We start from the raw sequence: 47,604 nt of genomic DNA, 5'->3' as shown, positions 1-47,604 counted from the left end.
AAAAAAAACTTTTAAATTTTTATAGAATAAAAGTTGTGGGAGTTAAAATAATCAGTATCTTTGCAGTCCCTAATAAGGGAGCGCAGAAGTTGATGGATTGGAGGTTTAGAGGAGTTAAGGTTACTGAAAAAAAACTTTAAAATTTTCTTCAAAAACATTTGGTCAATTAGAAAAAAGTTATTACTTTTGCACTCGCAAATACGAAGTGAAAACGACAGAAAATTAGCTGCGTATTAAAGCGGAAGAAGTGAAGTTCATTGAAATACAATATAACAACCAAGTAAGGAAAAACTAAAGCGTTAAAAAACTTTGAGTGAGTCAGACAAACATACAATGGAGAGTTTGATCCTGGCTCAGGATGAACGCTAGCGGGAGGCCTAACACATGCAAGCCGAGCGGTAGATTGCTTTCGGGCAATTGAGAGCGGCGCACGGGTGCGGAACACGTGTGCAACCTGCCTTTATCTGGGGGATAGCCTTTCGAAAGGAAGATTAATACCCCATAATATTTAGAATGGCATCATTTTAAATTGAAAACTCCGGTGGATAGAGATGGGCACGCGCAAGATTAGATAGTTGGTGAGGTAACGGCTCACCAAGTCAATGATCTTTAGGGGGCCTGAGAGGGTGATCCCCCACACTGGTACTGAGACACGGACCAGACTCCTACGGGAGGCAGCAGTGAGGAATATTGGACAATGGGTGAGAGCCTGATCCAGCCATCCCGCGTGAAGGACGACGGCCCTATGGGTTGTAAACTTCTTTTGTATAGGGATAAACCTTTCCACGTGTGGAAAGCTGAAGGTACTATACGAATAAGCACCGGCTAACTCCGTGCCAGCAGCCGCGGTAATACGGAGGGTGCAAGCGTTATCCGGATTTATTGGGTTTAAAGGGTCCGTAGGCGGACTTGTAAGTCAGTGGTGAAATCTCATAGCTTAACTATGAAACTGCCATTGATACTGCAGGTCTTGAGTAAGGTAGAAGTAGCTGGAATAAGTAGTGTAGCGGTGAAATGCATAGATATTACTTAGAACACCAATTGCGAAGGCAGGTTACTATGTCTTAACTGACGCTGATGGACGAAAGCGTGGGGAGCGAACAGGATTAGATACCCTGGTAGTCCACGCCGTAAACGATGCTAACTCGTTTTTGGGTTTTCGGATTCAGAGACTAAGCGAAAGTGATAAGTTAGCCACCTGGGGAGTACGTTCGCAAGAATGAAACTCAAAGGAATTGACGGGGGCCCGCACAAGCGGTGGATTATGTGGTTTAATTCGATGATACGCGAGGAACCTTACCAAGGCTTAAATGGGAATTGACAGGCGCAGAAATGTGCTTTTCTTCGGACAATTTTCAAGGTGCTGCATGGTTGTCGTCAGCTCGTGCCGTGAGGTGTTAGGTTAAGTCCTGCAACGAGCGCAACCCCTGTCACTAGTTGCCATCATTGAGTTGGGGACTCTAGTGAGACTGCCTACGCAAGTAGAGAGGAAGGTGGGGATGACGTCAAATCATCACGGCCCTTACGCCTTGGGCCACACACGTAATACAATGGCCGGTACAGAGGGCAGCTACACAGCGATGTGATGCAAATCTCGAAAGCCGGTCTCAGTTCGGATTGGAGTCTGCAACTCGACTCTATGAAGCTGGAATCGCTAGTAATCGCGCATCAGCCATGGCGCGGTGAATACGTTCCCGGGCCTTGTACACACCGCCCGTCAAGCCATGGAAGTTTGGGGTACCTGAAGTCGGTGACCGTAAAAGGAGCTGCCTAGGGTAAAACAAGTAACTAGGGCTAAGTCGTAACAAGGTAGCCGTACCGGAAGGTGCGGCTGGAACATCTCATTTTAGAGCGTCTTTAAGACGATAAAAAAATTAAGGACACTATGTGTCCAAAGTACTTACTTCAAAGTAAAGCTTTAGTTTTTTGTTTGGTTGATATATAAAAAATACAAACCCACTAGAAATTAGTATAAGGGATAAGAGATAATTAACAATTATTAATTAATAATTATTAATTAGAGAGAGTCTCGTAGCTCAGCTGGTTAGAGCGCTACACTGATAATGTAGAGGTCGGCAGTTCGAGCCTGCCCGAGACTACTAATTGAATAGAGGTTAGAATCTAGAAATCAGAAGTTAGTATGTTACTAATCTCTAACTTCTAACTACTAACATCTAAACTAGCGGGGAATTAGCTCAGCTGGCTAGAGCGCCTGCCTTGCACGCAGGAGGTCAAGGGTTCGACTCCCTTATTCTCCACCATTATAGATGGTTTAATTTTAAATAAGCAAATAGAGCCAAAAACAATATTTGCGAATTAAATCAGAAATAGAAATAAGATCATTGACATTAACGATAAAGACATCACAAAGAGAAAACCGAGCACTTATAAGTGCTTGAGTAACCTAAAAATAGGAAAGAAATCGTTAAGGGCGTATGGCGGATGCCTAGGCTTTCAGAGGCGACGAAGGACGTGGTAAGCTGCGAAAAGCTGCGGGGATTGGCACACACGAATTGATCCGCAGATATCCGAATGGGGCAACCCGGCAGGTTGAAGACCTGTCACACCGTAAGGTGAGCAAACCCGGAGAACTGAAACATCTAAGTACCCGGAGGAAAAGAAATCGAAGAGATTCCGTAAGTAGTGGCGAGCGAAAGCGGATTAGCCCAAAAGTCTTTATATATTTAGAAGAATGTTCTGGAAAGAACAGCCGTAGACGGTGATAGCCCGGTATTCGAAAGGTATATAAGGATGATAAATGAGTAGGGCGGGACACGTGAAATCCTGTCTGAATATGGGGGGACCATCCTCCAAGGCTAAATACTCCTGAAAGACCGATAGTGAACAAGTACTGTGAAGGAAAGGTGAAAAGCACTTCGAATAGAAGGGTGAAATAGAACCTGAAACCGTACGCCTACAAGCGGTCGGAGCCCACAAGTTGGGTGACGGCGTGCCTTTTGCATAATGAGCCTACGAGTTAATTTTACTAGCGAGGTTAAGTAATTAAGTTACGGAGCCGGAGCGAAAGCGAGTCTGAATAGGGCGCATAGTTAGTAGGATTAGACGCGAAACCTTGTGATCTACCCATGGGCAGGTTGAAGCTCTGGTAACACAGAGTGGAGGACCGAACCGGTTGACGTTGAAAAGTCTTCGGATGACCTGTGGGTAGGGGTGAAAGGCCAATCAAACTGGGAGATAGCTCGTACTCTCCGAAATGCATTTAGGTGCAGCGTCGCAACAAAGTTTATTAGAGGTAGAGCTACTGATTGGATGCGGGGGTTTCACCGCCTACCAATTCCTGACAAACTCCGAATGCTAATAAATGTTCTGCGGCAGTGAGGGCATGGGTGCTAAGGTCCATGTCCGAGAGGGAAAGAACCCAGACCAACAGCTAAGGTCCCCAAATATATGCTAAGTTGAAGCAACGCGGTTGAACTGCATTGACAGCTAGGATGTTGGCTTGGAAGCAGCCATTCATTTAAAGAGTGCGTAACAGCTCACTAGTCGAGCGGTTCGGCATGGATAATAATCGGGCATAAGCATATTACCGAAGCTATGGATTTATAATTTAATTATATCTGGTAGGAGAGCATTCTGTTTGCGCCGAAGCAGTATCGTGAGGTATTGTGGAGCGGACAGAAAAGAAAATGTAGGCATAAGTAACGATAAAGGGGGCGAGAAACCCCCTCACCGAAAGACTAAGGTTTCCTCAGCCATGCTAATCAGCTGAGGGTTAGTCGGGACCTAACGCGAACCCGAAAGGGGTAGTGGATGGACAATGGGTTAATATTCCCATACTTGCTCACACTAAAAAGGGGACGGTTCGACGTAGCTATTGAAGACGGACGGAAGTGTCAAGGCCTAGCCTTCGGGCGAAGCTGTTATAGTGAAATCGGATCCAAGAAAAGCCGAAGTGAAGCAACCCGTACCAAAACCGACACAGGTGGTCGAGGAGAGAATCCTAAGGTGCTCGAGTGAGTCGTGGCTAAGGAACTAGGCAAAATAGTCTCGTAACTTCGGAAGAAGAGACGCCAACAGCAATGTTGGCCGCAGTGAAGAGGCCCAGGCGACTGTTTATCAAAAACACAGGACTCTGCTAAATCGAAAGATGCTGTATAGGGTCTGACACCTGCCCGGTGCTGGAAGGTTAAGGAAGGGCGTTAGCGTAAGCGAAGCGTTTGACTGAAGCCCCAGTAAACGGCGGCCGTAACTATAACGGTCCTAAGGTAGCGAAATTCCTTGTCGGGTAAGTTCCGACCTGCACGAATGGTGTAACGATCTGGGCACTGTCTCAGCCACGAGCTCGGTGAAATTGTAGTATCGGTGAAGATGCCGATTACCCGCAATGGGACGAAAAGACCCTGTGAACCTTTACTATAACTTCGTATTGACTTTGAGTAAGTAATGTGTAGGATAGGTGGGAGACTTTGAAGCTGGCACGCTAGTGTTGGTGGAGTCGACGTTGAAATACCACCCTTTACTTACTTGGAGCCTAACTTCTTTCAGAAGGACATTGCGTGGTGGGTAGTTTGACTGGGGTGGTCGCCTCCAAAAGAGTAACGGAGGCTTTCAAAGGTACCCTCAGCACGCTTGGTAACCGTGCGTAGAGTGTAATGGCATAAGGGTGCTTGACTGTGAGACCAACAAGTCGATCAGGTGCGAAAGCAGGACATAGTGATCCGGTGGTTCCGTATGGAAGGGCCATCGCTCATAGGATAAAAGGTACTCCGGGGATAACAGGCTAGTCTCCCCCAAGAGCTCACATCGACGGGGAGGTTCGGCACCTCGATGTCGGCTCGTCACATCCTGGGGCTGGAGAAGGTCCCAAGGGTTGGGCTGTTCGCCCATTAAAGTGGCACGCGAGCTGGGTTCAGAACGTCGTGAGACAGTTCGGTCTCTATCTATTGCGGGCGTTAGATGTTTGAGAGGACTTGATTCTAGTACGAGAGGACCGAATTGAACAAACCTCTGGTGTATCAGTTGTACCGCCAGGTGCACCGCTGAGTAGCTATGTTTGGAAGAGATAAGCACTGAAAGCATATAAGTGCGAAACTCGCCTCAAGATGAGACATCTTTTAAGGGTCGTTGGAGATGACAACGTTGATAGGCTATAGGTGTAAAGGCAGTAATGTCATAGCCGAGTAGTACTAATTACCCGTAGATTTATAGCCTATAAGGTGCTAATAAAACAAGTTCTTATAAGTGCAGTAAAGGTTTTGCCTTTGTGATGATATTTATCGATAAAATCAGAAGTTAGAATTTAGCAATTAGAAGTTAGATTTATACTAACCTCTAACTTCTAATCTCTAACCTCTTATATACCTTTTTTAGGGTGGTTTTAGCGGTGGGGCTCACCTGTTCCCATTCCGAACACAGAAGTTAAGCCCACCAGCGCCGATGGTACTGCTAACGCGGGAGAGTAGGTCGCCGCCAGTTTTTATTTAAAAGTCTCATACAGTATTGTATGAGACTTTTTTGTTTTTGTACCTTACTTTACTTTAGATAGAGGTTAATAGTTACTAGCTCCAATGAGGATCGGAGACGGTGGGTTTTCCAGATTCTATTCTCCCTGAAAAATGCCAAATAGAGTTCTCTAAGCTTAGTTTTAAATCATACCAACCTTTCATATTGTCCAGATTTAGGCTAATCTTTTCTTCTGATTTATGTATATTAATTTTCTTTTGAGTCTTATTGTAAAAATCCTTAATAGTGACTGAAAGATTATTACTATTTTTTTTCTTAAATATTAATTCTATTTCATTTTTTAAGTGATGATTTTTTAATAGTACCTCAATTTGTGGATTTACTTTTCCTCTGAAATTTCTATAAAAACCATTAGGTCCGAAAACTTCGTAATTGTATTCTTCCGAATTATTTTGATGGCTTAGCTTCTGTTTAGAATATAGAGCATAAGAAAAATAAAAATTGCTATTATCAAACTGAGTTCTATCATAAATTAACAATGGAACTCCTGATTCGGCAAGATTTGTCATTTTTATCTTGTTCTCTTCAAAATTCACTTCAAAATTATAAGGAAGTGAATTAGAAGGCTTTAAACCTCTTTCCTGAACTTCCAATAAATTTTCGTTTAGCTCATTTTCAGAATACCATTTCAAATTTGGGACAGGTTTATGTTTAGCAGAATTTATTGTTTTAGCATAGTCTTTTTGATTCAAATAATCCATCTTTGGAATTTTAAGATTAGATGAATTGAACGCTGAAGTTAAATCCCCACAAATAGCCCTTCTCCAATCACTAATATTATCAACTGTAACGTCTTTATCAAATTTTTTCTTTATAAACTTTTCTAGAAATTGAAGCACAGAAGTATGGTCGGAGACTTCGGAATTTACAAACCCTCCTTTTGTCCAAGGTGAAGCTATAATCATAGGTACCCGATAACCTAAACCGACCGTACCCTCAATTCTTTCGTAGTCTTTCAGTATTTGAGTAGACATATACTCCTGACCTTTGTTGACGTATTCAGCACCTTCTTTTCCATTCATATCAACAGGTTGACTAGGGTTTATTGGTGGACTGAAGGGAAGAACATGGTCAAAATAGCCGTCATTTTCATCATAGTTGATTATGAAAATTGTCTTTTTCCAGGTTTCTGGGTCTTTAGTGAGAATATTTAAAACCTCTGAAATATACCAAGCTCCATACCAAGGTGAACCAGGATGATCCGAAAAATGTTCAGGAGCAACCAGCCAGGAAACCAAAGGCAATTTTTTATTTTCAACATCTTTTCTGAATTGATGCAAAACATCTCCTTTGGGTACAACTAATCTTTCACCGTTTTCATCTTGTCCTACCTCAATATTCCAATAATCAGGGTCATTACTATTAGTGGTAAATGCCTTTTCATGAATACTTTTTTCGGTTTGAGTTAATTTTTCAAAATTATCCGGATGATATTCTATTAAATCGTTTTGAAGTTCTTTAATTTTAGCTTCAAAAATCTCTTTTTTACTAGGGTTTTTCTCAATTTCCTTTGTTAAATGAGAAATAATATTAGAAATATTTTTGTGATAACCCTTTGAAAATTTTACATTGAATTTAGAAAACCATTCGATTGGATTATCTGTAAAATTGCTCAACCAAGCTTCTTGTTCTCCAGACATTCCTTTTGGAAGGCTGATTTCATTTTGATAAATTTTCCATGAAATATTATTTTCCTCTAAAATTTCTGGAAATGTTTTCCATTTTGCCTGTTTGTTTTTATCGTAATCTATATTTTCATTATAAACATTGGCTTTTACTTTTCCGTTTTTTTGTTCACGAAGAGTTCCTGACCATAAAAAAAGTCTGTTGGGAGTAGTTCCCGTTAATGAAGAGCAAAAATATTGATCGAAAATAGTAAATGCGTCTGCCAATTGATAATAAAATGGCAAATCTTCACGATTGTAGTATCCCAAAGTAAGAGGTATGTCTTTGTAATCTTTATTTCCGGATGCTTTTGCCTGAAGCCATTTGTCAAATTTCCCATTGTTTAAAGCTTTTTGTTGGTCACTCCATGAATGTGGAAGTGAACTCATCCAAGTAGACTTTGTATTTCTTAAATTCAGACGAGCCGGAGCTGCATATTTTCCGGAATCACTTTTTTGAAAGAAAACTGAATGTCCGTCTTGTTTTATAAATGCTCTTTTGTCCAAAAAGCCTCTTACCCCTTTCAAAGTTCCAAAAGCGTGGTCAAATGAACGGTTTTCCTGCATTAAAATTACTACATGTTCAGCATCATAAAAGGTAGATTTGTCGGCAGGGTCTATGGTTAATGCCTTTAGGATTGACGGATGTAACATGGTGGATGTGCCTAATCCTCCTAAAAGTAAACTCGATTTTTCTAAAAATTCTCTTCTGTTCATATTCAATCGAAATAATAATGAAGAAATCGCAATAAATAAAAATCAACTACGATTTCTTTCTAAGTATTAAAATTAAAAAGTATTTTATTGTAACCACCAAGGTTTGGAGTGTATATTATCATTTCCTTCGTATTGTGAAGCTAAAGCTGCCTGAAGATTTGTACTATTATAATTGTACTCCGTTTGTGGATATCTAAATCTTAAAGGAGCAGAAACTCCGGTTTGTAATGGTAAATTAGGGTATCCTGTTCTTAAATAATCATAATAAGAAGTCCATTGAGACTGATGAAACATAGTCATGTATTTCTGTGTAATGATTTTTTCTAATTGGTTTGATAATGAATCCGATGTATTGTAAGCAACTAAAGGTTTTGCTAAATATTGATTAACATCAAATCCTGAAAAATATTGGTTTGGATTTTTTACATGAGTCTGATAAAAATTAAAACTTGCTTTAATGGCATTTTCATAATGTGTTTTAGGAGAACTTGATATCCATCCTCTTGCAGCGGCTTCAGCAAGAATAAACTCTAATTCCGAATAACTCAAAATGTTTGAAGGTTCGTTAGTGGCATCTTTGTAGAAACGGTCGTTTACTTTTGAAATGTTTTTTGCCGTAATCAAAGCTGCATTTTCAGAATAAGGGGAAGTAGGATTTCCTCCGTTGTAACCCGTAAAATCCGTAATTGGTTTTCCAGCTTCTTTAGCACCTGTTGTTTGTGCTGCAAATGTAAATAAACGTGGGTCTTGTCTTTCTTTAAACAAATTGATAAAATAATCTGCCATATATAGGCTAGAACCGTATCCACTGTTATTGAACATTGAATATCTGCTGTCCGCTGCGTCTGCAAATTTCAGTTCACCATTATCTGTGATAGAGGTCATTAATGGTTGGTTTCCTGCTATAGAGGCAAATTCTGTAGCTATATTATAGCTTCCGACAGTATTTTTCTTAGAAAGGGTAATTAAAATTTTTAATCTGAAAGAATTGATTAATTTTTTCCATTTTGAAGCATCACCGTTGAATATAATATCACCCTCAATTTTATCTTGGGTATTGATAAGGTCGTTCGCTTCCTTCAATTCTGTTAAAATCCCTGCCATTACGGTTTCCTGACTGTCGTATTTGGGTTGGGTAATTGCAGATTCTCCTTTCACTGCTTCTGAATAAGGAATACTTCCGAATTTTAAACTTAAATTAAAGAAATAATAAGCTCTGTAAAATTTCCCGATTGCCTGATAGTTTTTATTGTTGATTTTTTCGGCCTCCTGCATCATTTTTACGGTGTTGAGAAGTCCTTTTGTATATACTTCAAAAGATGCATCATTCCATTTCATGTACTGATAAACATTTTCACCGTCTGTTCCTATCATCATTCTGGAAGCATACATATTATCACCATTTACCTGAAAAACATTTTGTGAAACGTATGTCAAAAGAAATTTTGGGTCTATACTTGCTTGGTCGTTTGGGTTTTCATTAATAGTATCAAGGCTTGATTCACATGAAGTTAATGTCAATAATCCTATAATAAATAATGACTTTATAATATTTTTCATTTTGATTGAATGCTTTTAATTAAAATTTAAGATTAAATCCGATTCCGAACCATCTGCTTGACGGATCCTGAATGTCATTTCCTGCCTGAATTTTAAAATCAGGGTCTGAATAAAGATTTTTAGATTTTTTCCACATCGCTAAATTGTATCCTGAAATATTTGCGGTAAAACCTTTCAAAATTCCGTTAGGATTTAGTAATGATGAGAAATCATATTCTAGAACTATTGAGCGTAATTTTATAAAAGTTCTGTCAAAAACATTGGCGAACATTTCGTTTTCATCTTCAGTAACTCTCGCTCGATAAGGATAATTTTGTGCCCAATCCTGAAAGCTAATAGGTTTAGCATGTGGAGTATAAGTTCCTGTTGAGGGATTATAATTTACACCATCTGGAACAAAATAATAACTTCCGGGATTAGCATATTCTAAGTCTCTGTAAGCCGTAGAATTTGGGTGTTTTCCTCCCCACCACATTTTTTCTACTACTTGCGACCTCATTACACCTCCGATACTTCCATCAATACCTATATTTAATGATAATTTTTTGTACTTAAAAGTATTGTTGAAACCAAATGTCCAATCTGGGTTGAAATGTCCTAAATTGGTTGGAGCATTGGCTTTTGTCGGCATTCCTGTATTGGCATCAAGAATAATTTTTCCGTCAGGAGATTTTTGCCAAGTGTAATCATAATAGCTATCCATTCTTTCGCCTAATTTGATGTTATTATAATTGGGCATATTTCCGTAGATGGAACTTAGTTTTTGTTCGTAAGTACTCCAATTGATTAAAGATTTCCAGGTAAAATTGTTGGTTTTAACAGGTACTAAACCTAATGAAACCTCAAATCCTTTTGTTGTGTATTCGTTTCCGTTTACATATTGAGAGGTGAATCCTGAAGATTCAGAACTTGGGAATTGAAGGATATTGTTGTAATCTAATGTTTTGAAATAAGTTGCATCTAAAGTAATTCTATTATTCAAAAAACCTGCACTTAGTCCCAATTCATAAGATTTTGTTTGTTCAGGTTTCAATGAATTTTCATAATTGAGTGTTGTAGGATAGTAAAAAGTAGGATTTCCGTTGAATGAAATTCCGTTATTGTTCAGATAATAATTTCTGATAGAATAAGGTTGGAAGTCGTATGCAACTTTTGCCCAAGAGGCAGATAATTTTAACAAATTGATTGATTCGGGCAATTTAACCAAATTTGAAATCACTGCACTTAATGAAGCAGAAGGATAAAAGTATGACCTGTTAGCTTTTGGTAAGGTTGAAGACCAGTCGTTTCGCCCTGAAATATTGATGAAAAAAGCATTGTACAAATCAATATCAATTGTAGAATAGGCACTGTAAATTAATTTTTCATTTAAATAAGTATAATTTTTAATAGCTCCAATTGAGTTTTCAAAACTATATATTTCAGGAATCTTTAGACCATCTGTAGAAGAATTGTCTTTATTGTTTTTATAGTAAAAAGTAGACCCTCCGGCGTTGATTGTGAACCCAAAATTATCAGAAATTTTCTTTCTATAGGTTGCTAAAATATCATAGTTAAGATTCCATGTTTTTTCATCGTTCAAAATATATCCTCCACTTCTTGGTGCGCTATAATTGAAGTAAGAGTACGGACTTTGAATTTCTTGTTTGTTATGATTTTCAACAATCGAAATTTTCCCTTTTACCGAAAAATCTTTTGTTGCTTTATATTCCAAACCAGTCTGGGCATTGATAATATTGGTTCTGTTTTTATTTTTATAATATTCAGCTCCAAACCAAGGATTGTTGTACCAAGCGTAATTCCAGTTGGCTTGGGTTCTTCCTTCCTGCCCTGGAACCCATAGGTGGTTTTTTAAATCTTTTCCGTTTACGTCTCCTCCCATCCAGATCAAAATAGTGTACATATGGCCGCTCGGATTGTAATCGTAATTCGGAATATTTGGCGTGAAAGTTTGATTAAAATTAAACTTAGTATCAAATATTAATTTATCGCTGATGTGATTTTCTGTTGAAAAATTAACGCCATAACGCTGAAGATATGCTCCGGGAATACTGTCATCATAATTCATGAAATTTCCAGAAAGTCTGTAGATATCTTTATTGTTTTTATAGCTTATTGAGAAGTTGTTATTATTGATTATAGCAGGTTTCAGGAATGTTTTCAGGTTGTCATGATATTCCCAATCAATAGGAACTCTTTCATATCTTGATTTATCGTTATATTGGCTTCCTGCAACAGTTCCGTACCAAGGAATGACTTCTCCTGTTTGTTTATCTCTGATTGGGCTATTCCATTGTGCTATCTTTGTTCCAGGAACAAATTTCGGTCCCCAAATCATGTCTCCATCATTTACACCGCCGTCTGCACCATCCCAAAATTCATATTTTCCGTGTGAACCGTTTCCGTATTCAGTCTGCGTTTTTGGTAAATTTGTAAATCCGCCCGAAATCATTGTATTTTGAGAAAACTCAACTGTAAATCCTTTCTTTTTAGCGCTTTTTGTAGTAATTAAAACAGCTCCATATCTACCTCTTGAGCCATAAAGCGCAGAAGCGGTAGCTCCTTTTAGAACATTGATATTATCAATATTATTGGGGTCTAAATTTTGAAAAACATTTTTATCAACGATAACTCCATCAATCACAAAAACTAGATTTGAATTTCCCCTCAAGCTAAATTCCGGTGCCTGTTGCATTCCTGTCGGATTTGATACATTCAACCCTGAAACCTGCCCTGAGAATAAGTTTCCAATACTTGGAGTGGTTACTGTTTCAAATTGTTTTGTACCAACTTCCTGTGTGGAATAACCTATTTTTTCTTTCTTTTTTGCAATACCCAAAGCTGTAATTACAACACCTTCAATTTGTTTTTCAGTTACTTTTTTTAAAATAACCGAATAGTTTTTCTTGTTTGATACTTCAATAGTATAGAGTGAAAATTCCGGAGAATAAAACTCAAGAATATCTTTCGGATTTGCTGAAATGGTAAAATTTCCATTAGTATCGGTGATTACTGTTTTTCCTGTGTTTTTGTCGATAATGCTTACACCAGAGATACTACTTCCGTTTTCTGATTTCACATTTCCGGAAATATTAATTTCTTGAGCAGTAAGATAGAGGGGGAGTAAAAAAACTGCAAAAGTAGCTAAAGTCTTCTTCATTTTTTTTGAAGGCAAATTTAGCGGGGTTGTGTTACTTAAGTTTTAAGAATATGTTAAAAGAAAAATACGATTTTAGAGGTTTGTATAGGGAGAATTTAATAAAATAATAAAGTAAGAAAGGCTTTGTATTTTATAATTTTATATTATTTTAAAATCTACTTAAAATTCCCCAATGGATTTTTATATCATTAAACTTAAAAGGATTACCAAACTCGTTACCGTTTGAAAGCTGGAAACTCATTAATCCTATTGGAATAAAGAAATTGAAACCAAGACCAACACTGTAAAGCTTCGGTTTTACATTTAAAGATTTGTTATTGAGTTGCCCATATTGCCCAAAGATATCAAAGAATGCCTGATTTCCGATGAGATAACGGTATTCTAATCCTCCGTAATAATAATAGTCTGCGGCGAGAGAGCTTTCATTGAAGCCTCGCATGGAATTCCAGCCACCGAAACGGTATAATTCGTTGGCAGAAAATTCAATTTTAGAATCCATTATTGCACCTTCGGCTTTTATATTAAGGAAATGATTTCCGTTGATGTGGTAATTGTGCTCACCAAAAAAATAGAACTGATTTTGATTGGCTTTGATATTATCTTTGGAATAAGTAGTCGTAAGATAATCGTACCCTGCGTTGATTTTTGTTTTGTAAAGAAATAAATCAATATCGGTTGGTTCTACCATTTCAAACCAAATACCAATCCCTTTTTTATTATAGTCTTTCCCTTGAACATATAGAGTATCAATAATGCTTGAGCTTTCGAATGTTCCTCTCAAACCGATTTTATTTCGGCTGTTCATGTGATAATACAATGAAGGGAGAGCTTTAACGTTGGCAAATGTAGAATCTTGTCTAAAGATATTTACCTTCATATTGAGACCTACGTTAGATTTGAAAAGATATGGAATATCGGTTTGAAGGTCAAAGGTTTGCCCTTTGTCAGGGTTTCTTTGCCAATACAGATTTACAGTTTCAAAACCGTTAAACATATTCCTGAAATTAACGTTTAATGTTCCGTTTAATGTAAATTTTTCTGTTTTATCATTTCCAAAACCAATTACACCGTCAAAAGAATTGGTTTTTTTCTTTTCCATGAAAAGATAGATTTGGGTAGAATCTTTGGTAAATAAAGTTTGTGGTGGTCTTTCCAATGTTACGAACTGATGACTTTGGAAATTTTTGTTGATGGCGATAAGGTTTTTGTCATCATAAGTTTTTCCTTTAAATTCCTTCTCAAGATTTTTCATAAATCTTTTGGGAACTCTTTCGTAACCTTTTACGACAAAGCCATCTATCGTTCTTTTATCATTTTTATTGATATCAAGTTCGACAACAGGATAGCCGTTTTTCTGACCTTTATATTTTGTTTTAATCCTACTGAAAGAATATCCATCGTCAATATAAGATTTATTGATACTTTTCTTGGTTGAATCTAAATTTTTAGTGAAAAACTCTTTGTCAGACTTTATTTTAAGGGAAATAGAATCTGAAAGGTTTACATAAGTCTCATTGAAGTTTTTTCCTTTATCGTAAAATATTTCTGTACTGTCGCCTTTTACTTTTACATCTTTCAGTTGCGTGAAAAAATAATTGCTTTGAGCTAATGAATCTAAAAACTTAGCAGCAGAAGCAGAATCTTTCACCTTTTTCTTTAAATTGGTTTCGGTATCAATAAGGAAATAGTGCTTCTTTTGCGCTTGAGCAAAAACGCAAAACAAAACAAAAAATATTTTCAGAAATAATTTCAAACTCTTTCTAAAACAAAAACTAGCTTAGTTTATTATACTTCTTCATTAAATTTTCATAGGTGCTCTGTGGAAGAATCCACTTCAGAGGAACTCCTATTTTCTGTCCGAATTTACCAAAATAATAATGAGTTTTCCATTTATTTTTTTGTAAAAGTTTCTCAATGTATTCTGCAACGTCCAGAGGTTTTGTTCCTTCGTCTACATGTGCATTCATCAGAGAATAAACTTTTTCAAAAACATTTTTATAAGGTTCGGAAACTTTAGTTTTTACTCTGTTTTCGGCAATATTGGTTTTAATGTCACCCAAATGAAGCGAACAAACTTCTATGTTCCAAGAATAAACTTCATATCTCATGGCTTCAGTTACTTTATCTAAAGCTGATTTTGAAGCGGAATAAAATCCACGGAAAGGTAATCCCATTTCGCTTCCGATACTTGAAATATTGATGATTTTTCCAAATTTATTTTCGCGCATTTTTGGCATTACTGCACTCATCATTTGCACAGCACCAACAAGATTCAGATTAAATAATTTTAAAATATCTTCTTTCGTAGAATCTTCTACAGCACCTACCATACCCATTCCCGCGTTGTTTATGAGAACATCAATTCTTGTTTCTGTTTTCAAAACTTCAGCAATAGCATTTTGGACTGCATTATTGTCGGTAATATCTGTTGGAATAGATTTGAAATATTGGCTTTCGGTATATTTTCGACTTAGACCGTAAACATTATGCCCTTTTTTTCCAAAATACTCGGCTAATACAAAGCCAATTCCGGAGGATGTTCCTGTGATGATGATTGTTTTTTTACTCAAAATAATAAGGTTTTGAATTTTTTTCTGAATCTAACTTAGATAAGTGTTGTTACTTTTTACATTAATCTCTATCCTTATCAGGTTTTTCGTTGTAAATATCTTTAAATAAAATCATTTTTCCAATTTTTGATGAAGCTCCGTTGTAGAAACCTGTTTCTGTTGAGAATTCTTTTGGGTTACGAAATGTACCGAATATAATATCAAATAGCGGAAGGTCAGAATAATTGAAAGCATGTACCCCTTTTGCATGATGTAAAGAATGAGATTCCGGACGTTGAAAAATATATCCCATCCATTGTGGTGTCTTGATATTGGTATGCTGAATAACAGCAAGAAATGTCGCACCATATATCGCATAGATGGTTGCCTGAGGAGTAAAACCTGCAAACCATACCATCGCAAGACTCGTCAAAAAAGTAAAGCCAATCATATCCATCGGACTGAAAAAGAAAGCTCCGTAAGTATCCACACGTTCTGCACTGTGATGCATTTGATGAAATACCTTCCAAAGCAAATTACTTTTGTGCATTGAACGATGCCAGAAATATACACCAAGTTCATAAAGAAGAACAGCAACTAATGCACCCCAATAGTTACCTAAAAAAGAAAGGTCAAATATTTGATAAGCAGCTAAATATTCATTCCATATCAAAGGAAGATAAGTAGATAAAAAGAAATAAATGACGAATGCAGTAATGCCTTTTATTCTCCAAAATTTAATGTTGGGAAGTTTTCTTCCAGGGAATATTTCTTCGACCATCATTAAAACAAAAAAAATTGAAATGACAATGATAGAAGCAGGATCGGCTAATACTTGCCAAGGAGTTGGTAGTTGTAAAACTGTAATCATGGTATTTGCTTTTTAAAATTGCTTCTAAAGCATCAAACTACCATCAAAAAAGAGTGTTAATAATCAAATATTCAGCATAATCAACCGCAAAATAACGTTCCTGTGATGATTGCTTTAAACATTAGAAATTAAAATATTTGTTAGTTTTAGGAATTCTGATTGAATTTTCTCCTGGTATAAAGTTATCCATTTTTACAGATAATTTTGATTTATAAATAAATTCTTTATAAAAATTTTTCCCGGGAGTCTCCTCTTCTTCATTACAAGGATAATATTGTTCGTCAACAATAACTTTACCTGTTGAAAAATTGATGTCATTCAGGATGTTAAATTCGCAGGTGTCATTAAAATTACCAACGGAACCTATTAAATAAAAGTCTCCATTCTGAAATCGAAAAGTATGCTTATAGCTTTGTGTATGCCTTGAATTTGTATTAAACTGCTGAGAGATAATAAGACAATTGTTTTTTATTTGTAAATCAGGCAGCGGACTACTTTCGGGATAAAATCCTGTATCGGAGGCAAAAATTATATTGGAGTTTCTTTTCCAAGTTTTAAGTTTATCATTTATATTTTTTAGAATAAAAATTTCCCTCAGATATCCTTTGTTGAAATCGGATTCGACTTTTCTATCTGTAAGAAAAACAATTACCGTTTCTGCCTTTCCGTCTTTATCTAAATCTCCTTTCACTTCTACAATTTTTTTATAACCATTCGGAGCTCTAAAATCTTTCAATTCTTGTGCTTGAAGGATTGAAAAGAGAAGAATTGCAAGGAATGAAAAGAGATCTTTCATTTAAGATACGCTTAAAATTGTCGAAATATCCTCCCAAAACATAGGATAAGATTTTTCCACAACATCTTCATCCTCAATATTGAGCTTTTTAATTAAGCAAAACGGAGCAAAACTCATTGCCATTCTGTGGTCCTGATAAGTTTTGATAGAAATATTTTCTTCAGGTGCATTGAAGCTTATTGATTTTATCGTTGAATCCGTAATTTCAGTTTCAGTTCCTAACTTTTTTAATTCATTATACAAGGCCTTAAGTCTGTCGGTTTCTTTTACTCTTAAAGTTCCTAGCCCTGAAATTTCAAACGGAATTTTTAGGGCAGAAGCCGTTACACAAAGTGTTTGTGCAATATCGGGGCAATCATTCATATCCAAAACAATCTTTTCGGGAAATTGAAAATCAGATTCCGGAGCAAGACTTATTTTGTGTTCGTCTTCTGTGAAAATTGTTTTAATTCCGAAAAACTCGTCATAAATTTTTGTGATTGAAGAATCTCCCTGAGTTGATGCTTTGTAGAAACTTTTCAAGTGAATATTTTCTCTGCCTAAAGCTGCAAAAGAGTAAAAGTACGAAGCAGAACTCCAATCGCTTTCTACTTCATAATTAATTATTGATTCTTGATTTTCTTTGAAAGGTTCAACTTTGATTGTATTTCCTACAAAACTTGCCTCAATCCCGAATTTCGCTAAAATATTCAATGTCATTTCAATATAAGACCTTGATGTGACCTCACCCACGAGATTGATTTGTAATCCGTTTTCCAGTTTTCCAGCAATAAGTAGAAGAGAGGTGATAAACTGGCTCGAAATATTGGAAGGAACGCTTACCTGAGCTTCCGTAATTTTTCTTCCCGTAATTTTTAAAGGAGGGAAACCTTCGTTTTCAAGATATTCTATTTGAACTCCTAAATCCTGTAAAGCTGTCACCAAATGCTTGATGGGTCTTTCTTTCATTCTTTTTGAGCCTGTAAGAATGGTTGTTTTTCCTTCAAAAATAGAATAATAAGAAGTAAGAAATCGCATTGCTGTTCCGGCATGATGAATGTCTACAATTTCAGAGTTTTCTTGTAATGCTTTTTTCAGCAGTTGAGTGTCCTGAGAATTTGATAAATTCCCGATTTTTATGTTTTTGAATAAACTTTCTAAAATCAACAAACGATTCGAAATGCTTTTCGAACCGCTGATTTGAATAGTTTTATTTCCAATTAATTTTGTTTTTTCTAGCGTCTTCATTATTATTTACTCCATTGTATTAAAAAAGAGGATGAGCTAAAAGTAATTTTATAACTCATCATTTATTCCTTATTTAAGTTTTTCATTATTCTGATGCCTTTCCTTGTCGCGCTCAATTTTTACTTTCATTTTTCTGTCAAAGGCATCCTGCAAATTGACTCCGGTTTGGTTGGCTAAACATAAAGTAACAAACAATACATCGGCCAGTTCCTCACCCAAATCTTTGGTTTTGTCACTTTCTTTTTCGCTTTGTTCACCATATCTTCTGGCAATAATTCTGGCAACTTCGCCTACTTCTTCGGTAAGCATTGCCATATTGGTAAGTTCATTGAAATAACGAACACCTACCGTTTTTATCCATTCGTCAACTTGTTGCTGAAGATTTGTAATTTCCATTATTGATAAGCTCCTAAAGTAGGGTTTGTAGTTCTTGAAACATTCACAATATCTGTCGGAACAGTTCCTGCAACAGCTGTATTTCCTTTTCCTCTTGCGAAAGAATTGGTTTTTACTCTTAAATTAAGATGAGCTATAGAGAAGTTGACAAACTGAGGGTCTTCATTTTTATAACATTGAGAAACGTTCGGGCTTGTATCAAACTGGAATCCTGCTTCTGATGTTCCCGAATATTTCATCAGAGTATTTTGGAAAAAGAAATTAAATTGTTGTCCTGGAGTTTGTTCAAGGCTAATAGAATTGTCTCTATCCGAATATATTATACTGTTTAATATACTGAGCTGTTGTAAAGCACCTTGTTCGGTTTGTCCGTTTTCATTTTTCCACTCGTTGGTTGCAAAAATTCCGTTTCTTTTGAATGTGCCCATTACATTAGAATAATTGGCAATTGTAGCATGAGTATAAGTGTGATTTCCTCCTCTGAAAATACCGATACAAGACTCTCCACAGTTATTCATTACTAAATTTTTAGCATTAACGGTAGAGTTTACAGCATAAATTCCGTAATCTAGGAAAGTGTGAATAAACGAATTGCTGATATTCGCAGTAGTTTGTTTCATTTCCAAACCTTTTGTACCACCGAAAAGTCTTGCATGATTCATATTAAGTTTAGAGTTTGCTTCCATTTTGATAGAATTCCAGTTTTTAGGAATTGTATCATAATAAGGGTCGTTTCTATCCCCACGAAGAACTACTTCTTTATCCAAAGTTCCGTTAATATTTAATGTGGCTCCCGAAGAAATCTTCATTCCGCTGTTTTTATGGAAATATACTTTTGTTCCTTCTTGTATATTTAATATAATATCAGGGTCAATCGTTAAATCTCCATAAATGATTTTTGCTTTATTATTAGTCCAGGTTGTATGATTAGCTATTACATTCGGATTTGTCGGGGTTTGGATAAAGAATTCCGCATCCTGAACAACAGAGAATAAAGTTACATGCTGTTGTCCTGCCGGACTTGTAAAAATTACGCGGTCTTCCGCAATAGCTTCCGGGCCATCTGCCTGTGGTGCAATTTCAACAAAAATATAAAGACTGTCTTTTTTTCTTAAAGGAACATCTTTGAAATCATATCCGGATTTTCCGTCTACATTTATCTTATATAAAGAAGCAGCACCTTTTTCAAGATTGATTCTTGGGATGATAACATCTTTATCTTCATTATTAAACACTTTTACAGCATAGGTTTCCGAACGCACCTGATGATAAACAGTATCACAAAAAACAGTGTCTTTTGAGAAACTTAAAAGTTGTGAAGGCTCATCGAAGCTAATATCATCTTTATTACAAGATATAGTCATCAGAAGCATCCAAAATGAAAAAGCCAATAATAATTTGAATTTCATTGAAATTGAAGTTTAATATAGATTTCAAATTTAACGAAAATAGTTTGAATTTCTTATCATGAAAAAAATATTGAAAGCTTATTTGGAATTTTGAAAAAATATTGTATTTTTGCACCCTAAAATTAGCAGAGAAATATCCATTACTATTTCGAAAGCAAACTTTAATTTTTTTAAAAATTGTATTATGAAAAACGGAATTCACCCAGAAAATTATAGACTTGTTGTTTTCAAAGATATGAGTAACGACGAGATGTTTCTTTGTAAGTCTACTGCAGAAACAAAAGATACTATCGAGTATGAAGGACAAGAGTATCCTCTAATCAAAATGGAAATCTCTTCAACTTCTCACCCTTTCTACACTGGTAAAACTAAATTAGTTGATACAGCTGGTAGAGTTGATAAGTTCATGAGCAAATACAAAAAATTCGCTAAGTAATTTTTTGTACTTAAAAATATTGAAGTCTTCCAATTTTTTGGAAGACTTTTTTATTGTCCTATAGTTGAATTGAATTTATTTTGTGGATACATATATTATTGATAATGTATTTTAATTAAAAAACAACATTGAATTAAAAATAATTACAAAATTAACCAATGTGTTGAAAATTATTTTAATATTTTTGTTTTGTAAATGTATTGGCTATGGAAAAGATTAGAGCAAACATTCCGTCAAAAAGAGAGTATTTAGTTAATGAGAATGGAGAAGTATTTAGTCCTTTTGGAAAAATATTAATTGGAAAGCCTAATCCTAAATCAAATACCCTTCGTTCAATTGATTTCATGAATATGGATGGTAAAAGACAGGCAATGTCAATTCCTAAAATTGTTTGGAATACTTTTAAAAAAGATGATTTAATTAAGGAAAAAGAAATCATAATGCTTATTGATCAGTCGGCAGAATATCCTTTTTCAATTCATAATCTCAGAAAGGTAAGCAGAACGGAAAATGTGAAAAGAATAAATAAAATCCGACTCGATAAAAAATAAATAAGAGCATACAGAATATTTAATTTGTATTTTTGTTAACCTATAAATTTGAAGCTATAAATAATAGATTGGAGCTTCTGATTTTTAGTTTTTTAATCTTTAAGTTATACAAAAAATGCAATTAGTATTTTCAGATGCACAATATTGGGAAGATTTTCTTCCCCTTACATTTACCCGCCCAGTAGCCGAAATGCGTTGCGGGATTCTTACTTTCTCTGAGAGATGGCAAAAGATTTTAGAAAATACCGAGATTTCTTATTTCACGGAAAATTATCTTCAGAGTAAATTCAAAAATCCTGAAGAAAAAGAAAGTCTTTTTCTAGTAACTAATTTTTTACCCACTGAAGCTGTAATCCAGCAAATTAAAGATTTGAAGCAAGGAGAAGCATTGGTTTATGAAGATGAACTGATTGCTGCAAAAGTAAATATGAAAGATTTTTCTCTGCATCAAATCGAGAAGATGACGGATATTAAAGAAGAGCTTGTTTTCTTTAAAAAACCGACTGATTTATTTACTTACAATGATAAAGCTATTGATTTTGATTTTGAACTACTGACAAAAGGCAGAATTTCACAGGAACTTTCTTCTACTAATGGATTTTTAGGAGATAAGAAAGATTTGTTTATAGAAGAAGGTGCTCAAATAGAATTTTCAACTTTAAATACCAAAACTGGAAAAATCTACATTGGAAAAAATGCCGAGGTGATGGAAGGTTGCAATCTTCGTGGTCCTATTTCTTTGGGAGAAGATTCGAAATTTAATTTAGGAGCAAAAATATATGGTGCAACTACTGTCGGGCCACATTGTAAAGTTGGAGGAGAGGTTAGTAATATCATTATTTTTGGATATTCTAGTAAAGGACATGATGGTTTCATTGGGAATTCTGTGATAGGAGAATGGTGTAATTTCGGAGCAGATACCAATTCTTCCAACCTGAAAAATAATTACAGTCACGTTCGACTTTGGAATTACAGAACAAAATCTTTTGAAGATACAGGTTTACAGTTTGCAGGTCTTATTATGGGTGACCATTCTAAAACAGCTATCAATACACAGTTGAATACAGGAACAGTTATTGGTGTAGCCTCAAATATTTTCAGGGAAGGTTTTCCTCCGAATTTTGTAGAGAATTTTTCATGGGGAGGTTTTAAAGATGATGAAAGATTTAAACTAGATAAAGCCTATGAAGTCGCTTCAAGGGCTATGGCAAGAAGAAAAGTTGAACTTACTGATGATGACAAGGCTATTTTGAAATATATTTTTGATGAGTATTAATATAAAACCTCAGGTTTTCCTGAGGTTTTGTTTTTATTTATTTCATATTCCTCTGTTATTTAAGTGCCTCATTGTAATATAAAGGAGTTTCATTATCATCAAATGCTATTATAATTACCTTATAAGATTTTGAATCATCGTTATTGAAGAATTGTACTGCTGAAGGTGCGTTGGGTTGTGTTTCAAGATATGGATTCCAGTATAGTACATTTCTCATATCCTGAGGTATATCTTTAAAATTGATATCATCATATAGCGGATTGTTAAACGGAGCTTCTTTGTTATATCCATTTAATGTAATTTGTTTCAAAGATGAATTTGCACTTGAATTCGATATTGATCCTGTGATGCCTCCCCTTCGGGTATAAATGGCAATTGCGCCATTTCCTCCTCCAAAACTACCAGCAAAAGATCCTTTAATTATTTTTACCATAGCAATATCTTGCATAGAAATACTTGTAGCTTGTCTTGCATCTATTTTCATTTCGTCTAAGTATATATCCACCGTACCTCCCCTCATATAAGGAATGTAATCTCCTCCTTGTGATCGTATCTCTAAACCAGCCACCTGTCCTTGTAGCCATTGTAATATTCCGAAAGAAGATTGAGCATTTTGATTATCATTTACAAAATCAAAAATCTGCTCATTAATGCTTTTAAACAAACTACTGCTTAATTTTTCATTCAGTTTTTGAGTTTTAGCTTTTTTTGTTCCTTTGATGACTACTTCCTCAATATCTGTTATTTTTTCGTTAATTATTTTCTGATTACTCTTTATTGTTGCCAAACGGGAGATTTCAGTAGGTAATTTCTCATCAGGTAAACGTTTTGCCAGAATAAACTCGTTTACTGGTAAACTGTTTTTATAAGGGACAAATTCAAAATTAGGTTGGAAAAAAACTTGCACAGTTTCTTTTGGAATTTTTTTATCATTGAGTTGATAAGAAAACTTAATGGAATCTTCAAAAACTAAATTTCCAAAGGTGAAAAATCCGTTCACATCTGTTTTTACAGAATAAAAATTTGTACCATGATGAGGTGTGGTAAAGATTAAATTAAGATCCGCATTAGAAGCTGGCTTTCCCTGAATAAGTACTTTCCCCTTATAGGAAATATAAGATTCAGGAGTGTATCTTATTGTGGGAAGTCTTCCTGAAATAAGATTAGACCAATTAAAACGCGTCCATTTTTCCGAAATCATAAGTGCATCCAGTGCTTCTGCGTTTCGTTTTTTGGTGAAATATTGTGCAGGCATATATATTTTCGAAGGGATATCTCCTGTGAGCCAAAGAGTACTTAGTAAACTATTCTCCTCTTCAGGGTTGTTTGTAGTGGCATCCATCACAACAACGGAATAATTGGCATAGTTCGGATTTATGGCAATTTCAAAAGAGTTTTTTCCTCTGGGGGAAGTATTTAATGATAAAGACTGGAGGGAAGGCTGTTTTATATTTAAAAGGTCTGCCTGAATAAAGCAAATTCTGTTTGCAACCACATTTTCGTTATCATCGAAAACGGTAAGTTGTAAAATACCGTTAATGAGTTTGTCGGTAGGGATAGAATAAGAGATATCATCAGATATTTTATTGATTTTAGCTTTATAGACTAATTGATTGTTGATAGTACCTAATATTTTGTAATACTGAGAATTTTCAGACAAATTATTTGCTTTTAGTGTATACTTTACAACATCTGTATTGCTTGTTACCTGAAGATTGATCCCTACAGCAACTGCTTCTGGCAAGTCTATACTTTGTTTATAGCCTTTTTTGTCACTTACAATGAGTTGGTATTTTTTACCGTTTTCAGGAGTGATACTGAATGAGCCTACATTTTGATCAAAGCCTTTGAAGTCAGCAAGATGAATGTCTGGTTTTGTCGTGTCTATCACATAGCCATTCCAGTCTGATGGTGTTGCTCCTTTGGGAGAATGTAATCGCACTGCAAACTTGGTTTTAATACCATTGATGAAGGTACCGCTTTCAGGATGAACAGATGCTGTCCAACTGGAAATAGTATCCTTAACAAGCTTATCCGGAGAAGAGGGGTTGTAGACCGTAATAGGACGTACTAACTGAAAATCTTCACTGAAGTTACTCATCCATGTGGTATATGCCCGAATGTAATAAATATCTTCCTTTAGGTTTTCGGGTAGAAAAACGCTTCCACTGCCTTCACCTTTCAGCAAAGGAAAAAGATTCTTGCTGATCAGGGTCTTGTTGCGGTCATACAATTCTACGAAAAGGCTGGTTGATATATTTGAACGATTATACCCTTCAAATACAAAAGATTTGAACCAAAGGTTTTCTCCGGCAATGTAGCTGCTTTTATCAAAAAGCAGATGAATTTTTTCCTGAGGGTACTTTTCGTTAAAAGTTTGTAGAGCTTTTTCGGCTTTATCCTGACTATAGTAAGGTTGTAAGAATACTAGAAGTAAAAGTATAAAAAATTTTTTCATAATCTGTATTATATAAAATGGACAAATTAATTTTAGTTTAAATATAATAATTGGAAATAGTTCAGATAACTTTTTGGGCAATAATTTCTGTTTCTTTGTCTTCAAAAGAATTAAAGGTATTCAATTTTATTAGCAAAACCTCCAATTTGGAGGTTTTATTGTTTTGTCAAAATAATTTCCTTTGGTAATGGTTCTGGTTGTTGTTCAGCTGGTTTTCCATAATAAAAACAACTGGAATCCAAATTTTGCGGATAATCTTTATATCTAAACTTTAATTCTTTTTTCGAGTCATCTGTAAACCCAATCATAATAAGTCCTACTTTATTACATAAATCAGGATCAAGGTATATTAATTCATATTTCCCGCTAGGATAAATACGTCTGCCTTGTATCTTCGAATAATTATCTTGAAGGGAAAGGTTATCAAAAAGTATTTTATCATTAGAATCTTTTACCTGAAATTTACCCCAGAGCAAATCTTTATAAAATGGATTGCTTTGTGAAAGGGTATCATAATATTTTGCTTTTTTTAAAACAATAGTAAATGTTTTATCGTTTACTTTTCCTTTCCATGTTCCCTCGAAGGCAGGTAATTGATTTTCTGTATCCTTTATATAAGCATTTAAAGGAAGTTCATTGTTCATGGTGGTTAAAGGGAGTGTTTGCTCTTGAGCTTTACAATATAATAAGCTGATTGCAAAAATGAGAATTGATATTTTTTTCATAATTTTTTTTAATAAAGCCTCCTAAGAGGCTTTGTTTTATTGCTTAGTAAAAATTAAATCCTTTGTCTCGGGTAAATAAATGGTTGTGTCCAAAGTTGGGGGGGCATTTATCTGCCGTTGTCACAATATCATTGGGCTTATACTCCCAAGAAAGTTGGGTAGCATTGAGTTTTTTTAAATCAATGCTACCAAAACCAACATTACAATTAGTTCCATTGTATATTAATTCTGCTTTATTACCATTTTCTGTAACCCATAAACTATATATTCTATATTTAAGGCTTTCATCTGGTAACACTAAATTTTTTGTATCTTGGAGTACAGTACCAGTTGAGTTTTTTACAACATATTTTATTTCCAAGACATCTCTGTAAATTTGTTTGCCTCTAGTATTAAAAAGTTTTTCATCTTCTTTAGTTATATAAAGAGTAATTTGATTTCCATTATAGGTCGCTGCATATGTTCCTACAAATGATTGAAGCTCATTGTTGGTGTCTTTCAAATGAGATAAATTAGGTACATTGCCTACTGATGTTAATAGTGGATATATTTGTTGAGCTTTGCAAGATATTATTTTCTTTCTCCCCATTGATGCTGCCCATGCCGTTTTAGGTTGTATTTGTGTCATTTCATTGAGAAGTTTTGAAAAAGGTTGACCAATATAATTTATCTTATTAATTTCAAATTGCTTTACATAATTTAAAGTATCTTTTATTGGTCTTTTTCTACAATGAGTTGTGATTATGGTATTTCCATTTTCATCTATTGAAATTTCTTGTGCATAAAAGGAAGTATAAGATATCAATAATGTTATAAGAATATTAAATCTTATTTTCATCGGTACACGATTATGTCTTTTACAATTTTACTTCCAAAAAAAGCATTTTCTTCATTGGTAAAATAAAAAGCATTTTTTTGTTCATAAAATTTTGTTTGGTCTCTTGGTATCGGATCTTGCCATTTTATCAATAAAGTAATAGAATTATGGAAACTTAGCTCTTTATAAGTGAAATTAAAGCTTGTTCCTATTGTTTCTGTTTTTTTACGACCAAACGTAGGCCATGCCGTTTTAGGCTTTATTTGTGTCATTTCATTGAGAAGTTTTGAAAAAGGTTGACCGATATAATTTGCTTTATTGAGTTCGAATTGTTTTAAATAATTCAAAGTGTCTAATTGAGCATTTATTTTGCAAATGCCAAATATTACTATTAATAAAGCAACTATTTTTCTATTATTTTTCATTTCTTATGGTTTTAAATTACAATCTGTTGTTTGGCTATATGTATTTATTGGAACGGAAATTCCCCCTACATTTATATTAGTTATATTTTCATTTACAAATATAGATTTAAAATTTCCTGAAGAATCTTTTTGGCTTAAACTTGCTCCTATTTCATATTTATTCAAAACCAATGCCGTTGCATTAGCCATTGCATCATCTTCAGATAATCCTTGATTTTGAAATTGCTTTCTCGCATTTTCCATATCAATATATATTGGCGAGGTTTCTTTCCAATATGATGTAGCCATGTCTAAGTTATTACCAGCAGAATGATTGGCAACAAAATCAGCATACTTTATAGGATCAGTTACAGTCAAAGCATATACAACTCCTCCATTTGCAAAGACAAAAAATATATTAAAGCTTGGGTTTATGGTATTTGCACCTTGAAGAGAGTAAATATCTCCTGCTGAAAAACAGTTAAATAAATCTTTAGTATGAGTATGTGCTCCACCTTCAATGATAAGGTTCGGGTTATCTGCCTGCAATCCTACCTGATTTCCAGCTGTTGCTGTTTTAATAGGTGTTGTTTCATAATTTCCATTTGCGTCTTTCCCAAAAGAAAAAGATTTTTCATTGGTATCACTACTTAATGTACTTGTGAGTTGCGATTCTGCTACTGCTATCTTAGTATTACTTAACAGCTCCTTAGCTTTAACATTGTTATTTTTTGCTTTCTCGCAAGGGTTTTGAACAGGGGTGTATGGATATCCACCATTTCCTCCACCAGAACCGCCACCACTTCCTGTTCCTCCGCCTCCAGTTGAGCCGCCACAGCTTCCACTTTCATATATACTCTGGCAATCTAGAGCGGGTCCGGTGCAATGGGTTTCGTAGTAGGTATATGTTGGTCCTGCGCTTCCATCTTCGTTCGTCCATGTCCAGGTAATCACTGTAGTTAGGCAACCTTTGTTGGTTGGTGAAGTATTTGCCATTCCGTCTGTTGCAGCTATTTTGTATCGGCTTCTGTCGTTAAAGACGAGAGCATTGAAGAATTTTTTAGATTCTTCATTGTCTTTTCTTCTAAAAAATACTCTGTCACCCTCTTTTTCAACGACGAGTATAAAATTTACTTTACCATTCTTTATGACGGGAGCCTCCAGAAAGGTTTCTTTTGTTCCCATTGTTATTGCATAATCCCAATAGATGTTTCCGAAATTGGCTGTGAAATAATTTTCGTCACCATACTTTTCGAAAACTTTCATCACGTTTTCGATGTACTTTTCATCTTCTTTCCAGAGACTTTTAGAATGATATTCTTTGGATTTGGGTTCAGATGAGGTGTATATCTCATCGTGTACACAGGAGTGCAGCATAAAGGCAAATGCTGTCATCAGCAGAAGCCGAAGAACTAAATTTTTCTTCATAAACATTTGGTTTTTAGTTGTTAAATATATACTTTTTTTATTACTCTACAAATGTGTGAAAAACATTTTGATACAATACAGTAAAAAAATACTGGTTTCCGTATTATTTTTCTAAAAGAAAAAATTATGTAATTTTGATGAAAATACTTTTGTGCTATGACGCTAGGCGAAAAACTAAAGAAAGCGAGAATCAATAAGAACTTTACGCAGGAATATCTTGCTGAGGTTCTCAATGTCTCTCAGAAAACCTATTCCAACTTTGAGAACGATAAAAGTAAGCCCGATTTTCATCAGGTGGAAGATATTGCAAAAGTGTTGGAGGTAAGTGTCCTCGATTTTTTGAGCGGAGATAATATTACAGTAAATCAAAATAATAATGAGGTTGCAATAGCTCAAAATTATGCAACAATTAACGTCTCAGAAAAATTAATAGAACAATACGAGCAAAGGCTGAAAGATAAAGATGCAGAGATAGCTTATCTCAAACAACTTCTCGATAAAAAATAGAAACTTCAAATTTTTTTTGAAGTTTTTTTATTTTTAATGTAATGATTTTCAAACTCAGGTTGTCTTACCTATAGAAACAAAACTTATGACCCAGGAAACCTTTAAAAACACGGTATTCATTCTCAAAGATGAGATGTATCGCTTTGCGAAAAGGTTTGTCATGAGTAGCGATGAGGCAGAAGACGTGGTGCAGGATTTGATGATGAAGTTTTGGCAGAAAAAAGAAGAGCTGGAAAAGTTTGGGAACTTAAAATCCTATGCTTTGAAAGCCGTCCGGAACGAATGTCTGAACCGGCTAAAGCATCACGACGTGAAGTTGGGCTTTGCAGATTTTCAGCTTCATCGGTCAGAGCTTTACAGTATGGAAGTGAATAATCTGAAAGAGCAGATTATAGGATTTATCAACCAGCTTCCGGAAAAGCAAAAAATGGTTATCCATTTGAAGGATGTAGAAGAATATGATGTCTCGGAAATAGCAGAGATGCTGGAAATGGAAGACAATGCAGTAAGAGTAAATCTTATGCGGGCAAGACAAAAAGTAAAAGAACAAATCTCACAATTGATGGATTATGAACAAAGACAAATTTCAAGATAAATACGATGAGGTCTTCCAGGATTTAAAGGAAGAAAAAATGAATTGGGATTTTGAGGATTTCCTGAAAAAAGCAGAAGTGAACGAAACGGAAGGGAAAAATAATGATGCAACTCCAATTATCCCGATGGATGCAAAGAGCAAACCATCTTTCCCGAAATGGTTTTGGATGGCTGCAAGTGTCGTTTTGCTTCTAAGTATCGGTTTTATTTTTAATTATAATAAAGAATCGGATATTACCGAACAAGCTCTATTGGTTGAAAACCAAATCAAGCAACAGAAAAATGATTTCATCGAAGAATATAATGAACCTCAGGAACAGATAGTTGTCAATCATGTTTCGGATTCTATTAAAGGAACGAAAAAGGATTCAATCGTTCAGGATAATTCAGTTGCAGAGAAAGATGTTTTAGATGAAATTTTATCAAAAAAAGGGAGAATGAAAAAAGAAAGAAAACCTAAATATGTGAGTAATTCTTCTTCAAAAAATAATACTTCTAAAGGAGTTTCTACAGATTATGAAGATTCTTATGTGATTGTAAACGGAAAGAAAATTACCAATGAAAAAGAGGCGATAGATGTGGCCACCTATTCCTTTATGAAAATGGGTAATGAGTTTAAAAAAACAGTAGCGTCTTCCCAAAAAAATGAAAGTTTTAACAACGAATACTAAAAGTCATGAAAAATATATTTTGCATATTAATTCTAGTCCTAAACAGTTTTGTGCCATTTTCTGCACAAACAGAAAAACTAAACCAGCTTTTTCAGGATTTTGAGAAAAATGGAGGAGTTACGTCTATCAACATTAAAAAACCGATGTTCAAACTGTTGAATAATATAGATGTTAATGATGATTATATAAATAAAATAAAACCTATTCTAGGGCAGGTTGATGGTCTTAAACTTCTTATTATCCCAAAAGCGACTTTTCCTGAAAATTTAAAGTCTGAAAATGCAGCTAATATTAAAATGAATGAGGAAAAGGCTCAGAAGATTAATAAAGCATTGAGTAAACTCAATTTGGAAGAACTGATGTCTATGAATAATGAAGGTACTTCTATGAAGTTTTTGGCTGAAACAGGAAAAGGAGATTTTTTAGAAAACCTAATTCTTAATATTGATTCAGATGAAGAGAATATTCTTTTCTTGCTCAACGGGAAAATGAAGCTTGATGACGTTAATAAAATCATTAATTCCAGCGAGATAAAATCAACTACAGCAACTAATGCCAAAAATAATACGGCTTCTCCTGATAATAATGCGTCTTATCTTAACGGGGAAATAAGAAATGTAGGAGAATTTTCAGGAGTTCAGGTAAGCACGGGGGTAAATGTGGTTTTTAAACAGGAAAGCCCTACAAATGTTAAGGTAATTGCTGACGCAGACAAGTTGCAATATGTTGTAACCAAAGTAGAAAATGGCGTTCTGAAAGTTTTTATTGACAATAAAGGAGTGAAGAATTTAAAATTTAAGAATTTAAGTGTAAATGTTTCTTCTCCGAGAATAGAGAATATTAAAGCATCTTCAGGAGCAAACTTTGCTGCAGTAAATAGGGTTAAGGAAAATAATTTAACAATCGATGCTTCTTCAGGCTCTGCAATAAAAGGAAATTTTAATGTTTCAAATGCTACAAGTGTGGAGGTTTCATCGGGCTCAAATGTTAAAGCAGATATTAATACAAAAAATATTATTGTAAAGGCATCCAGTGGAGCTGGTGCAACTTTGGCTGGAAGTGCGCATTCAGGAATTATAGATGTTAGCAGTGGATCTTCCTGTAAAGCTGAAGATTTAAAGATTAATAATGTCGAGGTCGAAGCTACCTCCGGAGCAGGTATTTCGATAAATGCGTTGAATAGACTAAAAGTGAGAGCTTCATCAGGAGGTTCGGTAAAATATAGAGGGAATCCTGAGATTGAAGCAAATATTAGTAAAACATCTGGTGGAAGTTTGAAACCAATTAATTAAAACTGATTATCATGAAAATTTTCAAAAATATATTTCTAGCGATTTGTGCTCTGTTTTTAATGCAGTCATGTGTAGTTTCCGAGAAACCTAATATTGATTATTTTTCGGGAAAAGATTTTAAAGGAGCAAAATTTGTAAGTATTAATGTTCCAATGTTTTTGGCAAAACCTTATATTAAGAGAGCATTGAAGGAAGAGGGAGAAAGTGAAGAAGTGATGAGGTTAATCAAAAAAGTTTCAAAAGTAAAAGTTTTAGCCATCGAAAATGGGGATAAATCGTTACTTAAAGAATATGCTAAATATTTAAATGATAATAATTACGAAGATTGGGCGACAATAAAACATGATGGTGATAACGTAAATGTAAGAGTAAAACAAAAAGGAAATGCCATCAAAAACATGCTCATTACAGTAAATTCTGATAGAGATTTGGTTTTTGTAGATGTAAAAGGAAATTTTACGCCAAAGGATATCTCAAAAATGATTAATTCAGCTACTGATAAATAATTAATTCATCACCAAACACTTATTTATTATGGAGGAAAAACTCATCCGAGAAATACGTATCTTAAAAATATATACCGTTTCGCTTACCGTTGTGTGTATCCTAGTTTTCTTTTTTGGATTTAAAAACCAGAAAACCAGTCAGCGATTTGAAGAAATAGATGTAGAACGAATCAATATCATGGAAAAAGACGGTACGCTGAAAATGGTGATCAGTAATAAAAACCGTCAGCATCCTGGAATGTTCAATAATAAAGAATTGAAACCGCGGGAAAGAGAAGCTGGAATGATTTTTTTTAATGAGCTTGGAGATGAATGCGGAGGACTTGTATATGGCGCTGATGAAGAAGGTTCGGGAATGGTGTATTCCGTAGATCAGAGAAATACAGACCAGATTATGCAGCTTCAGTATATGGAAGGAACCGGCAATAAAAAGAACAGAACCTATGGTCTTAAGCTTTGGGACAGGCCGGATGACTTTCCTTTAGAAGATATTATGAGATTTGAGGACTCTTTGAAAAAACTCAATGATCCTGTTGCCTCAAAAAAAGCATATGCAAAGCTTAGAAGTGAAGGAAAAATTACACAGGAAAGGTTTTTTGCCGGAAAAACAGCTGATGGCGACGTAGGACTTTTTATTAAAGATACCAAAGGAAATGTACGTCTTAAGATATATGTTGACAAAAACAATCAGACCCATATAGACAAGCTGGACGAAAGCGGAAAGATTATTCAATAACTCTGAAAACAAGTAGTTTCATATACTAAACTTATTTTGTACCGTAACCGTTCTGCTAAAAAGGACGGTTTTTTTGATTTAAGTTATTGATTATTAAATTTTATTTAAACTATCAAAAAGGATTTTCATATCTCACAAAAATAGTCTAATTTTGCAAAGAAAGTAAAGATGTCTATTCATAACAAAATTGTAGAGACAGCCATCACTTTCGATGACGTTCTTCTAGTCCCTTCTTATTCAGAAGTTTTACCTAATCAGGTTTCATTAAAATCAAGACTTACCGACAAAATTACGCTGAATGTGCCGATCGTTTCTGCTGCAATGGACACAGTTACAGAAGCCGATTTAGCGATTGCTTTGGCTAGAGTTGGAGGTTTAGGTTTTATTCATAAAAATATGACAATTGCTGAGCAGGCTGCACAGGTGAATCGTGTAAAGCGTTCAGAAAACGGAATGATCTCCGACCCTGTTACCCTTTCAAAAGATCACACATTAGGTGAGGCTAAAGAGACGATGTCTAAATATAAAATCTCAGGTCTTCCTGTTGTAGATTCTGAAAATGTATTGATCGGTATCATTACAAACAGAGATGTAAAATATCAGGAAAATCTTGATATGAAGGTTGAAGAGATTATGACAAAAGATAATCTGATTACTTCAGATAAAAATACTAACCTTGAAAAAGCTAAAGAAATTCTTCTTAAAAATAGGGTTGAAAAATTACCTATCGTAGATGCGGAAAATAAACTGGTTGGATTGATTACCATTAAAGATATCGATAATCAACTAGAATATCCAAATGCAAACAAAGATCAAAACGGACGTCTTATTGTAGGAGCAGGAGTAGGAGTAGGAGAAGATACAATGGATAGAATTGAGGCTTTGGTAAAAGCTGGAGTTGATATTGTAGGTATTGATTCTGCTCATGGACATTCTAAAGGTGTTTTAGATAAAATTGCTGAAATCAGAAAAGCTTATCCTGATTTGGATATTGTTGGTGGAAATATTGTAACTGCCGAAGCTGCAAAAGATTTAATTGAAGCTGGTGCTAATGTTCTAAAGGTAGGTGTTGGTCCTGGTTCTATCTGTACAACGAGAGTTGTTGCCGGAGTAGGGGTTCCTCAATTATCGGCGATATATAATGTTTATGAATATGCTAAATCTAAAAATGTCGCAGTAATTGCTGACGGAGGAATTAAGCTTTCAGGAGATATCGTAAAAGCTATTGCAAGTGGAGCAGGAGCGGTAATGCTAGGTTCTCTTTTAGCCGGAACTGATGAAGCTCCGGGAGAAGAAGTTATTTTCCAGGGCAGAAAATTCAAAACATATCAAGGAATGGGAAGTCTTTCTGCTATGAAAAGAGGAGGAAAAGAAAGATATTTCCAAAGTGAAGCAAAAAAATTCGTTCCAGAAGGTATTGAAGGTAGAGTTCCAAGTAAAGGGAAATTAGAAGATGTAATCTTCCAATTAACCGGAGGTTTGAGAGCTGGGATGGGGTATTGCGGAGCTAAAGATGTTGAAGCATTACAAAAAGATACTAAAATGGTAATGATTACAGGAAGTGGTTTGAAAGAATCTCATCCACATGATGTTATTATCACTCAGGAAGCTCCAAATTATTCTTTGTAAATAATTTAAGATGCTGGAAGATTGATATTGACATTAAATTTGCATTGTAAATAAAAAAATAAAGCTTTCAGGACTACTGAAAGCTTTGTTTTTATAACGATATAGTTATAATATATTTTATTTTTTCACAAATTTAAACTCGTGAATCTGTGAATCTTTTGTTATTACCCGGAGTAAATAAACTCCTGCTGTAAGTGTTGAAACATTAAGTTTTTTATCAAATATTCTATCTTGAATAAGCTGCCCTGTTGTATTATAAACCTGAATAGATTTAGCGTTTTCAATTCCTGAAATACTGATGATTTCAGTTACAGGATTGGGGAAAATCTGAATCTTGGTTTTTGTTGCTTCTAGAGTGGCAAGTGAGGTAGAATGTACATCACCCGTCATGGTAGAATTGGTTCCGTTAAGGTTTCCTCCACAGTCTCCCTGTGTTATTGTTGTATTTTCTACCCAAGTGCCAAACGTATTACTAGGAGGATTATTTGCGGCATTATTTCCTGTAGAGTTATAATAAATTAAGTATGGTGTTGTGAATGTTCCGTTTCCTTCGTCGGCTAAAAATTCCCAACGGTTTAGGGTGTTATTCCATTGAATTTTGAATTCACACGTTCCTAGGCCTCCACATGGTTGTCCGTCAACAGGTGTAGTGATGTAAATATTTTTATTATATGCATCTACTCCTGTTTTTGTAAACACAAACTCCTGATTATCAAATAGATTATAACATCCTTTGAAAGTGATTGTCTGTCCGAAGGCTAAACTTCCGAGAGTCAGACCTAATAAATAAAGTGCTTTCATAAGATATTAAGTTTGTGAAGGAAAGATACCTTGTAAAGCAATAATACATTTCAGTGTAACAAACGGAGGTCTGTTTTCGTGTGGCTGGCTTCCTCCTGCTGTGTTTATCATAGACGCTTTCATTGTTGTATTAGCATTAGCATCAGAGTATTCTTTATCTAATGTTTTAGTGTCTGCAGGAAGATTTCCTGTTGGTGTATTCTGGTTTCCTTCAGAGGTTACTGCGTTTACAGTATGGGAGTGTGCAGGCATTTGTGTTACCAATAGAGTTACACTTTCTGCTCCTCCACTTTGTCCCATTGTATAGTTTGTTGCTCCTCCGGGAGCTTGTCCTTCGTGAACAAGAACTCTACCTCTCATATCGGGCAAGGCAAAAGTAGTGGTTCCGTTTCCTCCATAGGTTGTTCCAAGAAGTGCAAAAAGTGCTGTATTTTGTGCGATAGATAAGAGCTGTCCGTTACAAGGAGCCCAGTATTTGGGTACAAAGTTATAAGGTACAAAAGCGATTTGCCCAAGAAATGGTTCTGAAGCCTGAGCCTTTAATGTAGGTGTGAAAACTATACCTGCAAGACCCGCAAGTATAAATGCTATTTTTTTCATGGTAATAAGTTTAGTAACACAAAGCTACATAATATTTAAATGACTTTATTCAGAAAAATAAAAAACCTTTCGATTTTAATCGAAAGGTGTATCACAATAATGCTTTATGTTTGTTTTATTTTCTGAGTTTTTCTTTGAAGTCATCAATTCTGAAATCTGTTAAAGAATTACCTTTTTCAATTTTTTCTTTTGAATATAATCTGAAATCATTCTCTGTTTTTTCTAAAAGATAATCATAAGGTCCCACAGACGAGATTAACTTAACCAAAACAGGAGAAATTTCAAGACAGATAAATAATCCCATAATAAAAGAAGCAGCTAAAGCAATAATTGCCGAATTTTTTCCGAGTTCATCCAATGCCTGTAATCTTGCAGCAAATCCGTTAAATTTATCTTCGATAGTTTCTGTAGATTTTCTTTCCGTTTCAAGATTGGTATAAACTTTTGATATTTCTTTATCCAGATAATCTAGTCTTGGCGTAACTTGTTTTTGATAATTTTCTAAGTCTTGTCTTCGTTGTTCTTTCAGTTCCTGCTTACGTTTTGCATTAGGTCCGAAACCCTCTTTTCCACTTGTAAGATTTGATTGTTTTCCTAGAATTTCTTTTTCTAATTCAACAGCTGCAGAATCATAAGACTTTTGATATTGAGCAATTTTCTCTGAAATTTGCTTTTTTTCTGTTTCAAAAGGTCCTGATTGTTGAAGGATTCTGCCGTTCATTTCACCCTGAAGTTGTTTTTTGTTTCTTTGAATAATAGTATTCAGTTGTTTGTTAACCTCTTTTTCAAATATTTTAAGCTCTAAAGGTTTTGAAATAATGATTCCTAAAAATGTTGCTAAAATCAAACGTGGAATTGCCATTAAAATCTGATTCCACCATGTTCCGGTTTTCTTAATTGATGAAATAATGTATCTGTCCAGATTGAAAATCATTAATCCCCATAATATTCCGAATCCTATGGCTGTCCAAATATTATCGAATACTGTAAACATAGCATAGCCCGCAGAAAGTGTTGCGAAAACTGAAGTGAAAAGAACGATGCCACCAATTCCTGCAAATTTATTCCATTCACTTGGGGTTTTTCTTAGTATGTGAAGATTCGCTCCTGAGCATACTATCAGAAACTTTTGGAACCAATTAATTTTATGATTCACCTGGTTTATAGTTTGTTGTTTGTTTTTCATGATAGAAAAATTTATACAAAAGTAATACTAAAAATCGTACCATTGTTAAAGATAGTAATATGTTTTACCAAGTAACTTCATCTTTTTATTTAAATGTTTGATAATTAGAAACTTAATATTTGTTTTGTTTTAGAGAGAAAAATGAATGAAAATAATTTGTGTTTGTATTAGAAATTCATATGTTTGTGAATTATAAAATATTAAAAAGTGAAAAATATTAACAGAATCAGTGCTCTTTTGTTGCTAATGTTCTTTAGCAATGCGTTTTCTCAGAACTTAGAAAAATATTGTGGTTTTGATGAAGAACTTAGAAAAATGGATGTTAGATTCCCTGAATTGAAAAAGAAAAGGGAGGATGTAGAAACGAAGTTGAGAAAAATGGACAAACAATCTTTTCTCAATAAAGTAGGAGGTTCTACTTCTTGGAACGGATTATATACAGGGCAGGTTTATGAAATTCCTGTAGTGGTTCACGTAATAGAATCTCAGGCTGCATCAAATGCTAATTTATCTCTTACAGATCAGCAAATTATTGACTGGGTAGATAGAGCTAATAAAATGTATGCTACTACATACGGAAATGGCTTTTATCCAGAAGGACCAGGGAATGATGGAGGAAATGTGATTCCCTTTAAACTTGTTTTAGCTAAAAGATCTCCAAGTTGTACTCCAACGTCAGGAATTGTGAGATATAACGGTAGTTCACTTCCATTGTATGATACACGAGGAGTAAAAATGAATTCGTCAAGTGGAGCAACTGATTCGCAGATTAAAGCTTTGGCTCCACACTGGCCGGAAACATCATATTTTAATATTTACGTTGTAATTGGTTTTGATGGACAGCAACAAAATGCAAGTGGACTAATGGGCTATGCAAGGTTTCCAGAGATTTATGATTATTTTTATGAAAGCTTCATGAAGGTAGCAACTGTGAAAAATTTACATGATACGACACTTACCCATGAATTAGGGCATGCGTTTGGTCTGTACCATACGTTTGAAGGGATTTCGTATACAAATCAGACTTCTTGTCCGGTAAATAATAACTGTTCAACAGACGGTGATAGAATTTGTGATACTTCGCCATCTAGAAGTATGTATGGTGTTGCTGTTCCGGGTAATAATAGTATAGATCCATGTACAGGGCAAAACTATGACGGAACTCAATACAATATCATGAATTATACTAATGATGAACGTAAGTTCACGCAAGGTCAAAGAGAAAGAGCTGTTTTATTAATGATGGAGTATAGAAAAAATTTGTTAAACTCAACGGCAGGTAAAGATCCTTCGGTTGTGGTTCCTTCTCCGGTTTCTATAATAGCTTCACAGTGCAATCCGCCAAGTATCGCAAACCCTACAAATAATAATTTTGCAATTGGGGCAACCAGAGTTCAGTTTGGTTCTATCAATAGTATGACAAACGGGTATGATTCTGATGAGTCAGCTCCTCAATTCTATGAAGATTATTCTGTCGCAAACTGTATAAGACCGGCATATTATACTGATATTGCATCTGGATCGAGTACAGAGCTAAAAGTTACTTTTTCAAATGGATTTGGTCAGTCAGATAAAATGAAAGCTAAAGTTTGGATTGACTATAATAATAACGGAGCGTTTGAAGAGTCTGAATTAATTGCAAATGCTACTTCTGCGGTCTTGGCTTCAGGAGGAGAAGTGACACTTACAAATAATATAACACCACCTGCAGGAGCTGTGAAAAATGCTTATTTAAGAATGAGAGTGATGGTGGATGCTGCTACATATAATGGGGCTTCACTTCCTGATTTTACGGCTTGTTCACAATTGCAATACGGTCAGGCGGAAGATTATGCGGTAAGAATTCTAGATGTTTTAGAAACAACAGATGTTAAAAATAGATCTGAAGCCAAACTGGTTTATTTAAAATCAGAAAATAAGCTACAACTTGTAGGAGATAAAAATGATATTTTTGGAGATTACCAAATTTATGATTTAAATGGTAAACTTATTCAAAAAGGTAATTCTAAAACTAATGAAGTTCAGATAAATCAGCAACTATCAAAAGGAGTTTATATAATCAATTATTCAGATAAAAAAGAATCTAAGAAATTCTTAAACTAAATTTTAAAAGGAGCTTTCAATAAGCTCCTTTTTTTATCTAACTTTAAAATATGAAAAATAGTATTAGCCTTATCCTTTTGTGTTTATTAATGATGAACTGTCAGCCTCAGCAAAAGGGCAGGAACTTAAATACGGAAATGCAAACTGAAAACAACCCTGAATATTTTTTAGGAAGCTGGAAGTTTGTTGAGAAAATATATATTGAAGAAGGACAGGAAAAGAGTTATCCATTACAAGAATGCATGAAGAAATATACTTGGATTTTTGAAAAACAAAATGAAGATTTCTTTTTAACTAAAAATTATGCAACAGGTAAAGATTGTTCGGTCAAAAGTTCTTCAGGAAAAACTTATATTCTCATCAATGGAAGTTCTATTTTATATACGGATGGAGATTTAAAAAGGAAAGAAGACTTTGTTATGATTTCAAAAAATAAATTTTCAATTAATTATAAAGATATTTTAAACAGAAAAGTTGTTCAAATAAAAGATATTTATGAAAGGCAGTAATATTATTTTATTCTGTCGGGATTTTGTTTTAAAAAACTTTCCCAACCGGTATAAGATTTTGTATCAGAAATCGTTCCTGAATTGAAATGATGGCATACTGCGACAGCCAAACCGTCGGAGGCATCTAAGTATTTTGTAGGGAATTCTTTTAACTTCAGAAGGTTTTGAAGCATTCCTGCAACTTGTTCTTTACTTGCATTTCCGTTTCCTGTAATGGCCATTTTAATTTTCTTGGGAGAATATTCGGTAATAGGAATGTTTCTGTAAAGACTTGCAGCCATAGCAACACCTTGAGCGCGTCCCAGCTTTAACATAGATTGAACATTTTTGCCATAAAAAGGAGCTTCTAAAGCTACTTCATCCGGGTGAAACTCATCAATTAGAGCTAATGTTTTATCAAAAATGTACTTCAGTTTAGTCTCGTGATTAGGGTATTTTTTTAATAAAAGCTCATGAATGGAAATCATCTCCATTTTTCCTTTTTTTACTGAAATTATTCCGAAACCCATTACTGTTGTTCCGGGATCTATGCCTAATATTATTTTTTCTGAAATCATTTGGTCAAAGATATAACTTTCTTAAATTTAAATTGCTTCCAATTAATGCTTTGAGAAGCAAACTCATTCAAAATTTCCTTATCTTTATTCAAAATTATATAAAAATGAAAATTTTAACAAGTTTTTTAATTATTCCATCTTTTTTAGTTTGCGGTTTGTTGCAGATTAATGATTTTGGAGAAAATAAGAAACTGAACATAAGTTCAGAGATGCACTCTAGTCAGATTGGTTATCTTTTCTTTAAGGTGGAAAAAGAGGGTTCTAATGTAGAAAAAGTGACTTTGCAGGGAAAGAAATTAAGCGAAGGAAAATTAAAATATACTCCAAAGTATAACAGGGATTTAGCTAATGTAGGAGATTTCATTATTACATTGACCAATTCAGAAGGGAAGGAGATTGTGAAGCAATCTATAGAAGATCCGTTAAATCCTGTGATGGAGGTTTATGAAGAAAATATTAGCAGAAAAAAGCTCTCTCTTCAACATGCTGAATTTAGTATCAGATATTCTCATTCTAATGAAATTACGATGCTTAAAGTTGAAAAAATTACCAACGCAGGAAATCAATTATTATTAAATCAAAAACTATAATCATGAAAAAAACTTTATTTTCCTTATTAATTAGTTCTTTTTGCTTTGGTCAGGTTTTTGAAAAAGTAGCAGTTCTACAGAATGGTAGTAATGATAAGCGTATTAACATTGCTGTTTTAGGAGACGGTTTTACAGCTGCCCAACAAACAGATTTTGTAAATGCGGCTCAGAGCACGGTTAATTATCTTTTTACAAAAAGTCCTTATAAAGAGTATAAAAATTATTTTAATGCTTACGCTATTAAAGTAATTTCTACAGAGTCTGGAGTAAAACACCCAGGAACGGCTTCGGATGTTGTAGAGCCGGTCATTCCTGTTTCGAATCCTAACAACTATTTAGGTTCATCATTTGATTTTGGAGTTCACAGATGTATTTACAGTAATACAACGAATAAAGTTGCTCAGGTTTTACAAGCAAATATTCCGGATTATGATATGACCTATATTCTTGGAAATTCTACTGAATATGGAGGTTGCGGAGGAACTTATGCTTTTGCTTCTTTAAATGGGTCTTCAAATGAAATTGTAGTTCATGAATTAGGACATTCTTTTGCACAATTAGCCGATGAATATTGGTTTGCGGGGTCGGGAGAATCTCCCAACAAGACTCAAAATTCTAATACTTCAACAATAAAATGGAAAAACTGGCTAAATATTAATAGCATAGGAGTTTATCCTTATGATGAAAGCCCGACTTGGTTCAGACCTCATCAGAATTGTGAGATGAGGTATCTTAATAGAGAGTTTTGTTCCGTTTGTAAAGAAACAACAATAGAGAGAATACATTCTTTAGTTTCTCCGATTGATTCATATACTCCGGCAAACAATAGTGCAATTGACGGAACATCAAATGTAACTTTTACAGTAAACGAAATTCTGCCAATTCCCAATACTTTGGTTAATTCCTGGAAATTAAACGGAGTTACTCTTGCTTCAACAGCCAATACTTTAACGGTTACTCCCAATCAGTTAAATAACGGAAATAATACATTACTATTCTCTGTGACAGACGGAACATCTTTGGTTAAAGTGAATAATCACTCTGCTGTTCATTTTGCCAATATAACCTGGACTTTAAATAAATCTACTTTAGGAATTTCAGATGTAAAAGCTGAAGAAAGAAGATTTGGTATTTATCCGAACCCTGCAAATAATGAATTTTATATCAAAGGAAAACAGGATTTTGGAAAAGACATTAAAGTTGTTTTTTATGATGCTTCGGGAAGAATCATTCATGCAAAATTTGAATTAAAAGATTCATCAACAATATATGTGGATATTAATAGTGTTCCGTCAGGAGTTTATACTGTTAGTGTAACGGAAAATAAAACACCAATTATTTCTCAAAAAATTGTAAAAGAATAAAATTTAATTTTTCAATATTTGAAATCAGCTCATTTGGGCTGATTTTTTTATGGATTGGTTTAGCTTTTAGCTAAAAACTTTTCAGCAATGGGAACCCATTTTGTGTCATGTCGGAGCAATAATATCTTATCAACTAAAAATTTAGTTTTGTATTCTTTGCTTTTGTAAATTTCCCATGCTTTCAAATAGTTTTGAAAATCTAAATCTCTATATCCAACTGTTACATGCGGATTGAAAGAATATTTTACAAAGTTGAATTGCTGTTTTACCCTATTGAAAAGCTCAATTAACTGGTCATTATTTTCCGGTTTTATGTATAATACAGGATTTTTAGGATTAGCAAAACTTCCAAAACCATTTAACTCGATTTCAAAAGGTGTAAGGTTGGTGTCTATTTTTTGAAAAGCAATATGTATATCATTTTCCAGTTCTGCTTCTCTGCTGAAGGGTGGAAACAGCGTAATATGTGCATCATTTTTTAATGCTTTAGCATTATTATAGTTCATAGCTAAATCTTGTTTGAAAATTTTTACTTCCTCAATGATTTGCTGAGGTGGATAAATAGCTATGAAGTATAATTTTTTCATGAAAAGTTATAAATTTTGTTGGTTAAGCATTGTTTTAATCGTATCATTTTCCTTCATTTTGCTAACCGTATTTTCAATAACATCTGCAATTTTTCTGATTTCTTTGTGGGGGTTGAACACGGTTCCTAATCCGTTTTGTTCATCCGCAATATTTGATAAAATAATAACGGAAGTTTTAGTTTTAGGATAATAAATGTTTAGAGAAGGAGAGCCTTTGATGTATCCGCTGTGGAAGAAAGCTGTTGGTTTTTCCAGATTCATCATAATCCCGTAACCATAACCCATTTTCCTAAAAACAGGATGGTTTCTTTCAGAAGTTTTTGTTGTAAGCTTTTTTAAAGTTTCAGGTTTTAATATTCTTCCACCATAAAGAGCATTATTCCAAATGTGTAAATCATCTATGGTTGAAAGTATTCCTCCTGCAGGTATTCCGATATCCTTACTCGCCAATCTTTCAGGCATATTTTTAATTTTTTCTGCATTTTTAGCATTCCCAACAAATGCTCCTGCAAAATCATTTCCTCTAAAGTTTTTTCCTGTAGCAGAATGGTTCATTCCGTTTTTTTTGAAAAGTTCCATGATATTTTCGTCATATGATTTTCCCGAAACTTTTTCCACAATTTTGCCTAAAGCATTGAATCCGTCATTTGAATAATAAAAATCTGAACCGCTTTTGAATAATAATTTTCCACCAATATTATTTAATCCTGATGTGTGATTTAAAAGCTGATGAATAGTTATATTTTCATAATCTTTATTTTGAAACTCGGATAAATATTCTGAAACCTTATCTTCAATATTCAGCTTTCCTTGTTCTTCCTGAAGCAGTACCAAAACCGCTGTGAATTGCTTACTTATTGAGGCTATTGCAAAAACAGAATTGCTGTCGATTTTAGTTTTGGTTTTAAAATCAATAAACCCGTTTTCTTTTCTGTATAATTGAACAGAATCTTTAAAGACGGCAACACTTCCATTAAAATCATATTTTTTGAAAACAGAATCTATTTGTACTTTAAGAAGTTCTTTTTGGAAAGCAGTAATCGTAGAATCTATTATTTCATTTTTATTTATCTTTTTTTCGGATAAATTGTCGTGTCTGCAAGAAATAAAAGTCAATAAAACAAAAAGAAATAATAAAAGAGAGTGTTTTTTTTGTGTCATTTGGTATAAGAATAATTTTTTTTCAGTAAAATTTCAATCAAAAATATGAAAAAAACTCTTAAACTTAATTAAGCTATTCTTATGTAATGATGTGAAGTTTAATTCACGTTTTATTGTTTTTTGAAAGTAATATAAATATCGTTAAACGTTTCTTTTGTTGTGAAGAACTTCACAAATTCTTTCGGGATATAATGAACGTCATATTTGTTGAAATATAAAGAATAGTTTTTTTTTGAATTATTATTTTGAAATCAAGTCGCAAAACCAGAAAATGTACTCTTCATTTTTGTCAGAATTGGGTTTAGGGTATGTTTTCTTAATGGTTTCTCCTATTTCGAATTCAATGGGGTTTTTAAAAATTGGTCCGTCAAAAGTAAAGGAGTGAAATTCTCCATTTTCTCCGCAAGGATCAACGTTTTTCGGTAAATCTTTAATGAAATCGGCATCAATAATTCTTCCTGCAAAACTTTTATCAAGATAAGTTTCGTTCACGCAAGTTACAATGGTTTTAAAGCCTAAATCTAAAAATTCATTGATAAGAATTGAGGTGTTTTCTTTCCAGAGAGGGAAAACGGCTTTCATACCGATGGATTGCAGTTGACTTTCTCTATAATTTCTTAAATCTTCCAAAAAAATGTCTCCGAAAATGGAATGAGTAACAACACCTTGAGATTGTATTTCGTTCATGGTTTTGCCCATGATTTCACGATACTCTTCCATTGATGGTTCTTTCGGAAGTTCCATTTTAATTAAAGGAAATCCTAAACTTTCAGCCTGTTTCTCCAACAAAGAAATGTGAACTCCGTGCATAGAAATTCTTTCAAACTCTTTATTAATACTTGTCAATAACGAGGTGATATCAAACTTGTTATCTTTTAAAACTTTATATAATGCAAGGGCAGAGTCTTTTCCGCTGCTCCAGTTGAAAATGGCTTTTGGTTTCATTGATGAATAAAGGATAAAAAATATTATTTTAATGTAAAAAACTAATATAGAGGTAAATATCGTTTTTTTTGATGTAAATATCATGAAAAAGAGATTTTTAATTTTGAAGGTAGTTTTAAAAACTATTTTTTTAAGCAATGGAATTAAATATGATATTGTTAGAGAGGAGATTAAATGAAGTAAAATGTTGAAATAACTTCAAAAGTTGTCTGTTTGTATTGCAGCACACGTTTTAAAAAGTCATGTTGTGATTTGGTATAAATTAATTGTTTTTCTTTTAGTTTAATTATATAGGGTGTTTTGTGATAAATTATGAGAATATTTAATTGAGTGGTTTTTTGTATTTTGAGTTTTTATTGGTTGTTTTCGGAGTATTATTGTTTTTTTAATGAAAAATTTATATATATAAAGTGTTTTTAATATATTTGAGTGTTAAAAGCAAACTAAAATGAAAAATAAATTTTTACCAATGTTAGTTGTTCTGTCAAGTTCAACTCTTTTTTTTAATGCGATCGCATAGGTAGGTATAAATTCAAGCAATCCACAAGCTACACTTGATATTTTAAGCAAAGGGAGTACTGCTTCAACTAAAGCATTAAGAATTAATAACAATATAAGTAAAGAATTGGTTACTGTTACCGATGCCGGGAAAATGGGAATTGGTGCATCTGTACCAGACGGAACGTTACATGTTGTAACAACTGAGTCAAACGGAATGATATCTGAACGAGCAACTACAGCGGCTACCGGAGCTCCTCCATATTTAGTGTTTAGAAGAAATAATTCTGCATCTGTAGATGCAAATGGAGCGGTAGGATCGGGTAATGGTCTTGGTGCTGTAGTCTTTACAGGCAACACAGGAAATGGCTATGAAGCTAATGTAATTTCAGGAACTTCAATGATTATAGGATATGCATCAGAGAATTTCACCTCGACAGCACAAGGTTCCGAAATCAGATTTCATACAGTTCCTAATGGAACTGCAACTAGTTTGCTGAGAATGACATTAGGTAATGACGGAAGAGTTGGAATCGGAAGGGTTGCAGCTACGAATATTTTAGAAATTGCAGGGGAGGCTTCTAAGTCTACAACAGGCGGTTGGCTAGCCAACTCAGATGGGAGACTAAAAAAAGATGTTCAGCAGATTTCTGGTGAAGAAGCATTAAATAAATTATTAAAACTGAAAGGTGTTTATTACTACTGGGATGATAAAAAAACAGGAATAGAGAGACCTGATGAAAAACAGATGGGATTTATTGCTCAAAATATTCAGGAAGTATTTCCTGAAAAAGTAAGTACAGATTCTAAGGGGTATTTGCAAACAGCTTATGGAGATTATGATGCTGTAATTGTAGAAGCTATAAGAGCTCTTAACAGCAAAATAGATAAACTGGAAAAAGAAAATATAGAATTAAAGTCTAAAATTGAATCTTTAAAACATTAACAAAAATCCTCAAAGAATTTCTTTGAGGATTTTTTATTGTAATTTAATTGTAGCAATAGGTATATCTCCTATGACTACATATTTCTTCTGTACTTACCGCCCACTTCAAACAAAGCATTGGTAATTTGCCCAAGAGAACAGTATTTTACAGCATTCATCATTACTTCGAATAAGTTTTGCTGATTGATGGCTGCATGTTGAAGTTCCTTTAAGGCTTTTTCAGATTTACCTTCATTCGCTTTTTGGAAGTTATGAAGAGATGAAATCTGAGCTTGCTTTTCGTCCTCTGTCGAACGGATAACTTCTCCGGGAAGTACAGTTGGAGAACCGTCTTTTCCAAGGAAAGTATTTACACCGATGATTGGATATTCACCTGTGTGTTTCAACCATTCGTAATGCATAGACTCTTCCTGAATTTTCGAACGTTGATACATTGTTTCCATAGCTCCAAGAACACCGCCTCTTTCTGTAATTCTGTCGAATTCTGCATAAACTGCTTCTTCAACCAAATCTGTCAATTCTTCAATAATAAATGAACCTTGAAGCGGATTTTCGTTTTTCGCCAATCCTAATTCTTTATTAATAATTAACTGAATTGCCATCGCTCTTCTTACAGACTGTTCAGTCGGAGTTGTAATCGCTTCATCATAAGCATTCGTGTGAAGAGAATTACAGTTGTCATAAATTGCATAAAGCGCCTGAAGCGTCGTTCTGATGTCATTGAAATCAATTTCCTGAGCGTGAAGAGAACGTCCGGAAGTTTGGATGTGGTACTTCAACATTTGGCTTCTTTCGTCTGCTCCGTATTTCAATTTCATAGCTTTAGCCCAGATTCTTCTTGCAACACGTCCGATAACTGAATATTCAGGGTCGATTCCGTTTGAGAAGAAGAAAGATAGGTTTGGTGCAAAATCATTGATATCCATTCCTCTTGACAAATAATATTCAACATACGTGAAACCATTTGCTAATGTAAATGCCAACTGAGAAACTGGGTTTGCGCCTGCTTCCGCAATGTGGTAACCAGAAATAGAAACAGAGTAGAAGTTTCTTACTTTTTCTTTGATGAAATATTCCTGAACGTCACCCATTAATCTCAATGCAAATTCAGTTGAGAAAATACATGTATTTTGAGCCTGATCTTCTTTTAGAATATCCGCCTGAACTGTTCCACGAACGGTTGCAATTGTTTTAGCTTTAATTTCAGCATAAACATCGGCAGGAATAATTTCGTCACCAGTAATTCCTAATAATTTTAAACCTAAACCATTGTTGGAAGGTGGCAATTCTCCGTTATATTTTGGTCTTGCTAAACCTTTATCGTCAAATTTTGATTTTAAAACTTCTTCAACTTTAGATTCTAAACCATTTTCTATAATATATTTTTCAACGTTTTGGTCAATTGCTGCGTTCATAAAGAAAGCTAACAACATCGGAGCTGGTCCGTTGATCGTCATTGAAACAGAAGTTAGTGCATTCACTAAATCAAAACCTGAGTATAGTTTTTTGGCATCATCCAAAGTTGCGATAGAAACTCCTGCATTTCCGATTTTACCATAAATATCCGGTGGTAAAGCAGGGTCTTGTCCGTAAAGAGTAACAGAGTCGAAAGCGGTAGATAAACGTTTTGCAGGCATTTCCGCAGAAACATAGTGGAACCTTCTGTTGGTTCTTTCAGGGCCTCCTTCTCCGGCGAACATTCTTGTTGGGTCTTCTCCGGTTCTTTTGAAAGGATAGATTCCAGCTGTATAAGGGAAACTTCCAGGAAGATTTTCCTGACCTTTCCATTTAATCAAATCACCCCAATCGTTGTATTTTGGTAAGGCGATTTTTGGAATTCTTAAGTGGGATAAAGATTCTGTTGAGGTTTCAACTTTAATTTCTTTTCCTCTAA

38 protein-coding genes, 2 tRNA genes and 3 rRNA genes (1 of these 43 cut by a window edge) are annotated in these 47,604 nt (G+C 34.4%); 20 read left to right on the top strand and 23 right to left on the bottom strand.

The window, feature by feature from the left end; genetic code table 11:
• The first annotated feature begins 330 nt into the window (after nucleotides 1–330).
• From OH806_RS03755 to rrf, 5 genes are all read left to right on the top strand, one after another.
• Nucleotides 331–1,847, top strand: a 16S ribosomal RNA gene (locus OH806_RS03755).
• Between the two features lie 178 nt (nucleotides 1,848–2,025).
• Nucleotides 2,026–2,099, top strand: a tRNA-Ile gene (locus OH806_RS03750).
• Between the two features lie 85 nt (nucleotides 2,100–2,184).
• Nucleotides 2,185–2,261, top strand: a tRNA-Ala gene (locus tag OH806_RS03745).
• Between the two features lie 154 nt (nucleotides 2,262–2,415).
• Nucleotides 2,416–5,171: ribosomal RNA gene (locus tag OH806_RS03740) — 23S ribosomal RNA — on the top strand.
• A gap of 157 nt (nucleotides 5,172–5,328) precedes the next feature.
• Nucleotides 5,329–5,436, top strand: a 5S ribosomal RNA gene (rrf, locus tag OH806_RS03735).
• The 16S, 23S and 5S rRNA genes sit together here with 2 tRNA genes alongside, the layout of an rRNA operon.
• Nucleotides 5,437–5,519: 83 nt before the next feature.
• Here rrf and OH806_RS03730 read toward each other — a convergent pair.
• The 10 genes from OH806_RS03730 to OH806_RS03685 form a co-directional block, all read right to left on the bottom strand.
• Entirely contained in the window at nucleotides 5,520–7,865 is a 2,346-nt protein-coding gene (locus tag OH806_RS03730) for a phosphocholine-specific phospholipase C (RefSeq protein ID WP_264742315.1), read from the bottom strand.
• Nucleotides 7,866–7,949: 84 nt separating this feature from the next.
• Nucleotides 7,950–9,425: a SusD/RagB family nutrient-binding outer membrane lipoprotein gene (locus tag OH806_RS03725; RefSeq protein WP_264742314.1), complete on the bottom strand. Its 1,476-nt coding sequence runs from the start codon at nucleotides 9,423–9,425 to the stop codon at nucleotides 7,950–7,952.
• 19 nt (nucleotides 9,426–9,444) lie between these two features.
• Nucleotides 9,445–12,585: a SusC/RagA family TonB-linked outer membrane protein gene (locus OH806_RS03720; RefSeq protein ID WP_264742313.1), complete on the bottom strand. Its 3,141-nt coding sequence runs from the start codon at nucleotides 12,583–12,585 to the stop codon at nucleotides 9,445–9,447.
• Nucleotides 12,586–12,733: 148 nt separating this feature from the next.
• Nucleotides 12,734–14,308 (bottom strand): BamA/TamA family outer membrane protein, encoded by a 1,575-nt coding sequence (locus OH806_RS03715; RefSeq protein ID WP_264742312.1) that lies wholly within the window; start codon nucleotides 14,306–14,308, stop codon nucleotides 12,734–12,736.
• 49 nt (nucleotides 14,309–14,357) lie between these two features.
• Nucleotides 14,358–15,158 (bottom strand): SDR family oxidoreductase, encoded by an 801-nt coding sequence (locus OH806_RS03710; protein ID WP_264742333.1) that lies wholly within the window; start codon nucleotides 15,156–15,158, stop codon nucleotides 14,358–14,360.
• 58 nt (nucleotides 15,159–15,216) lie between these two features.
• Nucleotides 15,217–16,005, bottom strand: a complete 789-nt coding sequence (locus OH806_RS03705) for a sterol desaturase family protein (protein ID WP_264742311.1) — start codon at nucleotides 16,003–16,005, stop codon at nucleotides 15,217–15,219.
• 121 nt (nucleotides 16,006–16,126) lie between these two features.
• The gene (locus OH806_RS03700) at nucleotides 16,127–16,801 is read right to left on the bottom strand and encodes a hypothetical protein (RefSeq protein ID WP_264742310.1); all 675 of its coding nucleotides are present in this window, start codon (nucleotides 16,799–16,801) and stop codon (nucleotides 16,127–16,129) included.
• Nucleotides 16,802–18,028, bottom strand: a complete 1,227-nt coding sequence (locus tag OH806_RS03695; protein WP_264742309.1) for a 3-phosphoshikimate 1-carboxyvinyltransferase — start codon at nucleotides 18,026–18,028, stop codon at nucleotides 16,802–16,804.
• Nucleotides 18,029–18,097: 69 nt separating this feature from the next.
• Complete coding sequence (locus OH806_RS03690; protein WP_264742308.1) at nucleotides 18,098–18,424, bottom strand: nucleotide pyrophosphohydrolase; 327 nt, start codon at nucleotides 18,422–18,424, stop codon at nucleotides 18,098–18,100.
• A complete protein-coding gene (locus OH806_RS03685) occupies nucleotides 18,424–19,833 on the bottom strand; it encodes a hypothetical protein (protein WP_264742307.1) in 1,410 nt (469 codons plus the stop codon). The genes OH806_RS03690 and OH806_RS03685 overlap by 1 nt, the downstream gene beginning before the upstream one ends.
• A gap of 184 nt (nucleotides 19,834–20,017) precedes the next feature.
• Here OH806_RS03685 and OH806_RS03680 point away from each other — a divergent pair, with 184 nt between their 5' ends.
• From OH806_RS03680 to OH806_RS03670, 3 genes are all read left to right on the top strand, one after another.
• Entirely contained in the window at nucleotides 20,018–20,269 is a 252-nt protein-coding gene (locus OH806_RS03680; RefSeq protein ID WP_264742306.1) for a type B 50S ribosomal protein L31, read from the top strand.
• Between the two features lie 206 nt (nucleotides 20,270–20,475).
• Nucleotides 20,476–20,820 (top strand): hypothetical protein, encoded by a 345-nt coding sequence (locus OH806_RS03675; protein ID WP_264742305.1) that lies wholly within the window; start codon nucleotides 20,476–20,478, stop codon nucleotides 20,818–20,820.
• Between the two features lie 115 nt (nucleotides 20,821–20,935).
• Nucleotides 20,936–22,096 carry a GlmU family protein gene (locus OH806_RS03670; protein ID WP_264742304.1) on the top strand — a complete coding sequence of 387 codons (1,161 nt, stop codon included), beginning with the start codon at nucleotides 20,936–20,938 and terminating at the stop codon, nucleotides 22,094–22,096.
• 55 nt (nucleotides 22,097–22,151) lie between these two features.
• Here OH806_RS03670 and OH806_RS03665 read toward each other — a convergent pair whose 3' ends face one another.
• The 5 genes from OH806_RS03665 to OH806_RS03645 form a co-directional block, all read right to left on the bottom strand.
• Entirely contained in the window at nucleotides 22,152–24,554 is a 2,403-nt protein-coding gene (locus OH806_RS03665) for a hypothetical protein (RefSeq protein WP_264742303.1), read from the bottom strand.
• A gap of 155 nt (nucleotides 24,555–24,709) precedes the next feature.
• Nucleotides 24,710–25,279 carry a DUF6705 family protein gene (locus OH806_RS03660; RefSeq protein WP_264742302.1) on the bottom strand — a complete coding sequence of 190 codons (570 nt, stop codon included), beginning with the start codon at nucleotides 25,277–25,279 and terminating at the stop codon, nucleotides 24,710–24,712.
• A 43-nt stretch (nucleotides 25,280–25,322) separates the two neighbouring features.
• Complete coding sequence (locus tag OH806_RS03655; protein ID WP_264742301.1) at nucleotides 25,323–26,117, bottom strand: hypothetical protein; 795 nt, start codon at nucleotides 26,115–26,117, stop codon at nucleotides 25,323–25,325.
• Nucleotides 26,114–26,521, bottom strand: a complete 408-nt coding sequence (locus OH806_RS03650; protein ID WP_264742300.1) for a hypothetical protein — start codon at nucleotides 26,519–26,521, stop codon at nucleotides 26,114–26,116. Before OH806_RS03650 ends, OH806_RS03655 begins: the two co-directional genes overlap by 4 nt.
• Nucleotides 26,522–26,524: 3 nt before the next feature.
• Nucleotides 26,525–27,928 carry a hypothetical protein gene (locus OH806_RS03645; protein WP_264742299.1) on the bottom strand — a complete coding sequence of 468 codons (1,404 nt, stop codon included), beginning with the start codon at nucleotides 27,926–27,928 and terminating at the stop codon, nucleotides 26,525–26,527.
• 156 nt (nucleotides 27,929–28,084) lie between these two features.
• Between OH806_RS03645 and OH806_RS03640 the strand changes: the two genes are divergently transcribed.
• The 7 genes from OH806_RS03640 to guaB all read left to right on the top strand — a co-directional run bounded on the left by OH806_RS03640 (nucleotide 28,085) and on the right by guaB (nucleotide 33,863).
• Nucleotides 28,085–28,435: a helix-turn-helix domain-containing protein gene (locus tag OH806_RS03640; protein ID WP_264742298.1), complete on the top strand. Its 351-nt coding sequence runs from the start codon at nucleotides 28,085–28,087 to the stop codon at nucleotides 28,433–28,435.
• Between the two features lie 85 nt (nucleotides 28,436–28,520).
• Nucleotides 28,521–29,030 carry an RNA polymerase sigma factor gene (locus OH806_RS03635; protein ID WP_264742297.1) on the top strand — a complete coding sequence of 170 codons (510 nt, stop codon included), beginning with the start codon at nucleotides 28,521–28,523 and terminating at the stop codon, nucleotides 29,028–29,030.
• Nucleotides 29,005–29,700 carry a hypothetical protein gene (locus tag OH806_RS03630; RefSeq protein ID WP_264742296.1) on the top strand — a complete coding sequence of 232 codons (696 nt, stop codon included), beginning with the start codon at nucleotides 29,005–29,007 and terminating at the stop codon, nucleotides 29,698–29,700. Before OH806_RS03635 ends, OH806_RS03630 begins: the two co-directional genes overlap by 26 nt.
• Nucleotides 29,701–29,705: 5 nt before the next feature.
• A complete protein-coding gene (locus OH806_RS03625) occupies nucleotides 29,706–30,992 on the top strand; it encodes a DUF4252 domain-containing protein (RefSeq protein ID WP_264742295.1) in 1,287 nt (428 codons plus the stop codon).
• Nucleotides 30,993–31,003: 11 nt separating this feature from the next.
• On the top strand, nucleotides 31,004–31,498 hold the full coding sequence (locus OH806_RS03620; RefSeq protein WP_264742294.1) for a DUF4252 domain-containing protein: 495 nt from the start codon (nucleotides 31,004–31,006) through the stop codon (nucleotides 31,496–31,498).
• Nucleotides 31,499–31,526: 28 nt separating this feature from the next.
• Nucleotides 31,527–32,234, top strand: a complete 708-nt coding sequence (locus OH806_RS03615; RefSeq protein WP_264742293.1) for a hypothetical protein — start codon at nucleotides 31,527–31,529, stop codon at nucleotides 32,232–32,234.
• 168 nt (nucleotides 32,235–32,402) lie between these two features.
• Nucleotides 32,403–33,863: an IMP dehydrogenase gene (gene guaB / locus OH806_RS03610; RefSeq protein ID WP_264742292.1), complete on the top strand. Its 1,461-nt coding sequence runs from the start codon at nucleotides 32,403–32,405 to the stop codon at nucleotides 33,861–33,863.
• 117 nt (nucleotides 33,864–33,980) lie between these two features.
• Here the strand turns inward: guaB and OH806_RS03605 are convergent, their stop codons facing one another.
• The 3 genes from OH806_RS03605 to OH806_RS03595 form a co-directional block, all read right to left on the bottom strand.
• A complete protein-coding gene (locus tag OH806_RS03605) occupies nucleotides 33,981–34,664 on the bottom strand; it encodes a T9SS type A sorting domain-containing protein (RefSeq protein WP_264742291.1) in 684 nt (227 codons plus the stop codon).
• Nucleotides 34,665–34,670: 6 nt separating this feature from the next.
• A complete protein-coding gene (locus tag OH806_RS03600) occupies nucleotides 34,671–35,264 on the bottom strand; it encodes a phage tail protein (RefSeq protein ID WP_264742290.1) in 594 nt (197 codons plus the stop codon).
• A 115-nt stretch (nucleotides 35,265–35,379) separates the two neighbouring features.
• A complete protein-coding gene (locus OH806_RS03595) occupies nucleotides 35,380–36,450 on the bottom strand; it encodes a DUF4407 domain-containing protein (RefSeq protein ID WP_264742289.1) in 1,071 nt (356 codons plus the stop codon).
• Between the two features lie 207 nt (nucleotides 36,451–36,657).
• Here OH806_RS03595 and OH806_RS03590 point away from each other — a divergent pair, with 207 nt between their 5' ends.
• Both OH806_RS03590 and OH806_RS03585 read left to right on the top strand, forming a co-directional pair.
• A complete protein-coding gene (locus OH806_RS03590; protein WP_264742288.1) occupies nucleotides 36,658–38,553 on the top strand; it encodes a zinc-dependent metalloprotease in 1,896 nt (631 codons plus the stop codon).
• A 50-nt stretch (nucleotides 38,554–38,603) separates the two neighbouring features.
• Nucleotides 38,604–39,062 carry a lipocalin family protein gene (locus tag OH806_RS03585; RefSeq protein WP_264742287.1) on the top strand — a complete coding sequence of 153 codons (459 nt, stop codon included), beginning with the start codon at nucleotides 38,604–38,606 and terminating at the stop codon, nucleotides 39,060–39,062.
• Nucleotides 39,063–39,064: 2 nt separating this feature from the next.
• Here OH806_RS03585 and ruvC read toward each other — a convergent pair whose 3' ends face one another.
• Nucleotides 39,065–39,619 (bottom strand): crossover junction endodeoxyribonuclease RuvC, encoded by a 555-nt coding sequence (gene ruvC, locus OH806_RS03580; protein ID WP_264742286.1) that lies wholly within the window; start codon nucleotides 39,617–39,619, stop codon nucleotides 39,065–39,067.
• A gap of 104 nt (nucleotides 39,620–39,723) precedes the next feature.
• On the opposite strand from ruvC, the gene OH806_RS03575 reads away from it, so the two are divergent.
• Both OH806_RS03575 and OH806_RS03570 read left to right on the top strand, forming a co-directional pair.
• Nucleotides 39,724–40,209, top strand: coding sequence for a hypothetical protein (locus tag OH806_RS03575; protein ID WP_264742285.1), 486 nt, complete (start codon nucleotides 39,724–39,726; stop codon nucleotides 40,207–40,209).
• Between the two features lie 2 nt (nucleotides 40,210–40,211).
• The gene (locus tag OH806_RS03570; protein WP_264742284.1) at nucleotides 40,212–41,573 is read left to right on the top strand and encodes a T9SS type A sorting domain-containing protein; all 1,362 of its coding nucleotides are present in this window, start codon (nucleotides 40,212–40,214) and stop codon (nucleotides 41,571–41,573) included.
• A 59-nt stretch (nucleotides 41,574–41,632) separates the two neighbouring features.
• On the opposite strand, the gene OH806_RS03565 is transcribed toward OH806_RS03570, so the two are convergent.
• The 3 genes from OH806_RS03565 to OH806_RS03555 all read right to left on the bottom strand — a co-directional run bounded on the left by OH806_RS03565 (nucleotide 41,633) and on the right by OH806_RS03555 (nucleotide 44,266).
• Nucleotides 41,633–42,160: a 2'-5' RNA ligase family protein gene (locus tag OH806_RS03565; protein WP_264742283.1), complete on the bottom strand. Its 528-nt coding sequence runs from the start codon at nucleotides 42,158–42,160 to the stop codon at nucleotides 41,633–41,635.
• Between the two features lie 6 nt (nucleotides 42,161–42,166).
• Nucleotides 42,167–43,321 (bottom strand): serine hydrolase domain-containing protein, encoded by a 1,155-nt coding sequence (locus tag OH806_RS03560; protein ID WP_264742282.1) that lies wholly within the window; start codon nucleotides 43,319–43,321, stop codon nucleotides 42,167–42,169.
• A 240-nt stretch (nucleotides 43,322–43,561) separates the two neighbouring features.
• Nucleotides 43,562–44,266 carry a Dph6-related ATP pyrophosphatase gene (locus OH806_RS03555; RefSeq protein ID WP_264742281.1) on the bottom strand — a complete coding sequence of 235 codons (705 nt, stop codon included), beginning with the start codon at nucleotides 44,264–44,266 and terminating at the stop codon, nucleotides 43,562–43,564.
• 625 nt (nucleotides 44,267–44,891) lie between these two features.
• Between OH806_RS03555 and OH806_RS03550 the strand changes: the two genes are divergently transcribed.
• On the top strand, nucleotides 44,892–45,710 hold the full coding sequence (locus OH806_RS03550; RefSeq protein WP_264742280.1) for a tail fiber domain-containing protein: 819 nt from the start codon (nucleotides 44,892–44,894) through the stop codon (nucleotides 45,708–45,710).
• 74 nt (nucleotides 45,711–45,784) lie between these two features.
• On the opposite strand, the gene OH806_RS03545 is transcribed toward OH806_RS03550, so the two are convergent.
• Nucleotides 45,785–47,604 carry the 3' portion of a methylmalonyl-CoA mutase family protein gene (locus OH806_RS03545; RefSeq protein ID WP_264742279.1) on the bottom strand. 1,528 nt of this gene lie beyond the right edge of the window, so only the last 1,820 of its 3,348 coding nucleotides appear in the window; its start codon lies off the right edge, out of view; the stop codon is at nucleotides 45,785–45,787.

This window comes from Chryseobacterium oryctis (assembly GCF_025971925.1).
GTDB lineage: Bacteria > Bacteroidota > Bacteroidia > Flavobacteriales > Weeksellaceae > Chryseobacterium > Chryseobacterium oryctis.
The sequence above is the reverse complement of the archived record's forward strand: the minus strand, read 5'-3'. Positions and strand labels throughout refer to the sequence as shown.

Excerpts from the sequence above, each read along its gene's own strand:
- OH806_RS03685 (WP_264742307.1), bottom strand. The coding sequence starts at position 19,833 with ATGAAATTCAAATTATTATTGGCTTTTTCATTTTGGATGCTTCTGATG.
- OH806_RS03630 (WP_264742296.1), top strand. The coding sequence starts at position 29,005 with ATGAACAAAGACAAATTTCAAGATAAATACGATGAGGTCTTCCAGGAT.
- OH806_RS03625 (WP_264742295.1), top strand. The coding sequence starts at position 29,706 with ATGAAAAATATATTTTGCATATTAATTCTAGTCCTAAACAGTTTTGTG.
- OH806_RS03640 (WP_264742298.1), top strand. The coding sequence starts at position 28,085 with ATGACGCTAGGCGAAAAACTAAAGAAAGCGAGAATCAATAAGAACTTT.
- OH806_RS03690 (WP_264742308.1), bottom strand. The coding sequence starts at position 18,424 with ATGGAAATTACAAATCTTCAGCAACAAGTTGACGAATGGATAAAAACG.
- OH806_RS03565 (WP_264742283.1), bottom strand. The coding sequence starts at position 42,160 with ATGAAAAAATTATACTTCATAGCTATTTATCCACCTCAGCAAATCATT.
- OH806_RS03700 (WP_264742310.1), bottom strand. The coding sequence starts at position 16,801 with ATGAAAGATCTCTTTTCATTCCTTGCAATTCTTCTCTTTTCAATCCTT.
- OH806_RS03560 (WP_264742282.1), bottom strand. The coding sequence starts at position 43,321 with ATGACACAAAAAAAACACTCTCTTTTATTATTTCTTTTTGTTTTATTG.
- OH806_RS03555 (WP_264742281.1), bottom strand. The coding sequence starts at position 44,266 with ATGAAACCAAAAGCCATTTTCAACTGGAGCAGCGGAAAAGACTCTGCC.
- OH806_RS03675 (WP_264742305.1), top strand. The coding sequence starts at position 20,476 with ATGGAAAAGATTAGAGCAAACATTCCGTCAAAAAGAGAGTATTTAGTT.
- OH806_RS03605 (WP_264742291.1), bottom strand. The coding sequence starts at position 34,664 with ATGAAAGCACTTTATTTATTAGGTCTGACTCTCGGAAGTTTAGCCTTC.
- OH806_RS03705 (WP_264742311.1), bottom strand. The coding sequence starts at position 16,005 with ATGATTACAGTTTTACAACTACCAACTCCTTGGCAAGTATTAGCCGAT.
- ruvC (WP_264742286.1), bottom strand. The coding sequence starts at position 39,619 with ATGATTTCAGAAAAAATAATATTAGGCATAGATCCCGGAACAACAGTA.
- OH806_RS03615 (WP_264742293.1), top strand. The coding sequence starts at position 31,527 with ATGGAGGAAAAACTCATCCGAGAAATACGTATCTTAAAAATATATACC.
- OH806_RS03585 (WP_264742287.1), top strand. The coding sequence starts at position 38,604 with ATGAAAAATAGTATTAGCCTTATCCTTTTGTGTTTATTAATGATGAAC.
- OH806_RS03695 (WP_264742309.1), bottom strand. The coding sequence starts at position 18,028 with ATGAAGACGCTAGAAAAAACAAAATTAATTGGAAATAAAACTATTCAA.
- OH806_RS03725 (WP_264742314.1), bottom strand. The coding sequence starts at position 9,425 with ATGAAAAATATTATAAAGTCATTATTTATTATAGGATTATTGACATTA.
- OH806_RS03665 (WP_264742303.1), bottom strand. The coding sequence starts at position 24,554 with ATGAAAAAATTTTTTATACTTTTACTTCTAGTATTCTTACAACCTTAC.
- OH806_RS03620 (WP_264742294.1), top strand. The coding sequence starts at position 31,004 with ATGAAAATTTTCAAAAATATATTTCTAGCGATTTGTGCTCTGTTTTTA.
- OH806_RS03720 (WP_264742313.1), bottom strand. The coding sequence starts at position 12,585 with ATGAAGAAGACTTTAGCTACTTTTGCAGTTTTTTTACTCCCCCTCTAT.
- OH806_RS03635 (WP_264742297.1), top strand. The coding sequence starts at position 28,521 with ATGACCCAGGAAACCTTTAAAAACACGGTATTCATTCTCAAAGATGAG.
- OH806_RS03595 (WP_264742289.1), bottom strand. The coding sequence starts at position 36,450 with ATGAAAAACAAACAACAAACTATAAACCAGGTGAATCATAAAATTAAT.
- OH806_RS03600 (WP_264742290.1), bottom strand. The coding sequence starts at position 35,264 with ATGAAAAAAATAGCATTTATACTTGCGGGTCTTGCAGGTATAGTTTTC.
- OH806_RS03730 (WP_264742315.1), bottom strand. The coding sequence starts at position 7,865 with ATGAACAGAAGAGAATTTTTAGAAAAATCGAGTTTACTTTTAGGAGGA.
- OH806_RS03655 (WP_264742301.1), bottom strand. The coding sequence starts at position 26,117 with ATGAAAATAAGATTTAATATTCTTATAACATTATTGATATCTTATACT.
- OH806_RS03570 (WP_264742284.1), top strand. The coding sequence starts at position 40,212 with ATGAAAAAAACTTTATTTTCCTTATTAATTAGTTCTTTTTGCTTTGGT.
- OH806_RS03650 (WP_264742300.1), bottom strand. The coding sequence starts at position 26,521 with ATGAAAAATAATAGAAAAATAGTTGCTTTATTAATAGTAATATTTGGC.
- OH806_RS03575 (WP_264742285.1), top strand. The coding sequence starts at position 39,724 with ATGAAAATTTTAACAAGTTTTTTAATTATTCCATCTTTTTTAGTTTGC.
- OH806_RS03680 (WP_264742306.1), top strand. The coding sequence starts at position 20,018 with ATGAAAAACGGAATTCACCCAGAAAATTATAGACTTGTTGTTTTCAAA.
- guaB (WP_264742292.1), top strand. The coding sequence starts at position 32,403 with ATGTCTATTCATAACAAAATTGTAGAGACAGCCATCACTTTCGATGAC.
- OH806_RS03660 (WP_264742302.1), bottom strand. The coding sequence starts at position 25,279 with ATGAAAAAAATATCAATTCTCATTTTTGCAATCAGCTTATTATATTGT.
- OH806_RS03645 (WP_264742299.1), bottom strand. The coding sequence starts at position 27,928 with ATGAAGAAAAATTTAGTTCTTCGGCTTCTGCTGATGACAGCATTTGCC.
- OH806_RS03670 (WP_264742304.1), top strand. The coding sequence starts at position 20,936 with ATGCAATTAGTATTTTCAGATGCACAATATTGGGAAGATTTTCTTCCC.